At 72.8% G+C, this 55,537-nt stretch carries 57 protein-coding genes and 1 tRNA gene (2 of these 58 running past the window's edge); 23 read left to right on the top strand and 35 right to left on the bottom strand.

All coding sequences use genetic code 11. The annotated features are described in order from the left end of the window. Positions 1-1,026: the 3' portion of an amidase domain-containing protein gene (locus IG05_RS0110225; protein ID WP_037813529.1), read on the top strand. It extends 78 nt beyond the left edge of the window; the window shows 1,026 of its 1,104 coding nt (coding positions 79-1,104); its start codon lies beyond the left edge, outside the window; it ends in the stop codon at positions 1,024-1,026. Here IG05_RS0110225 and IG05_RS0110220 read toward each other — a convergent pair. Next, positions 1,014-1,625 (bottom strand): DUF4383 domain-containing protein, encoded by a 612-nt coding sequence (locus IG05_RS0110220; protein WP_030341241.1) that lies wholly within the window; start codon positions 1,623-1,625, stop codon positions 1,014-1,016. The genes IG05_RS0110225 and IG05_RS0110220 overlap by 13 nt on opposite strands. An 89-nt stretch (positions 1,626-1,714) precedes the next feature. Next, a complete protein-coding gene (locus IG05_RS0110215) occupies positions 1,715-3,109 on the bottom strand; it encodes a hypothetical protein (protein WP_030341240.1) in 1,395 nt (464 codons plus the stop codon). Positions 3,110-3,337: 228 nt separating this feature from the next. Here IG05_RS0110215 and IG05_RS0110210 point away from each other — a divergent pair, with 228 nt between their 5' ends. Both IG05_RS0110210 and IG05_RS0110205 read left to right on the top strand, forming a co-directional pair. Further along, positions 3,338-4,972, top strand: a complete 1,635-nt coding sequence (locus IG05_RS0110210; protein WP_030341237.1) for a transposase — start codon at positions 3,338-3,340, stop codon at positions 4,970-4,972. Positions 4,973-5,046: 74 nt separating this feature from the next. Further along, a tRNA-Val gene (locus tag IG05_RS0110205) sits at positions 5,047-5,118 on the top strand. Positions 5,119-5,162: 44 nt separating this feature from the next. Here IG05_RS0110205 and IG05_RS0110200 read toward each other — a convergent pair. Further along, positions 5,163-5,501 (bottom strand): hypothetical protein, encoded by a 339-nt coding sequence (locus tag IG05_RS0110200; RefSeq protein WP_030341235.1) that lies wholly within the window; start codon positions 5,499-5,501, stop codon positions 5,163-5,165. A 63-nt stretch (positions 5,502-5,564) separates the two neighbouring features. Continuing rightward, complete coding sequence (locus tag IG05_RS0110195; RefSeq protein ID WP_030341233.1) at positions 5,565-6,473, bottom strand: ketopantoate reductase family protein; 909 nt, start codon at positions 6,471-6,473, stop codon at positions 5,565-5,567. Positions 6,474-6,566: 93 nt separating this feature from the next. Here IG05_RS0110195 and IG05_RS42050 point away from each other — a divergent pair, with 93 nt between their 5' ends. From IG05_RS42050 to IG05_RS0110180, 3 genes are all read left to right on the top strand, one after another. Beyond that, positions 6,567-6,797, top strand: a complete 231-nt coding sequence (locus tag IG05_RS42050) for a DUF2277 domain-containing protein (protein WP_030341231.1) — start codon at positions 6,567-6,569, stop codon at positions 6,795-6,797. Positions 6,798-7,272: 475 nt separating this feature from the next. Further along, entirely contained in the window at positions 7,273-7,728 is a 456-nt protein-coding gene (locus IG05_RS0110185) for a DoxX family protein (RefSeq protein WP_030341228.1), read from the top strand. Between the two features lie 175 nt (positions 7,729-7,903). After that, positions 7,904-8,518 (top strand): DedA family protein, encoded by a 615-nt coding sequence (locus IG05_RS0110180; RefSeq protein WP_030341226.1) that lies wholly within the window; start codon positions 7,904-7,906, stop codon positions 8,516-8,518. Between the two features lie 122 nt (positions 8,519-8,640). Here IG05_RS0110180 and IG05_RS0110175 read toward each other — a convergent pair whose 3' ends face one another. Continuing rightward, on the bottom strand, positions 8,641-9,285 hold the full coding sequence (locus IG05_RS0110175; RefSeq protein WP_030341224.1) for an HNH endonuclease family protein: 645 nt from the start codon (positions 9,283-9,285) through the stop codon (positions 8,641-8,643). Between the two features lie 383 nt (positions 9,286-9,668). On the opposite strand from IG05_RS0110175, the gene IG05_RS0110170 reads away from it, so the two are divergent. Together IG05_RS0110170 and IG05_RS0110165 are read left to right on the top strand one after the other, a co-directional pair. Further along, entirely contained in the window at positions 9,669-10,250 is a 582-nt protein-coding gene (locus IG05_RS0110170) for a TMEM165/GDT1 family protein (RefSeq protein ID WP_030341221.1), read from the top strand. Between the two features lie 158 nt (positions 10,251-10,408). Further along, positions 10,409-11,077 carry an HAD-IA family hydrolase gene (locus IG05_RS0110165; RefSeq protein WP_030341219.1) on the top strand — a complete coding sequence of 223 codons (669 nt, stop codon included), beginning with the start codon at positions 10,409-10,411 and terminating at the stop codon, positions 11,075-11,077. Positions 11,078-11,261: 184 nt separating this feature from the next. On the opposite strand, the gene IG05_RS44840 is transcribed toward IG05_RS0110165, so the two are convergent. Further along, on the bottom strand, positions 11,262-12,197 hold the full coding sequence (locus tag IG05_RS44840; RefSeq protein ID WP_234335819.1) for a peptidoglycan-binding domain-containing protein: 936 nt from the start codon (positions 12,195-12,197) through the stop codon (positions 11,262-11,264). Positions 12,198-12,328: 131 nt separating this feature from the next. Between IG05_RS44840 and IG05_RS0110155 the strand changes: the two genes are divergently transcribed. Continuing rightward, a complete protein-coding gene (locus IG05_RS0110155) occupies positions 12,329-14,368 on the top strand; it encodes an MDR family MFS transporter (protein WP_030341215.1) in 2,040 nt (679 codons plus the stop codon). On the opposite strand, the gene IG05_RS0110150 is transcribed toward IG05_RS0110155, so the two are convergent. Next, the gene (locus tag IG05_RS0110150; protein WP_030341214.1) at positions 14,361-14,870 is read right to left on the bottom strand and encodes a GNAT family N-acetyltransferase; all 510 of its coding nucleotides are present in this window, start codon (positions 14,868-14,870) and stop codon (positions 14,361-14,363) included. The two genes, IG05_RS0110155 and IG05_RS0110150, sit on opposite strands and share 8 nt — an antisense overlap. Before the next feature lie 111 nt (positions 14,871-14,981). On the opposite strand from IG05_RS0110150, the gene IG05_RS0110145 reads away from it, so the two are divergent. Together IG05_RS0110145 and IG05_RS50540 are read left to right on the top strand one after the other, a co-directional pair. Further along, positions 14,982-15,656 carry a hypothetical protein gene (locus tag IG05_RS0110145; RefSeq protein WP_030341212.1) on the top strand — a complete coding sequence of 225 codons (675 nt, stop codon included), beginning with the start codon at positions 14,982-14,984 and terminating at the stop codon, positions 15,654-15,656. Between the two features lie 5 nt (positions 15,657-15,661). Continuing rightward, on the top strand, positions 15,662-16,624 hold the full coding sequence (locus IG05_RS50540; protein WP_420707578.1) for a hypothetical protein: 963 nt from the start codon (positions 15,662-15,664) through the stop codon (positions 16,622-16,624). On the opposite strand, the gene IG05_RS0110135 is transcribed toward IG05_RS50540, so the two are convergent. Then, entirely contained in the window at positions 16,613-17,053 is a 441-nt protein-coding gene (locus tag IG05_RS0110135) for a DUF1992 domain-containing protein (protein WP_030341209.1), read from the bottom strand. The genes IG05_RS50540 and IG05_RS0110135 overlap by 12 nt on opposite strands. A gap of 112 nt (positions 17,054-17,165) precedes the next feature. Here IG05_RS0110135 and IG05_RS0110130 point away from each other — a divergent pair, with 112 nt between their 5' ends. Then, a complete protein-coding gene (locus IG05_RS0110130; protein WP_030341208.1) occupies positions 17,166-17,558 on the top strand; it encodes a hypothetical protein in 393 nt (130 codons plus the stop codon). 48 nt (positions 17,559-17,606) lie between these two features. Here IG05_RS0110130 and IG05_RS0110125 read toward each other — a convergent pair whose 3' ends face one another. The 4 genes from IG05_RS0110125 to IG05_RS0110110 all read right to left on the bottom strand — a co-directional run bounded on the left by IG05_RS0110125 (position 17,607) and on the right by IG05_RS0110110 (position 21,284). After that, positions 17,607-18,278, bottom strand: a complete 672-nt coding sequence (locus tag IG05_RS0110125; RefSeq protein ID WP_030341206.1) for an O-methyltransferase — start codon at positions 18,276-18,278, stop codon at positions 17,607-17,609. Positions 18,279-18,469: 191 nt separating this feature from the next. After that, positions 18,470-19,843, bottom strand: a complete 1,374-nt coding sequence (gene proP, locus IG05_RS0110120) for a glycine betaine/L-proline transporter ProP (RefSeq protein ID WP_030341205.1) — start codon at positions 19,841-19,843, stop codon at positions 18,470-18,472. Between the two features lie 301 nt (positions 19,844-20,144). Next, positions 20,145-20,531 (bottom strand): beta/gamma crystallin domain-containing protein, encoded by a 387-nt coding sequence (locus IG05_RS0110115; protein WP_030341203.1) that lies wholly within the window; start codon positions 20,529-20,531, stop codon positions 20,145-20,147. A gap of 294 nt (positions 20,532-20,825) precedes the next feature. Further along, the gene (locus IG05_RS0110110) at positions 20,826-21,284 is read right to left on the bottom strand and encodes an ATP-binding protein (RefSeq protein WP_420707577.1); all 459 of its coding nucleotides are present in this window, start codon (positions 21,282-21,284) and stop codon (positions 20,826-20,828) included. 72 nt (positions 21,285-21,356) lie between these two features. Here IG05_RS0110110 and IG05_RS0110105 point away from each other — a divergent pair, with 72 nt between their 5' ends. Further along, positions 21,357-22,184 (top strand): helix-turn-helix domain-containing protein, encoded by an 828-nt coding sequence (locus tag IG05_RS0110105; RefSeq protein ID WP_030341200.1) that lies wholly within the window; start codon positions 21,357-21,359, stop codon positions 22,182-22,184. Then, positions 22,165-22,353, top strand: a complete 189-nt coding sequence (locus tag IG05_RS0110100) for a DUF397 domain-containing protein (protein WP_030341198.1) — start codon at positions 22,165-22,167, stop codon at positions 22,351-22,353. The genes IG05_RS0110105 and IG05_RS0110100 overlap by 20 nt, the downstream gene beginning before the upstream one ends. Here the strand turns inward: IG05_RS0110100 and IG05_RS0110095 are convergent. Next, entirely contained in the window at positions 22,337-23,506 is a 1,170-nt protein-coding gene (locus tag IG05_RS0110095; protein ID WP_030341196.1) for a steroid 3-ketoacyl-CoA thiolase, read from the bottom strand. The genes IG05_RS0110100 and IG05_RS0110095 overlap by 17 nt on opposite strands. A 230-nt stretch (positions 23,507-23,736) precedes the next feature. Between IG05_RS0110095 and IG05_RS0110090 the strand changes: the two genes are divergently transcribed. Then, on the top strand, positions 23,737-24,972 hold the full coding sequence (locus tag IG05_RS0110090) for a cytochrome P450 (RefSeq protein WP_030341194.1): 1,236 nt from the start codon (positions 23,737-23,739) through the stop codon (positions 24,970-24,972). A 4-nt stretch (positions 24,973-24,976) separates the two neighbouring features. On the opposite strand, the gene IG05_RS0110085 is transcribed toward IG05_RS0110090, so the two are convergent. The 8 genes from IG05_RS0110085 to IG05_RS0110050 all read right to left on the bottom strand — a co-directional run bounded on the left by IG05_RS0110085 (position 24,977) and on the right by IG05_RS0110050 (position 33,568). After that, positions 24,977-26,233: a hypothetical protein gene (locus IG05_RS0110085; protein ID WP_158838838.1), complete on the bottom strand. Its 1,257-nt coding sequence runs from the start codon at positions 26,231-26,233 to the stop codon at positions 24,977-24,979. A gap of 59 nt (positions 26,234-26,292) precedes the next feature. After that, positions 26,293-26,982, bottom strand: coding sequence for a YoaK family protein (locus IG05_RS0110080; RefSeq protein WP_030341191.1), 690 nt, complete (start codon positions 26,980-26,982; stop codon positions 26,293-26,295). Between the two features lie 151 nt (positions 26,983-27,133). After that, the gene (locus IG05_RS0110075; protein ID WP_030341189.1) at positions 27,134-27,547 is read right to left on the bottom strand and encodes a transglycosylase SLT domain-containing protein; all 414 of its coding nucleotides are present in this window, start codon (positions 27,545-27,547) and stop codon (positions 27,134-27,136) included. 353 nt (positions 27,548-27,900) lie between these two features. Then, entirely contained in the window at positions 27,901-28,734 is an 834-nt protein-coding gene (locus IG05_RS0110070; RefSeq protein WP_030341187.1) for an ECF transporter S component, read from the bottom strand. Next, positions 28,731-30,473, bottom strand: coding sequence for an ABC transporter ATP-binding protein (locus IG05_RS0110065; RefSeq protein ID WP_030341186.1), 1,743 nt, complete (start codon positions 30,471-30,473; stop codon positions 28,731-28,733). Before IG05_RS0110065 ends, IG05_RS0110070 begins: the two co-directional genes overlap by 4 nt. Further along, positions 30,470-31,594 (bottom strand): energy-coupling factor transporter transmembrane component T, encoded by a 1,125-nt coding sequence (locus tag IG05_RS0110060; protein WP_420707576.1) that lies wholly within the window; start codon positions 31,592-31,594, stop codon positions 30,470-30,472. The genes IG05_RS0110065 and IG05_RS0110060 overlap by 4 nt, the downstream gene beginning before the upstream one ends. Positions 31,595-31,661: 67 nt before the next feature. Continuing rightward, a complete protein-coding gene (locus tag IG05_RS0110055) occupies positions 31,662-32,348 on the bottom strand; it encodes an SCO2322 family protein (RefSeq protein ID WP_030341182.1) in 687 nt (228 codons plus the stop codon). After that, the gene (locus tag IG05_RS0110050; protein ID WP_030341181.1) at positions 32,345-33,568 is read right to left on the bottom strand and encodes a prenyltransferase/squalene oxidase repeat-containing protein; all 1,224 of its coding nucleotides are present in this window, start codon (positions 33,566-33,568) and stop codon (positions 32,345-32,347) included. Before IG05_RS0110050 ends, IG05_RS0110055 begins: the two co-directional genes overlap by 4 nt. Positions 33,569-34,170: 602 nt before the next feature. Between IG05_RS0110050 and IG05_RS0110045 the strand changes: the two genes are divergently transcribed. Beyond that, a complete protein-coding gene (locus IG05_RS0110045) occupies positions 34,171-34,725 on the top strand; it encodes a lamin tail domain-containing protein (RefSeq protein WP_030341179.1) in 555 nt (184 codons plus the stop codon). 129 nt (positions 34,726-34,854) lie between these two features. Here IG05_RS0110045 and IG05_RS0110040 read toward each other — a convergent pair whose 3' ends face one another. The 3 genes from IG05_RS0110040 to IG05_RS0110030 all read right to left on the bottom strand — a co-directional run bounded on the left by IG05_RS0110040 (position 34,855) and on the right by IG05_RS0110030 (position 37,563). Beyond that, on the bottom strand, positions 34,855-35,088 hold the full coding sequence (locus IG05_RS0110040; RefSeq protein WP_030341178.1) for a ferredoxin: 234 nt from the start codon (positions 35,086-35,088) through the stop codon (positions 34,855-34,857). Between the two features lie 3 nt (positions 35,089-35,091). Beyond that, the gene (locus IG05_RS0110035; protein WP_030341176.1) at positions 35,092-36,543 is read right to left on the bottom strand and encodes an aldehyde dehydrogenase; all 1,452 of its coding nucleotides are present in this window, start codon (positions 36,541-36,543) and stop codon (positions 35,092-35,094) included. 723 nt (positions 36,544-37,266) lie between these two features. Next, positions 37,267-37,563, bottom strand: coding sequence for a GYD domain-containing protein (locus IG05_RS0110030; protein WP_030341175.1), 297 nt, complete (start codon positions 37,561-37,563; stop codon positions 37,267-37,269). A gap of 324 nt (positions 37,564-37,887) precedes the next feature. Here IG05_RS0110030 and IG05_RS0110025 point away from each other — a divergent pair, with 324 nt between their 5' ends. After that, complete coding sequence (locus IG05_RS0110025; protein WP_037813516.1) at positions 37,888-38,913, top strand: MBL fold metallo-hydrolase; 1,026 nt, start codon at positions 37,888-37,890, stop codon at positions 38,911-38,913. A gap of 40 nt (positions 38,914-38,953) precedes the next feature. Here IG05_RS0110025 and IG05_RS0110020 read toward each other — a convergent pair whose 3' ends face one another. Genes IG05_RS0110020 through IG05_RS0110005 form a run of 4 tightly spaced genes read right to left on the bottom strand, consistent with a single transcriptional unit; the run spans position 38,954 to position 42,767 of the window. Beyond that, complete coding sequence (locus IG05_RS0110020; protein ID WP_030341171.1) at positions 38,954-40,351, bottom strand: FAD-dependent monooxygenase; 1,398 nt, start codon at positions 40,349-40,351, stop codon at positions 38,954-38,956. Continuing rightward, positions 40,344-41,552, bottom strand: a complete 1,209-nt coding sequence (locus IG05_RS0110015; protein ID WP_030341170.1) for an MAB_1171c family putative transporter — start codon at positions 41,550-41,552, stop codon at positions 40,344-40,346. The genes IG05_RS0110020 and IG05_RS0110015 overlap by 8 nt, the downstream gene beginning before the upstream one ends. Then, positions 41,552-42,181, bottom strand: a complete 630-nt coding sequence (locus IG05_RS0110010) for a hypothetical protein (protein WP_234335818.1) — start codon at positions 42,179-42,181, stop codon at positions 41,552-41,554. Before IG05_RS0110010 ends, IG05_RS0110015 begins: the two co-directional genes overlap by 1 nt. Beyond that, positions 42,174-42,767, bottom strand: coding sequence for a helix-turn-helix domain-containing protein (locus IG05_RS0110005; protein WP_030341168.1), 594 nt, complete (start codon positions 42,765-42,767; stop codon positions 42,174-42,176). Before IG05_RS0110005 ends, IG05_RS0110010 begins: the two co-directional genes overlap by 8 nt. A gap of 250 nt (positions 42,768-43,017) precedes the next feature. Between IG05_RS0110005 and IG05_RS0110000 the strand changes: the two genes are divergently transcribed. Beyond that, positions 43,018-44,073: a hypothetical protein gene (locus IG05_RS0110000; RefSeq protein ID WP_030341167.1), complete on the top strand. Its 1,056-nt coding sequence runs from the start codon at positions 43,018-43,020 to the stop codon at positions 44,071-44,073. 607 nt (positions 44,074-44,680) lie between these two features. Then, positions 44,681-44,863 (top strand): hypothetical protein, encoded by a 183-nt coding sequence (locus tag IG05_RS0109995; protein WP_030341166.1) that lies wholly within the window; start codon positions 44,681-44,683, stop codon positions 44,861-44,863. Positions 44,864-44,894: 31 nt separating this feature from the next. Here IG05_RS0109995 and IG05_RS0109990 read toward each other — a convergent pair whose 3' ends face one another. After that, complete coding sequence (locus tag IG05_RS0109990; protein ID WP_030341165.1) at positions 44,895-45,515, bottom strand: TetR family transcriptional regulator; 621 nt, start codon at positions 45,513-45,515, stop codon at positions 44,895-44,897. Positions 45,516-45,735: 220 nt separating this feature from the next. On the opposite strand from IG05_RS0109990, the gene IG05_RS0109985 reads away from it, so the two are divergent. From IG05_RS0109985 to IG05_RS0109975, 3 genes are read left to right on the top strand one after another with little or no spacing between them, the layout of a single operon-like run. Next, a complete protein-coding gene (locus tag IG05_RS0109985; protein ID WP_030341164.1) occupies positions 45,736-47,151 on the top strand; it encodes a glycosyltransferase family 4 protein in 1,416 nt (471 codons plus the stop codon). Beyond that, positions 47,145-47,915 carry a class I SAM-dependent methyltransferase gene (locus tag IG05_RS0109980; protein WP_030341162.1) on the top strand — a complete coding sequence of 257 codons (771 nt, stop codon included), beginning with the start codon at positions 47,145-47,147 and terminating at the stop codon, positions 47,913-47,915. The genes IG05_RS0109985 and IG05_RS0109980 overlap by 7 nt, the downstream gene beginning before the upstream one ends. Next, the gene (locus IG05_RS0109975; protein WP_030341160.1) at positions 47,912-48,982 is read left to right on the top strand and encodes a prenyltransferase/squalene oxidase repeat-containing protein; all 1,071 of its coding nucleotides are present in this window, start codon (positions 47,912-47,914) and stop codon (positions 48,980-48,982) included. Before IG05_RS0109980 ends, IG05_RS0109975 begins: the two co-directional genes overlap by 4 nt. 15 nt (positions 48,983-48,997) lie before the next feature. Here IG05_RS0109975 and IG05_RS0109970 read toward each other — a convergent pair whose 3' ends face one another. After that, a complete protein-coding gene (locus IG05_RS0109970; RefSeq protein ID WP_030341159.1) occupies positions 48,998-49,291 on the bottom strand; it encodes a hypothetical protein in 294 nt (97 codons plus the stop codon). Between the two features lie 172 nt (positions 49,292-49,463). Between IG05_RS0109970 and IG05_RS0109965 the strand changes: the two genes are divergently transcribed. After that, a complete protein-coding gene (locus tag IG05_RS0109965) occupies positions 49,464-50,057 on the top strand; it encodes a hypothetical protein (RefSeq protein ID WP_030341157.1) in 594 nt (197 codons plus the stop codon). On the opposite strand, the gene IG05_RS0109960 is transcribed toward IG05_RS0109965, so the two are convergent. The 5 genes from IG05_RS0109960 to IG05_RS0109940 all read right to left on the bottom strand — a co-directional run. Next, positions 50,054-51,064, bottom strand: coding sequence for an LLM class F420-dependent oxidoreductase (locus tag IG05_RS0109960; protein WP_030341155.1), 1,011 nt, complete (start codon positions 51,062-51,064; stop codon positions 50,054-50,056). The two genes, IG05_RS0109965 and IG05_RS0109960, sit on opposite strands and share 4 nt — an antisense overlap. A gap of 106 nt (positions 51,065-51,170) precedes the next feature. Then, the gene (locus IG05_RS0109955; RefSeq protein ID WP_030341153.1) at positions 51,171-51,929 is read right to left on the bottom strand and encodes a DUF5336 domain-containing protein; all 759 of its coding nucleotides are present in this window, start codon (positions 51,927-51,929) and stop codon (positions 51,171-51,173) included. Between the two features lie 115 nt (positions 51,930-52,044). Further along, a complete protein-coding gene (locus IG05_RS0109950; RefSeq protein ID WP_030341151.1) occupies positions 52,045-53,001 on the bottom strand; it encodes an N-acetylmuramoyl-L-alanine amidase in 957 nt (318 codons plus the stop codon). Positions 53,002-53,011: 10 nt separating this feature from the next. Further along, positions 53,012-53,674, bottom strand: a complete 663-nt coding sequence (locus tag IG05_RS0109945; protein ID WP_030341149.1) for a class I SAM-dependent methyltransferase — start codon at positions 53,672-53,674, stop codon at positions 53,012-53,014. A 137-nt stretch (positions 53,675-53,811) separates the two neighbouring features. Next, positions 53,812-55,537, bottom strand: the 3' portion of a protein-coding gene (locus IG05_RS0109940) for an MFS transporter (RefSeq protein ID WP_030341148.1). The gene runs 17 nt beyond the window's last position; 1,726 of the gene's 1,743 nt are visible here — the last part of the coding sequence; its start codon lies beyond the right edge, outside the window; its stop codon occupies positions 53,812-53,814.

The following is a 55,537-nucleotide window of genomic DNA, read 5'->3' as shown; positions in this document are numbered from 1 at the left end:
TTCCAGCGGCTGGCCGACGCGGTCTTCACCGACCGCACCCAGGCCCTCGTGGACGGCACCGGCAAGGCCGACACCCGGCACGCCTCCGGCTTCTCCGGATCCGTGCGCCTGTCCGGCGGGCAGACCCGCCAGGAGAAGTCCGCACTGGACACGCTGCGCGACCGCCGCAGCCGGCTCGCCCGGCTGGGCGAGACCTACCACGCGGGCAGCACCAAGGTCACGCTCGACGCCACCCAGGTGAAGGGCCGGCGCGCCAAGGTCGCCGTCACCGAGACCACCACGCTGGCCTACGACAAGGCGCCCGCCAAGGGCCCCAAGTCCACCGGCTTCCAGGCCCACCACGAGCTGACCTTCCAGGCCGACCGCCACGGCACCTGGCAGCTCACCGGCATCCGCGACACCGACGACGGCTACCTCGCGGTGAACCAGGTCGCCAAGCCCGCCGTCACCTCGGTGAAGGCCACCGGCGAGGACGACGGCCCGCCCTCGGCGGCCCGCTCCGCCACCACCTGGCCCGCGCCGGCCAACGCGAAGAACTTCTCCGCGACCGGCTACGACTACAAGGCCATGGTCGCGTACGCCCAGAAGTACTGGAACAACTACAACACCGACTACCCGGACTTCAACGGGCAGGGGGCCGGCGGCGACTGCACCAACTTCGTCAGCCAGGTCCTCAAGGCGGGCGGCTGGAAGCACGTACCCGGCTACACCAACGACTTCCACAAGTGGTTCGGCAACTCCCAGATCCAGTCGGACTCGTTCGTCGGCGTCAACGAGTTCTCCTGGTTCGCCCTGTCCTCCAAGCGGGCCACCAGCCTCGCCAACGTCTACCAGATGGACATCGGCGACGTGCTGCAGATGGACTTCAACCGGGACGGGTCCAAGGACCACTCGATGATCGTCACCGCCCGGGACCGCCGGGGCGTGCCGTACGTCAGCTACCACTCGACCAACACCTTCAACCGGTCGGTGGCCAGCCTCGTCGCCTCGTACCCGAACGCGGCGTTCTACGCCTACAGGACCTGACCCGGTCCCGGCTGACGCGGACCCCGCCGCTCCTGCACCTCCCGCTGTTCCCGCCGCACCGGCCCCTCCGGCCGCGCGCGCTGCTCCTGCGGGGAGATCTCGGGGTGGCGGGCCCGCCAGTACGGATTGTCGTGCGGCAGGGCATGGCCCACCCGGCCGTACATGCCGAAGGTCATCAGCACCAGGCCCACGATGAAGCTGAAGAAGACGTTCTGGATCTTGAAGGCCAGGAAATTGCTGGTCGTGTCCAGCAGGCCGAGGAACAGAAAGCCGTTCAGCAGGAACAGCACGCCGAGGACCATGTTCAGGGTCGACGCGACGTTCCCCCCGATCACCATGCCGGCCAGCAGCACCGCGCCGATGATGATCGACAGCACACTCAGCGCGCCATTGCTGTTCAGCCCGACGACCGTGTTACCGCCGATGCTGAAGAAGCCGATGTGGTTGATCACGCCCAGAATGCCGAAGACGACCAGGAAGGCACCGATCAGGCCCGCCCCGATCCGGTAGACCAGGTTCAGCCGGTGGTCGACGGGCAGGTGGTCGTCCAGCCGCATCCGCGGCCGGTCGTTCCTCGAACGCACTGCGTGTGTGGCCATGTCCGCCTCCCTCGGGCGCTAGCGGAGGCCATCCGTCCTCATCCGTCCTCTTAATATCCGCTGCCCCGCACCACCCGGCAACACGCGCGTCAGTGCCCGCCGCCGCGCTCCTCACGGATCTGCGCCACCACCCGCGCCACGGCCGCCCGCACCCCCTCCGTCTCCGTCAGGAAATGCCAGTAGTCCGGGTGCCGCCCCTCCAGCGTGCCCACCGCCCGCTCCAGCCGGGCCACCGCCTCGTCCAGCGGCCGCGCGTGCCGCGGATCGGGGGTCGTACGGCCCGTCATGGCCAGCCGCTGGGCGTCCCGGATCGCGAACCGCGTCCGCTCGATCTCCGCCTGCGGATCCTTCTGCACCGCGTTCAGCCTGCTCAGCCGGTCACCGGCGGCCGACACCGCCTCGTCCGTCGCGTTCAGCAGCGCCCGCACCGTCGACAGCAGCGACGCCGCGTCCGCCCACCGCTGGGCCTCCCGCGCCACCTGCGCCTCACCGAGCCTCAACTCGGCCTGCCGCACGTTCTCCGCGGCCTGCGCGGGCACCTGCTGCAGATCCTGCCAGCACGCGGCGGCGAACCGGCGGCGCAGCTCGCTCAGCACCGGCTCCACCTGCCCGGCCCGCGTGGTCAGCGCCTCCGCCCGGGTCCGCAGACTCACCAGCCGGTGATCGATCTCGGCCGCCCGCTCCGGCAGCCGCTCGGCCTCCGCCCTGATCGCCCCGGCCTCCCGCTGCACCCGCTCGGCCCGCTCCAGCGTCGCCGGCACCCCGTGCCGCCCGGCACCCTCGTTCAGCCGGGTCAGCTCCGGCGACAGGGCCGCCAGCCGCGCGGCCAGCTCATCGGCCCGCAGCCGCTTGTCCCGTACGGCGTCCAGGGCGTTGCTCGCCGCCAGCAACGACTGCCGGGCCCGCTCCACCGCCGGCGCCAGCCGGGCCAGCTGCGTCTCCGCCTTGCCCAGCAGCGGCCCCAGCGAGTCACCGAACCGGTCCAGCTCCTGCCGGACCCGCAGCAACTCGTCCTTGGCCCCCGTCAGCTCCGCCCGCGCCCGCGCGGCGACACCGGCCTCCAGATCGTCCCGGTCCAGGTCATGGGCGTCGACGGCCTGGATGTACCGCTGGCTGACCTCGTCGATCCGCCGGCCCAGCGCCTCGAAGTCGGAGACGGCACGCCGGGCGGCGGGGGAGTCGTCCACCGCCGCGATGGTCTCCACGGAGATCCGCAGGTCCCGCTGCGCGGTGTCGAGTTCGTAGAACGCCGTCGCCGCCGCGTCCTTCGCGGCCTGCGCGTCCGCCCGCTGGCTCTCCGCCCGCCCACCGAACCAGCGCCGCGTACCACCGCCGGCGAACGCCGCGGGCAACGCGAACGCGACCAGCACGGGCAGCCCCACCAGCACCACGGCATCCCGCAGCGGCCCCGGCCCACGCCGCCCCCGCGCGGCGGACGACGACGGGTACGGCTGTATCGCTGGCGTGCCCGGTGTCGCCGTCACATCCCTCTCCCGTGCCGTGGTTCGAGCTGGCTGGTGCCATTCTCCCACCCCTGAAAGACGAACACGGGAACCGATCAGTTCGCTGTGCGTACCGTGACTTCTCCGGACCGAGTCGCGCATGATCTCGGCGAGGGGGACGCGGGGGCCCGGATCGGATGGGTGACCTTCCCGGGCGGCGGTCGTTGGATGCGATGAAACGATCTTCGATGGCGGCTGGGGGGTTCCGGGATGGGCGGGCTGCGCGTGCCGGCCGCGCCGTTCGTGGTGTCCGGCCCTGCCGCGGTGTCGATCCGGACGCGGCTGCGGCTGTCGCCGGCGGACGCGGCGGTACTGACCGAGGTGGGGCGGATCCTCGGCTCGTTGGCGTCCCGGGATCTCGCGGTGATGTCACGGCAGGGGCGGGACCGCGAGGCCGCCTCCTGGGCAGCGCGCAAGCGGGCGCTGACCGCACCGTCGTCGGCCAGGTGGGCAGGCAGTGTCACCAAGGCGACGCAGGACCAGTGGGCGCTGGCGAGGCGGGGCCAGGCCGCCGAGGCGGCATGGCTGCGTGGGCAGATCGCGCGGATCGAGGACAGGCTGTCCCGGCCCGTGGGCGCGAAGTCCGACAAGCGGGCCGGGCTGGCGCGCGGCTGCGCCACCCGGGCCGAGTGGCATGCCAAGTCCCGTCGCCTCCATGCTCTCCGGGACCGGCTGGCCGCGGTGCAGGAGGCGTGGACGGAGGGCAGGGTCCGCGTGGTCAGGGGCGGCCGGAAGCTGGCCCGTCTGCGGCACCACCTGACCGAGGCCGGGCTGAGCCGGCACGTCTGGCGGGAACGGTGGCAGGCTGCCCGCATGTTCCTGGCGGCGGACGGCGAGTCCGGCAAACGCTGCGGCAACGAGACCATCCGCGTCACCGACGCCGGACAGCTCTCGATCAGGCTCCCCGCCGCTCTGGCCCATGCGGCCAACGCCCCGCACGGGCGATACGTCCTCGACACGACCGTGGTCTTCCCCTACCGGGCCGAGGAGTGGCGGGACCGGATCGTCGCGGACCGGGCCGTCGCCTACCGCATCCACCACGACGTTCTCCGCGACCGCTGGTACGTGACCGCATCATGGCGCCGTGCGGCGGTCCCCGCGCTGCCGGTCGAGGCCGCCCTGGCGCGCGGTGTGGTCGCGGTGGACATGAACGACGATCACCTCGCCGTCCGGCGCCTGGACGCCCACGGCAATCCGGTAGGCAGGCCGCGGAGCTTTGCCTACGACCTCTCGGGCAGCGCGCAGCACCGTGACGCTCAGCTCCGGCACGCCCTGACCCGGCTGCTGCACTTCACCCGGCGCAGCGGAGCAGTGGCGATCGCCGTGGAAGACCTCGACTTCACGGACGGCGCCGGCCGGGAGCAGTTCGGCCGGAACAAGCGATTCCGTCGCCTCGTCTCCCGCTTCCCGACCGCGAGGCTCAGAGTGCGTCTCGCATCGATGGCCGCCGAACAGGACGTGGCGATCGTGGCGGTGGACCCGGCGTACACCTCGCAGTGGGGAGCCCAGCACTGGCAGCAGCCGCTGACGACCGCCACTCGTAAGACGACCCGCCACGACGCCGCGGCCGTGGCGATCGGACGGCGCGCCCTCGGGCATCCGATCCGGCGACGGACGGCACCGCCCCCACCCGACCGGAGTGATCGTGTGGGGCATCGGACCGGCCAGGCCCGACCGGAGACCCGGGGGCGTGAGGGGACCCGCCCCCGCTTTCCCGGACCACGGACCGGATCCGTGCCGCCCGCAAGCGGAGCGAAAGCGGGCGACCAGCGTGCCCCGAACCGCTGGGGGCACGCGGCTGAGCGTGTGTCCTGGCAGCAGGGCATATTCCCGCTCGGCCGCTAGGGACGGTTGTCCCCGCCCTGGATTACGGTTTGCAGCACTGCCCCCTGGGCAATGTAGGCTGTCGACCTGTTCCCGGGTGCGTAGCTCAGTGGTAGAGCGCCTGCCTTACAAGCAGGATGTCGGCGGTTCGAAACCGTCCGCGCCCACCGGGTCGGCCCCTCGGAGATGGTTCCGAGGGGCTTTTCCGTGTCTACTCCTTCTCCGTCTGTTCGTGGGCGTGTTTCAGGCGGGTGCGGGCCTCCACGCGGTCCGCCGCCGCCAGCTCGGCCCAGAAGCGGTGGGTGCTGACGAAGACCGCGAGTTCGTGTTCGCGGCGGCGCAGCTTCTCCACCTCGGCCTGTTCGTCCTCCGTCCAGCCCGGGGACGCGGGCCGCTCCACCTTGCGCCAGCCGGTGTCGTCGCTGAATCCGTCCATCGGCTCGACCGACCAGGGCAGCCGCTTGAGCAGGGCCGACAGCTCGGCCCGGACCTGATGCAGCTCCTCCTGACCGGCGAGGAGGTCACTGGGGAATCCATAGGTCGTAGCCACGCCGCAATGCTACGCCTGTTCGATTTTCGATGGCGAGGGTGGACGGCAGGTCCGGGCGTGGGTTCATTCGAACGGGTGACCGCCCGCCGCCAGCTCCCGCACCAGCCGTTCCGTCACCGGCACCGCCACCCCGTGCCGCTCGGCCGCGCGCAGCAACGCCCCGCCGATCGCGTCGAGTTCGAGCGGGCGGCCGGCTTCGGCGTCCCGCTGCATGGAGGACTTGGTGGCGGGCGGGAAGGCGTCGTAGCGGGCCAGGGCCTGGGCCGGGTCCGCGGGGCCGCCGCAGGCACGGCTGACGGCCGCGGTCTCGGCGACCAGTGCCTCCAGTTCGTCGCGGTGCCGGGTGCGGGCGGTGCCGAGCGGGACGCCGTACCGGGTGGTGAGCAGGGCGAACGGGGCGAGGAAGGCCATCTTGGCCCACAGGGCCGCCGTCTCGTCCCCGGCCACGCGCGCGGTCGCGCCGGAGGCCGTGAGGTGATCGGCCAGCGTGTCGAGGCGGGCGCGGGGTACGGCGTCCCCGGCCAGGTCGATCTCGGTGAACGGGCTGCCGTGTTCGATCACGCCCGGGGCGGTGCGGGTGGACTCGACGCGGATCACGGCCGGGGCGACCCGGTCGGGACGGTAGCGGGCGCGCAGGGTGCCGGGGTGTTCGACGCCGTTCAGGAGCGGGACGAGCAGCGCGTCGCCGAGGGCGGCGGGCGGGACCCGGGTGAGGGCGGCGTCGAGCGCGGTGTGCTTCACGGTGACCAGGCAGGCGTCGACCGGTTCGCGCAGTGCGGTGTCCGCGTCGACGGTCGCGGTGAAGTCGCCGAACTGCCGGCTGCTGACCGTGATGCCGGTGCGGCGCAGTGTGTGGGCGGTGGTCTCGCCGGCCAGGCAGATCACGCGGTGACCGGAGCGGGACAGCAGGGCGGCGAGCAGGCCGCCGGTGCCGCCGGGGCCGAGGACGGCCACGGTGAGCGGGTGTGTCATGGAGTTGTTCCCTTCGATGGTCGGCCCCGGCTGTCGGTGGCCGCCTCGGCGGTGATCATCGCAGGGGGTGGCCGGGTGGGCCAGACTGGGTGCATGTGCCGGAGCATCAAGACGCTGCGCCCGCCCGTGCTGCCCGACGAGGCCACGGACGAGGAGATCCACGCGGCCGCGTTGCAGTACGTACGCAAGGTGTCGGGTTTCCGTGCCCCCGCCGCGCACAACCGGGAGGTCTTCGACCGGGCGGTGGCCGCGGTGGCCGAGGCCACGGCGGAGCTGCTCGGGGGGCTGGAAGTGCGGGGGCGGTCGGTCGGTGCGGCGGAGTAGGAGCGTTTCCCGCAGGGCGCGTGGCCGGATCTCCGGTGCGGCGGTCCGGCGGTCGGGCCGGGCTGCCCGCCAGGGTCAACTCGGGCTGCCCGCAAGGGTGTAGTTCTCGCCATCGGGCGTGCGGGGCCTGGTCGGCCGTGTGACCACTGTCATAGGGCCGCGGTCCGCTGCGTCCGATCGGCGGTGTTCTGTCGACGAGTTGGCCGTCGGGCTGCTCGGCGGCGGCGGCGGAGGGCCGCGTGTCTCGTCAAAAACCCCCGTATATCGGGCTGTTGGTCTTCGGCGTGCCCGCGGAGAGGGGCGTCGCCGGTCGGTCATGGCCGGTGTGCGACCCTTCGAAAACGGCCAGATGTTGAACTTGCAAGCATTGATTAGGTCCGCCTAACCTGGTCTTCCATTCGGTACCGCCGCCCCCACGACCGGCCCTTTCAGTCCCCGGCCGGCCCGACCGACACCGAAGAGGAGAACCCCCCTCATGTCCGCACGTCTCAATTCCGCTCAGCCCTACGCGATCGGGCTCTTCCGCATCGTCCTCGGCCTGCTCTTCGCCGTGCACGGCGCCGCCTCCCTGTTCGGCGTCCTCGGCGGCGCCGCGGGTAGCAACGGCGGCACGATCGCGGCCGGCACCTGGCCCGGCTGGTACGCGGCCGTGATCCAGCTCGTCGCCGGCGGCCTGGTGCTGCTCGGCCTCGGCACCCGCGGGGCCGCGCTGGTCGCCTCCGGCTCGATGGCGTACGCCTACTTCGACGTCCACCAGCAGGCGGCCCTGTGGCCCATCCAGAACGGCGGCGAGCTGTCCGTGCTGTTCTGCTGGGGCTTCTTCCTGCTGGTCTTCACCGGTTCCGGCGCCTTCGGCCTGGACCGCCTCCTCGGCCGGCGCACCGCGGCGGACGGCGAGCCCGCGGCGGAGCGCAGCCCGCTGGCCGCCTGACCTGCGGAGGGCCTGACCTGCGGGAGGCTTGACCTGCGGGAGGCCTGATCTGCGGCGGGCGCGAGCGGGGGCCGAGTGAAGCCTCTGTGATCGTCCCGCGAACCCCCCGCGAACCTCCTGTCACACCCCCGGCGTACGCTGTATGGCTGTCAACGGGGGAGTGACGGGAGTCGTGGTGTTGGAAAGCGTGGGGTCGCTGGCGGCCGGGCCATGGATCTATGCCGTGGTGGCGCTGTCGGTGCTGCTCGACGTGTTCCTGCCGGTGCTCCCGAGCGGAGTCCTCGTCATCACCGCCGCCACCGCGGCGGCTGCCGGCTCCGGAGCGGCGGCGGGCCAGGTCCCGCACGAGGTGCCGGACATCCTGGCCCTGATCCTGTCCGCGGCGACCGCCTCCGTCCTCGGCGACCTGGTCGCCTACCGGCTGGCCTGGCGCGGCGGGGAACGCCTGGACCGGGCGATAGCCCGCTCCCGGCGCCTGACCACCGCGCAGGAACGGCTCGGCGAGGCCCTCGCCCGGGGCGGCGGGGCGCTGGTCGTCCTCGCGCGCTTCGCCCCGGCCGGCCGCTCGATCGTCTCCTTCTGCGCGGGAGCCGCCCACCGCCGCGCCCGCGACTTCCTGCCCTGGTCGGCGCTGGCCGGTCTGTCCTGGGCCGGCTACAGCGTCGCCCTCGGCTACTACGGCGCCCAGTGGCTCGGCGCCACCTGGCTGTCCACGGGCATCTCCCTGGCCGCCCTCTTCGGCGCGGGAGCGGCGGCAGGCTTCCTGGTCCGCCGCCGCCCGGCTTCCTGAACCACCGTCGCCCCACGGCTCGGCCGCGCGGACGCGATCAGTCGCGGCGGACCCGCGCCCGGGAGAGGGCCGGGACCCGCTCGGCGCGACCGCGAGGACCCGCACGGCCCGACCGCGAGGACTCAGCAGCTCGCCAGGTAGTTCGTCAGCGCGCTCTTCTCGGCCGAGTCGACCGACAGGTTGTAGTAGTACTTCACCTGCACCCATGCCCGCACGTACGTGCACAGGTACGCGGACCGGGACGGCACCCACGTCGCCGGGTCCTGGTCGCCCTTGGCCTGGTTGACGTTGTCGGTGACGGCGATCAGCTGCGGCCGGGTCAGGTCGTTGGCGAACGCCTGCCGCTGCGCGGTGGTCCACTTGCTCGCCCCGGAGTCCCAGGCCTCGGCCAGCGGCACGAGGTGGTCGATGTCGAGGTCGGACGCGGCGGTCCAGGTGGCGCCGTCGTACGGGGAGTACCAGCTGCCGCTGGTCGCGGCGCAGGAGGAGTCGGTGACGACGTTCGTGCCGTCCCGCTTGAGGACCGTCTCGCGGGTGTTGCAGGCGCCGCTGATGGTGATCCAGAGCGGGAAGAGGTCCCGGCTGTACCCGGTGCGGTTCTCGGTGGCCACGGTGAGCTGGGAGAGGTAGCCGCGGGCGGTGGCGGCGCTGACCGGCGTGGGGAGGGCGGCGGAGGCGCTCGGGGAGTTGAACAGGGCGACGGAGGCGATCAGGCCGGTGAGGGCCGCGAGTATGCTCGTCCGTCGACGCGCGTAGAACCTGGACATGCGTGAACTCCCTTGTGGGGTCGGGGCGTTGGAGCACGGGCGAGGGAATGCTCGCGGTGCCGTGTGGCCGGGGGGTGAGCGCTCGGTAAGAAGTTAGTGACGTGCGCATGTCACGACAAGGTTGACGACGGAACTTTCACATCCCGTACGATGGGGAGCGCAGAAGGGGAGTAGCTCTTCGCCGGACCGTCGACATACTGCTCAGCGAGCCTGAGCCGGCGCCCGGAGGCGGACCGCGTTGCGGCGTGGCCCGCCAGCGAGACCTTCGGCAAGCAGTGCACGCCCGTGCCCCCCGGCGCGGGCGCCGAGTGTGCTGCCGTGCCGAGGTGTCATCGCGTGACGTACCGCACTCTCGGCGGGGCAGCCCGACCGATTGAGGAACCTTGATCAGCATCACCGTGACGGCGCTCGTCTTCGGCGTCATCTTTCTCGCCGAACTGCCGGACAAGACCGCGCTCGCCGGTCTCGTCCTCGGCACCCGCTACCGCGCCTCGTACGTCTTCGCGGGCGTCGCCGCCGCCTTCCTGCTGCACGTCGTGCTCGCCGTCGCGGCAGGCAGCGTGCTCACCCTGCTCCCGCAGCAGATCGTGCACGCCATCACCGGCGTCCTCTTCCTCGGCGGTGCCGCGGTGCTGCTGCTGAAGAAGGGCGAGGACGACGAGGAGATCAAGAAGCCCGCCGACCAGTCCTTCTGGAAGGTCGCCGGTACGGGCTTCATGCTCATCCTGGTCGCCGAGTTCGGTGATCTCACCCAGATCATGACCGCCAATCTGGCCGCCCGCTATGACGACCCGATCTCCGTCGGCCTCGGCGCGGTGCTGGGCCTGTGGGCCGTCGCCGGGCTCGGCATCGTCGGCGGAAAGGCCCTGATGAAGCGGGTGCCGCTGCGGCTGATCACGCAGATCGCGGCGCTGCTGATGCTGGCGCTGGGCGTCTGGAGCCTGTCGGAGGCCGTGAGCGGCTGAGCTGAACGCCGGGTGAACGCTCGCCGGGGGTGGTGGCGGGAGCGCGGCATGTTTTGTACCGTGGAGAAACAAAGTGGTTCCCGCCCGTTTTCCCTGACCGGCGGGCGGGGCCGCCTTGTCCCTCCCCGCACGGGGCCTGTTTCCCTCTGGAGCTGCCGATGCCGGCCACCGCCACGCCCACCGTCCTCACCGCCCGCGCCCTCCTGCTCGACATGGACGGCACCCTCGTCAACTCGGACGCCGTGGTCGAGCGCATCTGGCGGCGCTGGGCCGAGCGGCACGGGCTGGACGGCGACGAGGTGATGCAGGTCGTGCACGGGCGTCAGGGCCACGCCTCCATGGCCGTCCTGCTGCCCGGCCGGCCGATGGAGCAGAACCTCGCCGACAACGCCCGCATGCTCGCCGAGGAGACCGCCGACACCGACGGCGTCGTGCAGATCCCCGGCGCCGACGCGTTCCTCGCCGCGCTGCACGGAGTCCCGCACGCGCTGGTGACCTCCGCCGACGTCGCCCTGTCCACCGCCCGCATGAACGCCGCCGGGCTGCCACTGCCGGCCGTGCGGATCACCGCCGAGTCGGTCGGCGCGAGCAAGCCGCACCCCGAGGGCTTCCTCAAGGGCGCCGCGGAACTGGGCGTCGACCCCGCGGACTGTGTGGTGTTCGAGGACTCCGGGGCGGGGATCGCGGCGGGGTGCTCCGCCGGGATGACCGTGGTGGGAGTGGGGCCGCGAGCGGTCTTCCACGAGCCGGACGTGGCGGTGAAGGACCTCACGGAGGTGGCGGTCGAGCCCCTGCCGGACGGCACGGTCCGGCTGCACCTGGGCTGAGCCGCGACGCGCCGGCCGTTCGGCCGCGGCTGCGTGCGGGTTGCCCGCGCTTCCACGGCGGAGCCGCATCGGTGCAGCCCCGCGCCCCTTGGCGGACGGCGTTGCGAGATGCTCGCGCCCACACGGTGGAGCCGCATGCCGATGCAGCGGGCCGTGTCCTTGGGCGTGCTGCGCGCCGGGCGTTCTACGGCTTCGTCGTCTCCGCCTCCAGGCTCTTCCGCGTCGCCGCCCCGTACTCGCCCGGCAGGTCGCCCGTGATGCCCCGGGCCAGTTGGTAGTTGCGTACCGCGTCCTCCACGGGGCGGGTGAAGGTGCCGTCGATCTGGTCGCCGTAGAGGTTCAGCTGGCGCAGGCGCTGCTGGAGTTCGGTGACCTGGGGGCCGGTGTCGCCGCGGCGCAGGACCGGGGCCACGGCGGGGGTGGTCCGCGGGGTGGGGGACGCCGTCGTGGGGGAGGGGGTCGGCGAGGCGGTGTGCGAGGGCGTGGGGGACGGTGACGGGGACGCAGAGGTGGGGGTCGGCGTGGGGGTCGGGGAAGCGGAGCGGGACGGTGGGCGGGGGGCCGGTGCGGGCGGTGGGGCCTGGGCCGGTGTGGAGGGCCGGGGCGAGGCCGTCGGGATGCGTTCCCTGATTTCCTGGGCGCCCTGGTCGTGGGCCGGTGCGTGGTACGAGATCAGGGCGAAGGCCGCGGCCGCGATGATCGCCGTGCCCGCGGCCCCGGCGGCAAGCAGCAGGGTGCGGCGCGAGCGGCGCCCGGGCGGGGCGGGGTCGGGAGTGAGCGCGGGAAGCGGCCGGGTCGGGGTGTCCGGCGGGGAGAGGTGGATGCGCTGACCGCCCGTGGTCGCCGGCGGCGCGGGCGGTGCCGTGTCCGGGACCTCCACGTACGGTCGTATGCGCAGCGGGTCGAAGTCCTCCGCCGCTGCCGCCTCCGCCGTGCGTGCCTCGTGCAGTGCCTCGGCGGCCCGCTCGGTGCAGTCGCACGACGGCGTGCGGTCCGCCGTCCTCGGGGCCCCGCACTCCGGGCACCTGGTGCCCGGTTCCCCGCAGTCGCACGACGGCGTGCGGTCCGCCCCCCGCGGGGCCCCGCACTCCGGGCACCTGGTGCCGTGTTCTCCCGTCACGCCTGATCCCCCTCCCCTCGGGAACTTCAGAGAGTATGCGGATCCCCTCCGCCTCCGCAGGACTCGACAGGCCATAAGTGGTGACACCCACCACGATGGAAGAGGTGCACCCCGAGCCCCGGGAGGTCTTCATGGCCCTGGACACGCACGGCACGGCGAAGGACATGAGCAGCAGCGAACACGTGCCGGGCAGTGTGCTGGTCCCGATCGGCGCCCTGCTGCTCGGGCTGCTGCTCGCCGCCCTCGACCAGACCATCGTGTCGACCGCGCTGCCGACGATCGTGAGCGACCTCGGCGGGCTGGAGCACCTTTCCTGGGTCGTCACCGCCTATCTGCTGGCCTCGACCGCAGCGACGCCGCTGTGGGGCAAGCTCGGCGACCAGTACGGCCGCAAGCGGCTGTTCCAGACCGCCATCGTGATCTTCCTGATCGGCTCGGCGCTGTGCGGCATGGCGCAGAACATGCCGCAGCTGATCGCCTTCCGGGCGCTGCAGGGCCTGGGCGGCGGCGGGCTGATGGTGCTGTCCATGGCGATCGTCGGCGACCTCGTGCCGCCTCGCGAACGCGGGCGCTACCAGGGCCTGTTCGGGGCCGTGTTCGGCGCGACCAGCGTGCTCGGACCGCTGCTCGGCGGACTGCTCACCGAGCACCTCAGCTGGCGCTGGGTGTTCTACGTCAACCTGCCCGTCGGTGTGGTCGCGCTCGCCGTGATCGCCGCCGCCCTGCGCATCCCGCGCCGCACCGAACACCACGTCATCGACTACCTGGGCACGTTCCTGATCGCCGCCGTCGCCACCTGCCTGGTGCTCGTCGCCTCGCTCGGCGGTACGACCTGGGCGTGGGACTCGGCGCAGATCATCGGGCTCGCCGTGCTGGGCGTGCTGCTGGCCGTGGCGTTCGTCGCCGTGGAGCGGCGCGCCGCCGAACCGGTGCTGCCCCTGAAACTCTTCGGCATCCGCACCTTCGGCCTCGCCGCCGTCATCAGCTTCATCGTCGGCTTCGCCATGTTCGGCGCGATGACCTACCTGCCGACCTTCCTCCAGGTCGTGCACGGCATCTCACCGACGCTGTCCGGCGTGCACATGCTGCCCATGGTGGCCGGCCTGCTGCTGTCCTCCACCGTGTCCGGGCAGATCGTCAGCCGCACCGGCCGCTGGAAGGTCTTCCCCGTCGCCGGCACCGCCGTCACCACCCTCGGCCTGCTGCTCCTGCACCGGCTCGACGAGCACAGCCCGACCGCCGAGATGAGCGTGTACTTCTTCGTCTTCGGCCTCGGTCTCGGCCTGGTCATGCAGGTCCTGGTGCTCATCGTGCAGAACGCCGTCTCCTACGAGGACCTGGGCGTCGCCACCTCCGGCGCCACCTTCTTCCGGTCCATCGGCGCCTCCTTCGGCGTGGCCGTCTTCGGCGCGGTCTTCGCGAGCCGGCTCGGCGACAAGCTCACCGACGCCTTCCGGGGCGTACGCCTGCCGGCCGGCGCGAGCGCCGGCGCGCTGAAGGCCGATCCGCGGGGCATCGCCGCCCTGCCGCCCACGCTGCGCCCCGCGGCCCTGCACGCCTATGCGTCCGCCATCACCGACGTCTTCCTCTACGCCGCCCCCGTCGCCTTCCTCGGCTTCCTGCTGGCCTGGTTCCTGAAGGAGGACCGGCTGCGCGGCTCGGTCACCGCGCCCGACATCTCCGAGACCATCCCGCCCAACCCCGTCGAGCGCTCCTCCTACGACGAGGTGTGCCGCGCCCTGTCCGTGCTCGGCACCCGGGAGGGCCGCCGCGAGATCTACCTGAAGATCACCGAACGGGCCGGGTACGACCTGCTGCCCGCCACCAGCTGGATGCTGCTGCGCATGCGCCGCTACGGCTCCGTCGAACCGGCGGTGCTGGCCGAGCGCAGCCCGGTCCCGCTCCAGGCGGTCATGGCCGCCGCCCGCCAGGTCGAGGAACGGCGGCTCGCCGAACGCGGGGGCCTGGACCTCGTCCTGACCGACACCGGCCGCGAGGTCGCCGACCGGCTCGCCACGGCCCGCGAGGAGTCCCTGGCCGAACTGCTCGGCGACTGGTGGCAGCCCGGCCGGGAGACCGACCTGAGCCGGCTGGTCCGCGGCCTGACCGGCGAACTCTGCGGTGCCGAGCGCGAACGCCCGCACAACGGCACGGTGACGAAGGTCAGTTGACGGCCTGCGCCGGCACCAGCTCCTTGCGGAACCAGTGTTCGGCGTACGGGTCGGTGTTGTGCGGGCCGGTCTCGGCGTAGCCGAGCCGGGCGTACAGGGCGCGGGCCTCGACCAGGTCGCTGCGGGTGTCCAGCACGATCCGCCGGGCGCCGAGAGTGCGCGCGGCCTCTTCGGCGGCGGCCACGAGCAGCGGGGCCCCGCCCCGGCCGCGCCGTCCCGGCAGCACGAACACCCGGGTCAGCTCGGCGGTGTCCGGCTCCAGCAGCCGTACGCCCGCCGTGCCGGCCGGCGTGCCGTCGTACCGCCCGAGGAGCAACTGCCCGCCCGGCGGCGCGAGATCGGTGCCCGGCTGCGCGGCGATCTCCCGCTCCAGTTCGGCCGGGTCGGTGCGGCGCCCCTCGTGCAGCAGGTACCAGCGGTCGCTGACCTCCGTGTAGTACGCCCGCCACAGCGCGGCGGCGGCCGGGGAGTCGTACGGCTCCGGAGCGATCGTCCATGTCATGTCCGTCATTGTCCGGAGCCGCCCTGCGCCCCGCGAACCGTTTGTGGGCCTGCTTCCGGGTCACCCGAAGGGAGAACCGGCCAGCGGGGCCGGTCCGAGCGGAAGGCAACCATGTCCACAGGCCTGATCATTTTGTTGATCGTGATCGCAGCGGTCGTGGTCGTCGGTGCGGCCACCCTGGTCGCGCGCAGCCGCGGCAAGCACGGCGGGAGCAGCCTGAAGCGGCGCTTCGGGCCCGAGTACGAGCGGGCCGTGGCCCTGCACGACGGGGACACCAAGGCCGCGGAACGAGAGCTTGCCGAGCGCGTCGAACGTCATGGTGAACTGCGCGAGCGGCCGCTGGACGGCACCGAGCGGCAGCGGTACGCGGACCGCTGGACCTCGGTGCAGGAACACTTCGTGGAATCGCCCCGTGAGGCGGTGGCCGAGGCCGACCGGCTGCTCGCGGAACTCGCGGCGGAGCGGGGCTACCCGGACGGCGGCCGGTACGAGGAGCAGCTCGCCGCGCTGTCCGTGCACCACCCCGAGCACGTCGACGGCTACCGGCAGGTGCACCGGGCCGCCCGCCTGGGCGCCGGGGCTGAGGAGTCCGGCAACCAGACCGAGGAACTGCGGTCGGCGCTGCTCGGTGCGCGCGCGCTCTTCGACGAGCTGACCAGCACCGAGCCCGGCCGGCACCGGGCCCCGACCGGCGCGGAGCGGCCGGCGCCGGCCGCCGCGACCCGCTCCCACGCCCGCTCCCACACGCCGTGGGCCCTGCACCGGAGCCGACCGAAGGAGAGCTGAGCGCCATGACGGACAGGACGAGCGGCCCCGGCGGCGACCGGAACCGCACCGAACGCTTCACCCGCCCCCCGGGCGAGGAATGGACACCTGAGCAGGAGGCGGCGGACCGGGACGAGTGGTCCCCGGGCGACGCGACCCCGGCCCACCGCACCCCGAGAACACCCCGCCCGGACGAACACCTCCCCGGCGAACCGCCCGTGACCCCGGCCCCGACCACACCCCGCACCTCGCCCGAGGGCGCGCGGACCCGGCCCGAGGACGGCGGCGAGGGCGTGAGCGGGCCGGTTCCGGGTGCAAAGGCGCGTGGGCGGTCCGCGGAGGCGGGCCGGCCCGGGCGGGAAGGGCTGACCGGGGACGACCGTACGCCCGAGGACACACCGCAGGCGCCCGCGGGCCGCGCGGGGGCTGCCGGGGCGGTCCCGGAGCCGGAGCACGGGTCGGAGGGACTGCGGCCCGGAACCGAGGAGCTGGGGCCCCGGACGGCCGGTGCCGGCCGGCCGGACGCGGCTGCCGGACACGGCGGCACGGGTGCCGTGGACGAGGAGGGGCGCATGCCGGACGACGGGCTCGGCGCGCCGGCCGTCGGCGCGGCCAGCGGGCGTGAGGCCCGCACGGCCAACGGCCGGGGCACGGACTCCTGGCCGGCGGCACCGGCGGCTTCCGGCGCGGCCTCCGGCACCGACACCCCGCTGCTCCCGCACGAGGAGACGGACCAGTGGGAGCGCCGGCTGCGCGAGGTGGCCGTCGCCTTCGTGGACGACCCCAGGGAGGCCGTCGAAGAGGCCGACCGGGCCCTGGAGGAGATCACCACGCGGTTCACCGAGGCCGTGACCCACCGCCGCCGGACCCTGCGCATGTCCTGGCAGGGCACCGAGGAGCGCGGCCCCGCCGCGGAGACCGACACCGAGCAACTGCGACTCGCCCTGCGCGACTACCGGGAACTGGCCGGACGGCTGCTACACGGCTGAGCCGGTCACGCCCCCCTCGCCCCTGGCGGCAGCCCTGCGCTGCCGCCATTCGCGTACGACCTCCTCGACGTCGTACGGCTTCTTGCCCAGCGGCGGACCGGGCGGCGGCTTGAACATCATGTCCTTGATCCGGACGTTGACGTCCTCGATGATCTTGCGCGCCATCCGTTCCGAGGGTGCCGCGTACGCCGCCTCCAGCGCGTCCTCCGCCTCCTTGCGCAACGCGAGCGCGGGCGGCAGCACGGCGAGCCCCTCACGCACCAACTTCCGCTTGACCCACCACAGTTCGTCGTACGTGGAGTCGACCTCCGACGGCAGCGGCGCGCCCGCGCCCGGCAGCCGGTCGAACTCCCCGCGCCCCTGCGCGTCGCGGATCTGCTTGTCCACCCAGGACTCGAACGGCACACCCGGTGGCTTTCGCTCGGTCATGAACCCATTGTGCCGGACGCGGCCCCGCCGGGCGTTTTATCATTCGGCGGCGGTACGGCACAGCGTCCGCCGCGAACCAGCACCACACCAGGACGTTTCAGGGGGAACGCTCGTGCTCGAACTCACCATGGCCGCCGTCTCCGGCGCCGACACGGGCGCCACCGCCGGCATGACGATGGCCGAGGCCCCCAGTGAGCCCGGCGCGGTCCTGCGGGTCGGCCGCGACGCGGCGCTGTGCCGGCTGGCCACCCCCGAGGACTGGCTGTTCGTCTCCCGCGTCCACCTGGAGTTCCGGTGCGGCCCGGACGGCACCTGGCAGCTGACCTGGCTGCGCGGCTCCCAGCCCGACCCGGCGTCCGAGGTCCGGCTCACCGTCGGAGCGCAGACGCACCCCGTCGGCTACGGCGCGACCGTGGCGCTGCCGCACGGCGGGTCCGGCGAGATCGTCGTCCAGGACCGCACCGCGCCGCGCAGCGTCAACGTCGGCTTCTACCACGACCTGTGAAAGGGTTCCACCGCGACCTGTGAACGGGTCCGCGGCGGGTTCGCGGCCTCAGCCCAGCACCCGGGCCAGCGCGAACCCGTCGTAGCCCTTGCTGCCGACCGTCTGGATCGCCGTACCGGTCAACCGGGGGTGGCCGGCGATCAGTTCGATCGCGGCACGGGTGCCGACGACGTCCGGCCCGGTGTCGCCCGCGTCGGCCACCCGGCCGCCGCGCACCACGTTGTCCAGGACGATCAGGCTGCCCGTCCGGCTGAGCCGGAGCGCCCACTCCACGTAGTGCGGGTTGTTGACCTTGTCCGCGTCGATGAAGACCAGGTCGAAGGGGGCCGGGTTCTCGTCGGCGAGCTTGGGCAGCGACTCCAGGGCCGGCCCCACCCGCACCTCCGCGATCCGCTCCAGGCCCGCGCGGGCGATGTTCCGTACGGCCACCTCGGCGTGCTTGGCGCTGTACTCCAGCGAGATCAGCCTGCCGTCCTCGGGCAGGGCGCGGGCCAGCCAGATCGTGCTGTACCCGCCGAGCGTGCCGATCTCCAGGATGTTCCGGGCGCCCTGCACCTGGGCGAGCAGCTGGAGGAACTTGCCCTGCGCGGCGGTGACGGCGATGGCGGGCAGCCCGGCGGCATCACTGTCGCGCAGGGCCGCGCGCAGGGCCTCGTCGTCCGGTGAGAGGTTGCTGATGAAGTAGTCGTCGACGTCGTCCCAGACCTGCGACCCGCTCATAGCGTCTGCTGCCTTTCCCGAGTGTCCTGCTCCCATGATCGCAGCAGAGCGCCGTCTGCGGCAGGACTGTCGGCGGACCGGGGCGGCGCCCCGAAGCCGACGGCCGCCGCGGCTCCCGGGGCGCGGGGACGCGCGACCGGGAACCGCGGCGGCCGTCGGCCGGGAACGGCAGTGGGCCGGCTCGACTGTGCTTACCGGCTCTCCACCGACGGCGGGGAGCCCGGCAGCGGCCGGCCCGCGCACTCCGACATCCGCCACACGGCGAAACCACCCACGACGGCCGCGGCCATCATGTAGTAGGCGGGCATCATCATGTTCCCCGTCGCCCCGATCAGCGCGGTGACGACCAGCGGGGTCGTCCCGCCGAACAGCGACACGGACACGTTGAACCCGACGGACAGGGAGCCGTAGCGCACCCGGGTCGGGAAGAGCGCGGGCAGCGCGGCCGGCATGGCTGCCGTGAAGCACACCAGGAGCAGGCCGAGCGCGCCCATGCCCAGGCCGACGGCGAGCAGGCTGCCCTGGCGGATCAGCAGCAGGGCCGGGACGGACAGGAGCAGGAAGCCCGCGCAGCCCGCCGCGATCACCGGCCGCCGCCCGACGCGGTCGGTCAGGGCACCGGCGAACGGCTGGACGATCATCATCAGGGCCATCACCGCGAGCACGACCAGCAGGCCGTGCGTCTCGTCGTACTTCAGCTCGCTGGTGAAGTAACTCGGCATGTACGACAGCAGCATGTAGTCGGTGACGTTGTAGACCAGGACCAGGGCCATGCACAGCAGCAGGGGCTTCCACTGGCCGGTGATCATCTCGCGCAGCGGCACCTTCGGCCGGGCGGCCTCGGCCTTCTCGACCTCCGCCGCGAACGCCGGGGTCTCCTCCAGCCGCATCCGCAGGTAGAGGCCGATGATGCCCATCGGGCCCGCGATCAGGAACGGGATGCGCCAGCCCCAGGCCGTCAGGTCGTCGGACGACAGCAGGGCCGTCAGCAGTGTGACCAGACCCGCGCCGCCGATGTAGCCGGCGAGCGTGCCGAACTCCAGCCAGCTCCCGAAGAAGCCGCGCTTCTTGTCGGGCGCGTACTCGGCGATGAACGTCGTCGCGCCCGCGTACTCGCCACCGGTGGAGAAGCCCTGCACCAGCCGGGCGGCGAGCAGCAGCAGCGGCGCGCCGACGCCGATGGTGGCGTAGGACGGGATGAGGCCGATGGCGAACGTGCCCACCGCCATCATGATCATGGTGACGGCGAGGACCTTCTGCCGGCCGACGCGGTCGCCCAGCGGACCGAAGACCAGGCCGCCGATCGGGCGGACCAGGAAGGCCGCCGCGAAGGCGCCGAACGTCGACAGCAGCTGCGCGGTCGGGTTGCCGGACGGGAAGAAGACCTTGCCCAGGGTGACCGCGATGTAGCTGTAGACACCGAAGTCGAACCATTCCATGGCGTTGCCGAGCGCGGCCGCCTTCACGGCACGCTTGACGAGCGCGGGGTCGGTGACGGTGACACCGCGGGCCTGGGCGGCCCGGCGGGTCTTCTGATGCGGGAGGACGGCTGCGGCGGTCGCCAAAACGGGGCTCGCCTACCTTTCGACGGGGACAGGGACGGACCCGGACGGCGGCGGTGACGTGCGACGGGCCGAAAAACGACCATAGGGGGACTTCGGCCCCTTACGTGCCGTATGCACTTAAGTGCAGAGTGCATCCAAAGCGTGGATACGCAGGTACGTCTGCCCACTCGCGCCCGGCCATGCCACTTGATCATTGTGATTCTTATCGCGTCCCTGGCGCGGAACCGGCCGGCTAGGGGCACCCGTCGATGGCACGAAAAGCGGGGCGCCCCTGGAGGCGCCCCGCGGTCTTGCCTCGATCTCAGTAGATCCTGATCGAGAGAATCTCGTGGACGTGACCCGGATTCCACGAACTCCACTTCTGGAGGGTGACGGTTTCGAGTCGCGGGTCGCTCAGATTCCGCTGGAACTGGAGGGTCACGACATTGTTTCCGGATTCGACCCAGTTCACCCCGTAGATGGCGACGGGTATCGACCCGGCATTGGCGAAGCAGAGCGTGTCGCGACCTTCGTTGTTGTGGATTTCGAGGTAGCCGTTCTCGTTGCAGTCCGTACGGTTGATCGCCGGTCCGACGGTGGAAGCCGTGGTGGGCGACGCGGTGGCCGCCGCGGCGGGCGTGATCGTGGCGGCAAGTGCGGCGGCGACGACCGAGGCAACGCCGAGGGAATGGCGCACGGAGAGCTTCATTCGCTCCTCTTTCAGGCGGGATTGGTGCCATAACCGTTTCATGCGTCCCTGCCCCTCGGAAATCGCTTACTAGCCAGATTGATACGTTTGTTTATGCTTGTATGAATAAGGTGATCGATGCCACGTTTGCGGCGGCCGGAGGTGTGATCACCAGTTCGGGAGCGTGTCGGGGCAACCGGGTCCGCCGGGGCGGGATGCCGCACCACCGGAGGGTGGCGCGGCGGGCGCCGTGGGTGACACGTGCGTGATCAGGGGCGATGCGGAGATGCACCGCGACTGGGGGTCAGCCGAAAATCACGGAATAAGATCGTGCCCGCGTGGCGGCACGGACGAGTCGCTCCTCGCGGGCACGTCCTGGAGCCCGCACTCGAACCAGACGGTCTTCCCGTCGCTGGCCCCCGGCGACACCCCCCACTTGTCCACCACGGCGTCGAGCAGCGCCAGACCCCGGCCGCCCTCCGCCTCCCGGTCTGCGTCCGGCTCCAGCCGGGGCCGCCCGGCGAAACCGTCGGTCACCTCCGCCCGGACGCCCGCTGTCTGCCGGGCCACCACGAGGGTGCAGCGCCGGTCGGGAACATGCCGTACGACGTTGGTCACCAGCTCGCTCACGCCCAGCTCGACGGCGAACGTCAGCTCCTGCAACTGCCACTCGTCCAGCAGGGAGCGGACGATGCGGCGGATGTGGCGTACCGAGTGCTCGCCCACGGTGAGCTGCATGCGGTACTGGGGGGTGTGGGGAAAGTTCAGGTTCACAGGACGAGGCTGACGTCGTGTCACTACGCTGGGCTACCAGCTGAACACAACGCGTCCTGGAGGGGACTTGCCGTGGTGAACATCAACACCCTCGACCCCGGCGCCTCGCCGCTCGACTACTACGGCTTCGAGTTGCGGCGGTGCCGGGAGGCCGCCGATCTGACGCAACGGCAGCTCGGTGAGATCGTGAACTACACCGGTTCGCTGATCGGCCAGATCGAAACGGCCAGGAAGGTGCCGACGCTGGAGTTCAGCGAGCGGGTGGATGCGGCGCTGGGGACGGGTGGGTTGCTCTCGCGGCTCGTTCAGCTGGTGTTGCGCAGTCAACTTCCGGCATGGTTCAGGGAAACGGCGGAACTGGAGGCGCGGGCGCTGGAGATCTGCACCTTTCAGATGGGCATGGTCCACGGCCTCGTTCAGACTGAGGCCTATGCGCGCTCGGTGCTCGGAGTGCTGGACGAGGCCAAGGTGGATGACCGAACCGCCGCTCGAATGGCTCGGCAGCGGATCTTCCAGAAGTCGAACCCGCCGGTCTTCTGGATGGTCCTCAGCGAAGCCGCGCTGTACCAGGAGATCGGTGGCCCGGAAGTCATGCGCGGACAACTGGCTCACTTGTTGTCGTTTGAGGCCCAACCCCGGACCAACGTTCAGATCCTGCCGTTCTCGGCAGGGGCTCACGCCGGACTCACCGGCTCGTTCAACGTCTACCGCTTCTCCAGCGACCCAACCATCGTCTATACCGAGGGATATGGCAGTGGGCACCCAACCGCGAACTGGGACACGGTCCAGGACTGCTCGCTCCGTTACGATCATCTTCAGGCCGCCGCACTCTCCCTCAAGGACTCGGCGGAGCTGATCCGACGCGTGATGGAGGACCGCTATGGAGTGCAAGTGGCGTAAGTCGAGCTACAGCAGCGACCAGGGCGGCGATTGCGTAGAAGTCGCCGAGACCCCCGCCGCCACCCTCGCCATCCGGGACTCCAAGGCCCCGGCGGGGCCGATCCTCACCGTCGCCCCCGCCGCGTTCACCCGCTTCATCACCTGGACGTCGGCTACAGCCGCTGAATGATCGTCCCGGTCGCCAGCCCGCCGCCGGCGCACATCGTGATGAGGGCGAACTCCTTGTCCGTGCGCTCCAGTTCGTGCAGGGCGGTGGTGATGAGGCGCGCGCCCGTCGCGCCGACCGGGTGGCCCAGGGCGATCGCACCGCCGTTGACGTTGACCTTCTCCAGGTCCTGCTCGAAGACCTGGGCCCAGCTCAGGACCACGGAGGCGAAGGCCTCGTTGATCTCCACGAGGTCGATGTCCTTCAGGGACATGCCCGCCTTGCCCAGCACCGCGCGGGTGGCGTCGATCGGGCCGTCGAGGTGGAAGTGGGGGTCGGCGCCGACGAGGGCCTGGGCGACGATGCGGGCCCGGGGCTTCAGCTTCAGGGCGCGGGCCATCCGCTTGGACGCCCACATGATCGCCGCCGCGCCGTCGGAGATCTGGGAGGAGTTGCCGGCGGTGTGGACGGCCGTCGGCATCACGGGCTTGAGCCCCGCCAGCGCCTCCGGGGTGGTGTCCCGCAGGCCCTCGTCCCTGTCCACCAGGCGCCACATGCCCTGACCGGCGTACTGCTCCTCCTCCGTGGTGGGCACCTGGACGGCGAAGGTCTCCCGCTTGAAACGTTCCTCCGCCCAGGCGTGGGCCGCCCGTTCCTGTGACAGCAGTCCCAGCGCGTCGACGTGCTCGCGGGTCAGGCCCCGGTGGCGGGCGATGCGCTCGGCCGCCTCGAACTGGTTGGGGAGGTCGACGTTCCACTCGTCGGGGAACGGCTTGCCGGGGCCGTGCTTGGAGCCGGAGCCCAGCGGGACGCGGGACATCGCCTCGACACCGCAGCTGATGCCGACGTCGATCACGCCGGCCGCGACCATGTTGGCCACCATGTGGGAGGCCTGCTGGGAGGACCCGCACTGGCAGTCGACCGTCGTGGCCGCCGTCTCGTACGGCAGTCCCATGGTCAGCCAGGCCGTGCGCGCGGGGTTCATGGACTGCTCGCCGGCGTGCGTCACCGTGCCGCCGACGATCTGCTCGACGGCGTCGGCGGGGATGCCGGTGCGGCCGAGGAGTTCACGGTAGGTCTCGCCCAGGAGGTAGGCGGGGTGCAGGTTGGCGAGCGCGCCGCCGCGCTTGCCGATCGGGGTGCGGACGGCTTCGACGATCACGGGTTCGGCGGCCATGGGTGCGGGTCCTCTCCGAGAGGGCTCTCCTCCAGAACTAGTACGCGTTCTAGTTCTGCTCAGCAGTCTGCTGACGTGACGTCCATCACCGCAAGGGTCTTGCAGGTGCCGGGGGTGCGATCTGCGCGCGTTCCGCACGGATTGGGGGTGCCGTGCCTCTTGCTACTTGTAGAACCCGTTACTACCTTCACGGCACCCGCTGATGGACCGTCAGATGGCTGGAGCCGCCGATGCCCTGTCCAGCGCTGCCCGACGGGTTCGACCCCACCGATCCCGATCTGCTGCACCACCGTGTGACCCTCCCGGAGTTCGCCGAGCTGCGCCGTACCGAGCCGGTCCGCTGGATCCCGCAGCCGCACGGCGTGGCGGGGTTCGCCGACGCCGGCTACTGGGCCGTGACCCGGCACGCCGACGTCAGGTACGTCTCGACGCACCCGGAACTGTTCTCGTCCTCCCTCAACACCGCGATCATCCGCTTCAACGAGCACATCGAACGCGACGCGATCGACGCGCAGCGGCTGATCCTGCTCAACATGGATCCACCGGAACATACGCGGGTCCGGCAGATAGTGCAGCGCGGGTTCACGCCACGCTCCATTCGTGCGCTGGAGGAACGGCTGCGGGCCCGCGCGGAGGCGATCGTCGCCGGAGCCCGCGCCCGCTCGGGGCCGTTCGACTTCGTCACCGAGGTGGCGTGCGAACTGCCGCTCCAGGCGATCGCCGAGCTGATCGGGGTGCCGCAGGAGGACCGGTCCAAAATCTTCGACTGGTCCAACAAGATGATCGCCTACGACGACCCCGAGTACGCGATCACGGAGGAGATCGGCCGCGAGTCGGCCACCGAGATCATCGCCTACGCCATGAACATGGCCGCCGAGCGCAAACGCTGCCCCGCGCGGGACATCGTGACGACCCTGGTGGCGGCCGAGGACGAGGGCAACCTGAACTCCGACGAGTTCGGCTTCTTCGTGCTGATGCTGGCGGTGGCCGGCAACGAGACGACGCGCAACGCCATCACCCACGGCATGCACGCGTTCCTCACCCACCCCGACCAGTGGGACCTCTTCCGCCGCGAGCGCCCGGCGACCACGGCCGAGGAGATCGTCCGCTGGGCGACCCCGGTCAACTCCTTCCAGCGGACGGCGACCCAGGACACGGAGCTGGGCGGGGCCGTCGTCAGGAAGGGGGACCGGGTCGGGCTCTTCTACGCCTCCGCCAACCACGACCCCGAGGTGTTCACCGACCCCGACGGCTTCGACATCACCCGCGATCCCAATCCGCACCTGGGCTTCGGCGGAGGCGGTCCCCACTACTGCCTCGGCAAGTCCCTCGCGGTCCTGGAGATCGACCTCATCTTCAACGCGGTCGCCGACACGATGCCGGGCCTCCGCCTGACCGACGCCCCGCGTCGGCTCCGCTCGGCCTGGATCAACGGCGTGAAGGAACTCCGGGTCAGGGCCGGCTGACCGGTCACAGGACCGCCATCGCCCCTCCGGTGTTCATGTACGAGAAGCCGTACTTGTCCAGTTCCTGCTGCGATTCGGAGTAGGACGGCTCCTTGTCCTCCCCGTCGGACACCAGAGAAGCCGCCAGGGGCGTCAGCGGGCTCGTGTCCTCGGTGCCCAGCATCCACCACAGGGTGAGGTGCCTGCGTTTCCTCGTGAAGTTCAGGACCTGGTTGCTGTAACTGACCGGGACGCTGTACCTGACGTACGCGGAATCAGCAGGAACTCCTATCGAGTTCGTCACCCATGCGGGGGCCTTCTCTCCCGTCCCGGACCATGAGTGGTATTCCTGCACGGGGGCGTCCTGCAGCATCCTGTCCTTTCTCAGCAGATACGCTTCACTTTGGACCTGGACCGCCCGGTACGCCTTGCTGGGCAATTCGACAGTCTTCTCCTGGATGTACTTCTCGCCCGGATCCAACTTGTAATCGAAGGGCGCCAGGAGCAGTCCGAGGCTGACCGTGAAGAGCTCCGGCTTGTCGGCGAACGCTTCCAGGTCGCTCAGTCCTTCGTTGTCGACGTCCGCCTTCCACTCCTTCACCGTGCGGAACGGCTGGTACGTCGACTTCCAGTTGACCCCGGTGAGCGAGTAACTCGCCCCCACCACCCACGCGGCCACCTTTCCGGAGTTCTCCAACTGGAACGTCAACGGCACGTACGTGGTGTCCTTGTCCTTGCGGATGGTGCCGATCTTCGCGGAGATCACCACCGTCATGGGCGAGGCGTAAGGCGTGTAGATCTGGGTGTACACGAAGTTCGCGACGGTGATCAGCGCCGTGGCGGAGGCGATCGCCGCGAAGTTGCGACGGAACGTGATCTCCCGCCACGCCTGGCGACGGTGGAGGAGGTCCCACAGCGCCCAGCCCGACCACGCGATGAGGCCCAGCCAGACCCAGAGCCAGTGTGTGTACTCCTCCAGCTGGATCGCCAGCAGCATCAGACCGGCGCCCAGGACGGCCAGCGCGCCGAACAGGATGATCGCGGTCGTGTACTTCGTTCCGTGCCCCAGGAACCTGTCCACGGCGACGCAGGCCGCCGCGGTGAGGGCCACCAGCCCCGCGAGGACGAGCAGTCCGCCGGCGAGGCGGCCGGCGTACGACAACGCGTGCGTGGTGTCCGCACGCCCGAGGTAGACCAGCAGGCCCGCGGCCGCGATCAGGCCGGAGAACATGAACGCGCCGGATATCCTGCCGCGGCCCACGCCAGGAGGTGTGTGTGCCATGGCGCCATGCTCGTGCCGTGCAGCTCGGCCCGCTTGCGGTGCTGCTCCGATCGGCCCAGTCACTCCCGGCCCGACGCGAGCAGCGCCAGCACCCCCGATGCCAGTGCCGCGAGGAGCAGGGCGATGCCCAGGCCGTGGCGGAGGACCAGCCAGGCGCCCAGGCAGGCGCCGGCGGCCATGGCGAGGACCGAGGCCGAGCGGCGGGGGGAGCGGTGGCCCGTGGCGTCGCCGAGGCGGGACTCGGAGGCGAGGGCGGTGAGGGTCATCGTCAGGACGGTGGTGGTCAGGTCGGGCACGCCCAGTTTGCGGACCGTGGCGTTGCGCAGGCCCATCGCGAAGGCGGTGAGGGCGATCAGCGCGTACCGGGTGCCGGTGGTGCCCGGCCAGGCGAAGGCCACCGCCGCCGATCCGCCGACCAGTACCGCCTCGGCCGCGAGGGTCAGCCGGGCCCAGCGGCGGCGCGAACCCCGGCCGAAGCGGGCCGCCGTCCGGCCGCCCGCCACCGCGCCGAGCAGGAAGCAGGCCAGGGACGTGGCCGTGAGCGGGACGGAGAAGCCGGGGGCGCCGGCCGCGGCGAAGCCGAGCACGACCACGTTGCCGGTCATGTTCGCCGTGAAGACCCGGCCCAGGCCCAGATAGCCGACGGCGTCGATCAGGCCGCTGACGACGGTGAGCGTCAGGAGTACGGCCACCAGCCGCAGTCCGCGCGTCTCGGGGTCCCGCTCCACGGCCGGCGCCGGCGTCGTCATCGTTCCTCCGCGGTCGTCCGAGGTGTCACCACGGGGACACGGTAGGGAACGGCGGCCCGGGCGGGTGCCCGGACATGCGCGCGCACCCTCGCCGAGCGGAGGCGAGGGTGCGGATGCCGGGTCGGCCGGGCTGCTGCCGGGGGGCGGCGGCTCAGTACCAGCCGTTGGCCTGCCAGAAGTTCCAGGCCTTGACCGGGCTGCCGTAGCGGGAGTTCATGTAGTCCAGACCCCACTTGATCTGGGTGGCCGGGTTGGTCTTCCAGTCGGCGCCCGCGGAGGACATCTTCGAGGCCGGCAGGGCCTGGACCAGGCCGTAGGCGCCGGAGGCGCTGTTGGTGGCGGCGGGGTTCCAGCCGCTCTCGTGCTCGACGATCTTGCTGAAGGCGTTGAACTGCGCGGCGTCCGGGATCATCCGGTGCGCGGTCGCCTGAGCGGAGGAGGCGGAGGAGGTGGCGGCCTGGGCGGGGGCCGCGGTCAGAGCCAGGCCGGCGGTGGCGGCGGCCACGGCGGCGGTGGTGAGGGCCTTCTTCGGGGAAGCGATGCGGCGGAGGAAGGACAGGGACACGGAGAACCTCTTGCGTCGGGGACGGTGGATCGCCCGCATGGAAGGACCACGCGCTGTGGCCGTATGCGTCGGCGCCGCGGCCCGGTCGGGCTCGTGGTGCCTGGCGACGTCGTCCAGAGAAGCAGGCTCGGAAGCTGTCCGCAATGACCCCTTTTACTAGTTGTGGCCGGAGCGCCGGGAAACATCCTCTCTGTGACGTGGCTCGCAATCCGCAGGTCAGAAGGGGTGCGCAGTTGGGTGTATCGGACAAATGGGACTACGGCCCCGCTTCGTAGGTGACGTGCGTCATGTGGGGCGCTTCACCGTCTCGCTCACGGCACGGAGGCGAGTCCTCACGCCCCGGAGGTGGGTTCTCAGGCGCCGGGGCCGTCGAATGTGACCGCGGTCTCGAAAGCGGCCCGCCGTGTCGCCCGGCGCAGCGCCCGCAGCACCGCCGGGCCGAGCGCGAGGGTCAGCACCACCGTGCAGACCGCCCGGCCCAGGTCCCAGCCGAGCGAGGTGGCCACGCAGTACGCGACGAAGTGGGCCAGGTTCACGGCGACCGGGGCCCCGGCGGTGAAGGAGATGTTCGAGGCGGCGCTGTCCAGGAAGGTCCAGCCGGCCAGGTTCATCACCGTGCCGTAGGCGAAGGCCGCCAGGAAGCCGTACCCGGCGAGCACCAGCAGCTCGGCACGGCCGCGCAGCCGCACCGGGCCCGGCAGCAGGCCCGCGCCCATGGTGAACCAGCCCATCGACAGCATCTGGAACGGCAGCCACGGCCCGACCCCGCCCGTCAGCAGCGCGGACGCGAACATCGTCACCGATCCCAGGGCGAACCCGAAGCCGGGGCCGAGCACCCGCCCGCTCAGCACCATCAGGAAGAACATCGGCTCGATCCCCGCCGTACCCGCGCCGATCGGCCGCAGCGCCGCCCCCGTCGCGGCCAGCACGCCCAGCATGGCCACGGCCTTCGGCCCGAGGTCCGACTCGGAGATCGTCGCCGCCACGATCGCCACCAGCAGGATCAGCAGGCCCGCGAAGAGCCACGGCGCGTCCTGGGCGTGGGCGCTCAGCTGCGAGGCGGGCGGGGCGAGGAAGGGCCAGAACAGGGCCGCCACCCCTACGGCGCTGGTCAGCGCCAGCGCGGCCAGCGAGCGGGGGCCGAGGCGGACGGCACGGACGCGTGCGCCCGGTGTGGTGCGGCTCATGCGAGGGCCTCCCGGACCGCGGCCACCGTCAGCCACCGCTGCGGGGCCAGGATCTTCGTCACCTGGGGCGCGAAGGACGGGGACGACACCACGATCTCGGCCGTCGGGCCGTCCGCGATCACCTCGCCCTCGGCGAGCAGCACCACCCGGTGGGCCAGTTCGGCGGCCAGCTCCACGTCGTGCGTGGCCAGCACGATCGCGTGACCCTCCGCCGCCAGCCCGCGCAGCACGGCGACCAGGCGGGCCTTCGCCGCGTAGTCCAGGCCGCGGGTCGGCTCGTCCAGCAGGAGCAGGGGAGGGCGGGCGGTCAGGACCACGGCCAGGGCGAGCGCCAGGCACTGGCCCTCCGACAGGTCCCTCGGGTGTGTGTCGTCCGCGATGTCCGGCAGCAGGCCGGACACCAGCGACCGGCAGGTACCGGCTTCGGCGCCCGCGTCCCGGTCGGCCGCCGCGCACTCGGCGGCGACCGTGTCCGCGTACAGCAGGTCGCGCGGGTCCTGGGGGACGAGACCGACGTGCCGTACGAGGTCCTTCGGCGCCGTGCGGTGGGGGGCGGTCCCGCCCACGGTGACGCTTCCGGAGGTGGGCGCCAGCAGACCGACGAGCGAGCCGAGGAGGGTGGACTTGCCGGCGCCGTTGCGGCCCATGAGCGCGATGGTTTCACCGGGGGCCACGGTCAGGTCCACGTGGCGCAGCGCCTGGACGCGGTCCCGGCGGACCGAGAGGGCGCGCACCTCGGCGGTGTGCGTGCGCGCGGGCTCGCCGGCGGGCGCGGGGCGGCGGCGGAAGAGGGAGCGGCGGGGTGCGCCGGGTACGGCTTGCCGCTGCCGGACGGGGTCGGGGTCGGGGCCTGCTTGCCGCTGCCGGACGGGGGCGGGGCCGCCGGCCGCTGCCGGCGGGGTGCCGCCCTGGTCCGTGGCCGCGTCGGCCAGGCGGTCCCGGAGGGCCCCGGCCCGGCGGCGGGCGTCGCGGACGGTGAGGGGGAGGGGCGACCAGCCGGCCAGGCGGCCCAGGGCGACCACCGGGGGGCAGACCGGGGAGACGGCCATGACCTCGGCCGGGGGGCCCACGACCGGGGCGGCGCCCGGAGCCGGGAGGAGGACCACGCGATCGGCGTACTGGATCACCCGCTCCAGGCGGTGCTCGGCCATCAGGACCGTCGTCCCCAGGTCGTGCACCAGCCGTTGGAGCACGGCCAGCACCTCCTCCGCGGCGGCCGGGTCCAGCGCCGAGGTCGGCTCGTCCAGGACCAGCACCCGCGGGTGCGGGGTGAGCACGGAGCCGATCGCGACCCGCTGGCGCTGCCCGCCCGACAGGGTGGCGATCGGGCGGTCCCGCAGCCCGGCGAGGCCCAGCAGGTCCAGGGTCTCCTCCACCCGGCGCCGCATCACCTCCGGCGCGAGGCCCAACGACTCCATGCCGTAGGCGAGTTCGTCCTCCACGGTGTCCGTCACGAAGTGCGCCAGCGGATCCTGGCCCACCGTGCCGACGACATCGGCCAGTTGCCTCGGCTGGTGGGTACGGGTGTCCCGGCCGGCCACCGTCACCCGGCCGCGCAGGGTGCCGCCGGTGAAGTGCGGGACCAGCCCGCTGACCGCGCCCAGCACGGTCGACTTGCCCACCCCGGACGGACCGGCGAGCAGCACCAGTTCACCCTCGGGCACCTCGAAGTCGACGCCCGTGACGGTGGGTCCGGCGGCACCCTCGTACGTCACGCTGACATCCTCGAAGCGGATCACGGATGCTCCTTGGGGACGAAGGCGGGCAGCAGGGCGAGCAGGACGGCCGAGGCCGGCCAGAGCGGCAGGGCCGGCGCGACGAGCGGCACGACCCCCGGGTGCAGGGCCAGCGGATCGCGCACGGAGGCGAGCGTGAGCAGCGCGGCCACCGCGGCGCCGGAGCCCGTGACCAGCCAGGCGCGCGGCCCCCACGGGTCCGGGCGGTACCGCGTCCGCGGCGAACGCCGGCCTCCCAGCCGCAGCCCCGCGAGCGCGGCGACGACCCCGGCGAGCAGCAGCGGAAGCCCGTACGCGCCCCCTTCCGCCGTCAGCAGCCCGTACGTCCCCGCGCACACCCCGAGCAGACCGCCGAGGGTGAGCACGGACGTCGTACGGCGGACCCGGGCGGGAACCTCGGCGGTACGGCCGTAGCCACGGGATTCCATCGCGGCGGCGAGCGCCACCGAGCGCTCCAGCGCGCTTTCCAGGACCGGCAGTCCGACCTGGAGCAGCCCCCGCAGGCCCCGGTCCGGCCGGCCGCGCAGCCGGCGGGCGGCGCGCAGCCGCTGCACGTCGGCGACCAGGTGCGGCGCGAAGGTGAGGGCGACGACCACGGCCACGCCCGTCTCGTACAGCGCGCCGGGCAGGGACTTGAGCAGACGAGCCGGGCCGGCGAGGGCGTTCGCCGCGCCGACGCAGATGAGCAGGGCGGCGAGCTTCAGCCCGTCGTAGACGGCGAAGACGACCGCCTCCGCGGTGACCCGGCCGCCCAGCCGGATGCCCTGCGCCCAGTGCGGCAACGGGACTTCGGGCAGCATGAGCAGGGTGTGCGTGCCCGGGATCGGGGAGCCGAGCGCCACCGCGAACAGGACGCGGACGAGGAGGACGGCGAGGGCGAGCTTGACGAAGGCGGTGTAGGAGCGGGCCGCTGGAGTGGGGGAGCGGTGCGTGGCCACCACGTACGCGGAGGCGGCTATGAGCAGGCCGAGGAGGAGCGGGTTGGTGGTACGGGTGGCCGCGGTACCGAGGCATATCGCCCAGAGCCACCAGGCACCGGGGTGCACGGTCGCTCGGCGCCGGGCGCCGGGGCCGTCGCTCGGCGACCGCACCCCCTCCGGGACGCGGGCGTTCGGCGACCGCACCTCCCCTGGGGCGCGGGGAACCGCGCGACCGGCCACAGCGGACCCGCGCCCGCCCGGCCGCTCCCGCTCACGCGGACTCATCGCGCCGCCGCCGTGCCTGCCACACCGCCGCTCCCGCCAGCAGGGCGACCACCCCCGCACCGATCGGCAGCCCGAGCGAGGGCCCGCTTCCGCCACCGCCACCGCCACCGTTACCGCCGTCGCCGCCGCTTCCGCCTGCGCCGCCGCTCGGCCTGCCCTGGGCGGAGACCTGCTCGCCGCACCCCGTCCGGGGATACCCGGCGATCGCGCACAGCAGGGCGTTCGTGTCGTACCGGAGCGGCTTGGCCACGGCCGCCAGCGCGTCGGCGCCGGTCGCGTCCTGCGGCACCCGCGCGCAGGCCGTACGGCGGCCCGGCGGCGTCTGCCCGGACGGCGCGTCCGCGCGGGTGCCGAAGTCGAGGACGAGGGCGACGCGCTTGGTACCGGAAGCGGCGGGCGTACCGGCGCAGATGGAGGTGAAGTCCGCCGTACCGCGCGGCCGGCTCGCGTCCGCCGAGTCCGCGCTCACCGCGAACCGGAAGCCCTCCACCGCGCCGTCGTCGGGACGGACGGTCGCCGGCCCCTGCGTGGCGTACGTCCAGTGACCGCCGGCGCGCTCCCAGAAGGACCAGTAGCGGTAGCCGGCGGCCCCGGCCGGCCCGGCGGAGGCGAGGAGCAGCAGCGCGGCCAGCCCGGCGGCGAGCACCGGCACGGCACGGCGGACGAGGGTCACGACCGGCGCTTCTTCCGGCCGCTCAGCAGGAAGCCGATGCCGATGCCGGCGACGAGCCCGACACCGACGATCCACCACACACCGGTGTCCGAGTCGTCGGACTTCTCCGTGCTGTCCGAGTGCCCCGTGGCGGAGTCCATGTACGGGGCCGGGCCGAGCGCGTTGAGCGAACTGACCAGACTGGTGCCGTTGAAGTCGCCCGGCTGCTCGCCGATCGCGTGGGCGGCGAGGATCAGCTGGGCGTACGCGGCGGGGCCGCTCTGCACCGCCCACGGGCCGGCGTGCTTCTCCAGCCAGGCGTACGCCTTCTTCGCCGGCTCGGTCCGGCCGTCCGCGGCGAGCGCGACGACGGCGTCCGCGGTGTTGCCGTAGTCGGGCTGGTCCTTGGCGCCGGGCAGGGTCGACTGCAGGTGGCCGGACTTCGCGACGGCCGTCGCCAGGTACGCGCCGGCGTTGTCGGCGACCTGCTCCCGGGTCGGGTGGTCGGCCTCGGCGCAGGCGTCCTGCGCCGGAGGCTTGCCGGCCTCCGCCGCGAACCCCTTGCCGAGCGCGCCCAGCAGACCGGCCGCCGTCGCGTCCGCGTTGGCGAGCAGCTTGCCCTTCTTGTCCGGCTGGTAGGCGAGGGCGCCGCCGCCGTCCTGGTCGCAGGGGATGGACCAGGCGGGCAGCGCGTCGTACGGCGACTTGCCGGACTTGCGGACGCCCGCCGGGTCGGTGCCGGCCGCGGTGAGCGCGCCGATGACGACGGCGGTGGAGTTGGTGTCGCTGGAGCCGCCCGGGTAGTAACCCCAGCCGCCGTCCTCGTTCTGCACGGACTTCAGCCAGTCCACGGCCTTGCCGACGGCACCGCCGTGTCCGCCGGTCGCGGCCAGGGCCTCAACGGCGGCGGCCGTGCTGTTGGTGTCGGCCTTGGTCTTGTCGTCGCAGGGCTTGGCGGCGTCGGCGCGGAAAGCGGCGAAGGAGCCGTTCGCGCACTGCTGCCCGCCGAGCCAGTCCACGGCCGCGGGGGCGGGCCGGTAGCCGAGCGTGCGCTGGGCGAGCAGCGTGAGCGACTGCCGCCACACGCCGTCGTACGCCGGGTCGCTCTTGCCGTAAAGGCCGTGCGGCACGGTCGCCTTCGGGGACGGCGCGGACGGGGACTGGTCGGCGGCCGTGGCGGGCGCGGCGGCGGCCAGCACGCCTACGGCGGCGAGAGCCGCGGCACTGCGGCGGACGTTCATGGTCGGCGACTGCCTCTCCTGTGGGGAGCCGGGCAGCGCACGGGACACCCCGGGCGGCTCGGCTCCGTAGACCTCGACGGTGCCGTGCGCGGCGGACCGCCGGCGCACGCTGAGCCGGTCAACGTCCCGCCCGGGGCAGTCCGGCTCACCGCCCCTTCCGGCGGCACACGGCTGGGGGCGCCCCCGGCGCGAGCGCAGCCGGGAGCTGAGGGAGGGTCAGCGCCGGAATTGCACCGGCTTCCCCCCGTACGGGTGTGATGACGACCCCGCCACTTTACCGGCCGCCCTCGGAGGGCCGAGGGGTGGCTGTGGGCACAGGGGGTTGGTGAGCGGGGTCACGGGACCACGGTGCTTGCCGGCCCGGGCGTCGACTTGGTGGCGGGGCGCGTTACTCACTTTCGGGTGAGGGGGGCCGTGGTGGGGTGCCGGATCGTGCACCTCTCGGGGTCTTCGTCGCATAGATGGACATTGCAGTCGAAAGTCACGAATATGTGCGCGGATCGTAACGGTCGCCGTGTGTCATCGATCCGGGTCGCGTGTGTGCGCAAGGTAGGGCCGCGCGGCCGCCCGGCCGCCGCAGAACCCTTGTGAAAGGGGACTTCGTGTCCGTCTTCGTTTCCGTCACCGCGCGCCGCGTGGTCGCCGCCGTCGCCACAGCGGTCGCCGTCGTCGGCGCGGCGGCTCTGCCGGCCTCGGCTGCCGACCACGACCACGACCACGACCACGGCCGTGGTCACGGCCGCTACCACCGCCCGCCTGTGGTCATCAGGGACGTGCAGTACCGGCCGTCGGACCGCCGTGACGCCCGCGGCCCCGCCGACCGGCCCCTGAACAGGGAGTGGGTGGAACTCGCCAACGAGGGCCGCGAGAGCGTGGACCTCGACGGCTGGACGCTGTCGGACGAGGACGGTCACACCTACCGGTTCCGGCACCACCGGCTCGGGGGCCACCGAAGCGTCCGGCTGCACACCGGGTTCGGCCGGGACGGCGGGGACGACCTCTACCAGGACCTCCGGCGCAGCGTGTGGGATCGTGACCACGACACCGCGACCCTGCGCGACGAGCGCGGGCGCCTCGTGGACGTCGCGTCCTGGGGCCACGACCACCGTGGCGACCGCGGCCGGCACGACGGCGGGTGGCACGGCCGGCACCGCTGAGCCGAGTCCGGCCGTGCCCCGCCGGCCGCGCTGAGCACCGGCCTCGTCGCACCGCGGCCTTCGTCGCACCGCAGCCCTCTTCCGTTCGGCAGCGCGCCCTTCCCGCCGGGAGGGGCGCGCTGCCGTGCCCTACTCCTCCGGTGGGAACACCGTCTCCCCGGTGCCCAGCAGGGTGATCAGGATCGCCTCCACCGGGCAGTTCTCGGCCGCCGCCAGGACCTGTTCGCTGGCGTCCGTGTCCGGGGCGGCCGGGTGGGACTGGCGGGCGGGGTCGAGGCGGAAGCCGGCCGGGGCGTGGTGGAGGCACTGGGCCGAGCCGATGCAGAGCGACCGGTCGACCTCCACGTGCCAGCGGTCGCCCATGGGTCACGCCCCCGCCGGGAGGTGGATCATCTTGTGCTCCAGGTACGCGCCGTACCCCTCCGGCCCGAACTCCCGCCCCAGGCCCGAGTTCTTGTAGCCGCCGAACGGGCCGAGCATGTCGAGGCTGAAGGTGTTCACGGAGTAGGTGCCGGTGCGGACCTGCCGGGCGATGTCGATGCCGTGCTCGGTGTCCGCCGTCCACACGCTGCCGGACAGGCCGTAGTCGGAGTCGTTGGCGATTCTCACGGCCTCGGCCTCGTCGCCGTACGGCAGCAGGCAGATGACCGGGCCGAAGATCTCCTCGCGGGCGATGCGCATGGAGTTGTCGACGTCACCGAAGAGGGTGGGCTCGACGTACCAGCCGCGCTCCAGCCCGTCCGGGCGGCCACCGCCGGTGAGGACCTTGGCGCCCTCCTCCTGGCCGATGCGGATGTAGTCCAGGTTCCGCTGCTGCTGGCGCCGGGCGACCAGCGGGCCGACCTGGGTGGCCGGGTCCAGCGGGTCCCCCACGACGAGGGCGCGCGCCGCCTGCGCGAAGGCGTCGGCGAAGTCGGCGTAGCGGGCGCGCGGGACGAGGATGCGGGTCTGGGCCACGCAGGCCTGCCCGTTGTTCATCCAGGCCGCCGGGACGATCCCGGACACGGCCGCCGCCAGGTCCGCGTCCGGCAGCACCAGCGCCGCCGACTTGCCGCCCAGCTCCAGGGTGACCCGGGTGAGGTTGCGGGCGGCGACCTCCATCACGCGCCTGCCGGCCGCGACCGAGCCGGTGAAGGAGACCTTGTCGACGCCGGGGTGACCGACCAGGTACTCGCTGACCTCCCGGTCGGCGGGGACGATGGACAGTACGCCCTCCGGGAGGCCGGCCTCGCGAGCGATCTCGCCCAGGAGGTAGGCGTCCAGCGGGGACTCCGGGGACGGTTTGAGGACGACCGTGCAGCCGGCCAGCAGGGCGGGTGCCAGCTTGGCGGCGGCGACGAACTGGGGGACGTTCCAGGGCACGACGGCGGCGACCACGCCCACCGGCTCCCGCCGGACCAGGATCGGGCCCAGCACGCCGTCCCTGCGCTCCTCGTGGGTGAAGTCGCGGGCGACCCGGATCGCCGCGTCCCACACCATCATCGCGCCGAGCGCCTGGGCGAGGACGCTCCAGGAGTACGGGGAGCCGTTCTCCGAGGAGATCACCCGGGCGATCTCCTCGTGCCGGGCGGCGATGCCGTCCTTGACGCGGGTGACGACCGCGATCCGCTCCTCCAGTGAGGCCCGCGGCCACGGCCCTTCGTCGAAGGCGCGGCGCGCGACGGCCACGGCCCGGTCGACGTCCGCCCGGGACGCGTGCGGCACCCGGCCGATGACCTCCTCGGTGTGCGGCGAGATCACCTCGATCACGTCCCGGCCCAGCGGGTCGGTCAACTCCCCGCCGATGAACAGCTGTCCGTGTTCCACGAGCTCTGTCATGGCCGACTGCCTCCCGCCGCACCGCACCGCTTCGTTGTTTCTGACGCTGTGTCAGAACTGATACCAGTTCCCGGGTTGGGCAACAACCCGCATGCGTGGCAGGAGCGTCCCGGCCATCGCCCCAAGTTGCACCGGATCCGACTCCAGGCTCGGTCGCGCTGTCCACGAACGCCGAGAAGGTCACCGAGTTCGGTATCGACACGGCGGCAGCGGCAGCGGCTGCGCGCGGTCGGCATCGGCAGCCGGCTCGGGGCCTGGCTGTGACTCGCGCCAGTCCACCCACAGGACAGCGGTATCGCCGCGTGGGTCGTGGTTCGTGGTCGAAGGCCCGGCCTACCTAACCGGACCTTCATCTTCTCCTGGCCGTTCGTCGGGCATGTCCAGGATGGGCTCTCGGGTGTACCGAGGGCTCTCAGGTGGCGGGGCCGCACTAGGGACCATGAGTCCGGCGAGGAGCCCGCTTAGGTCATCCGTGGATAGCGCCAGGCCCAGAGTCTGCACGATGCGCAGAGCACAGTCCCGGATGGACCGAGCGTCCACCTCGGACGCCGCCGTGCTCCTGATCTCGTCACACACTCGACTGAACTGCTCGGCGCTGATCGTTGGCCGGCTTACCGGTTGCGCCATTGTGCGCTCCTCCTGGGAGAACGGGGGGCAGATGCGGGCGTCAGCCCAGCTGCTGAGCCGACTCGCCAGACGCCATCGCCGGCGCTGTGGTGGCCGTCAGCCGGCAGCCTTGGCGATGACGCGCTCCATCTCCTCTCGGTCGAAGGCCCGCAGGGTCGTGGAGCGGACGTTGCCCACCCCGCCGAGCTGAAGGAGTGCTGCCGCCGCGGTTTCGTCGTCGGGCGCCTCGACGAGGGCCACGAGGTCGTACGGCCCGACGGTCCAGTAGATACTCAGGAGCTTCGCCCCGAGCTTCTGGACCCCTGAGCCGAAGGTCTCGGCGCGCTTCGCGGTGTCCTTGTAGTTTCGGACCCCTTGTTCGGTCCAGCTCAGCAAGGCGACGTACGTCGGCATGTTCTTCTACCTTCACGAGGAGACGCATTGCGAGGTCAAGCCTGGCCAGCTGGGGCAGTACTTGCACGAGATACGCACCCGAACGAGCAATACGAGCGACCACAGGCATCGAGGGGCCGGCTGGCATCCATGCCTGACATCGACGAGGGCGGACACCACCGGATCGCAGTCGACCGCCACCGGCCACGGGTGACCGGCTGACCGGCCCGGCGGATCGCAGCGACCAACACTCGACCCTGTGCGCCGAGTTGAGCAGCCACTGAAACCAGTTCTAGTTATAGTGGGCAATGGCCGTGGGGCGGAGGGCGGACGGGTGGAGGGGTGATCGTGGCTGTGTTCGATCACGGTGGGGGCGTGCGGGCCGTTCGGGTGCCCATTCCGGACAATCCCCTCGGGTACACGCTGGTGTACGTGGTGGACACCGACCGGGGTCCCGTGCTCGTCGACACCGGGTGGGACGACCCCGGGTCCTGGGACGCGCTGACGGCGGGGCTGGCGGCCTGCGGTACGGCGGTCGGGGAGGTGTACGGCGTGGTGATCACCCACCACCACCCGGACCACCACGGCCTGTCGGCCCGGGTCCGGGAGGCCTCCGGCGCCTGGGTGGCGCTGCACGCGGCGGACGCGGCGATCGTGCGGCGGACCCGGGAGACCCGGCCGGAGCGGTGGTTCTCGTACATGGCGGCCAAGCTGACGGCGGCCGGGGCGCCCGAGGAGCACGTGGCGCCGCTGCGGACGCCCCGCGTGGGGGCCCTGCCCGGCCTGTCCCCGGCGCTGCCCGACCGGGAGATCGTCCCCGGTGAACTCCTCGACCTGCCCGGCCGCCGGCTGCGCGCGATCTGGACCCCGGGGCACACGCCGGGCCATGTCTGCCTGCACCTGGAGGAGGAGCATCCGGCCCGGCTCCCGGGCCAGGGGCGGCTGTTCAGCGGGGACCACCTGCTGCCCGGGATCACCCCGCACATCGGCCTGTACGAGGACCCCGACGACGCGACGGTCACCGACCCGCTGGGGGACTACCTGGACTCACTGGAGCGGATCGGCCGGCTCACCCCGGCGGAGGTGCTCCCCGCGCACCAGCAGTCCTTCACGGACGGCCCGGGCCGCGTCCGTGCCCTGCTCGACCACCACGAGAGCCGTCTGGCCGGCCTCCTCGCCCTCCTCGCCGAGCCCCTCACGCCCTGGCAGCTCGCCGAGCGCATGGAGTGGAACCGGCCCTGGACCGACATCCCCTACGGGTCCCGCAACATCGCCGTCTCGGAGGCGGAGTCCCACCTGCGCCGCCTGGTGAAACTGGGCCGGGCGGAACCGGTGCCGGGCAGCGACCCGGTGGCGTACGCGGCCGTGTAGCCCGTACTCCTCGCCCCGGCCCCTTCCGGCCCCGCTGGTCTCACCTCAGCCCCGCCGACTCCCGTTCGGCCTCCGTCAGCGGCGGTCCCGCCAGGGGGCCCTTGCGGGGGCCGAAGCAGACGTTCCACAGCATGTCCGGGGCGAACAGCCGGGCCGCCGGGGTGCGCAGGCTCATCACGTCCAGCAGGCCCCGCAGGGCGCGCGGGTTCTCGGAGCCGGCGGCCACGGCCTTGTCGACGTAGGCGGTGAGCAGGCGTTCGACGGCGGTCGGCGGCTGGGGGGCGGCCCCGGGGTAGTAGGCGTCCTGGCCGACCGCGAGGTTCCACGCGTTGCCGACCGGCCGGGCCACCGCGCGCTGGACGCGGCGGGCGGTGCCGGGGGCGGTGGGGCCGTACCGGTCGAGGGTCCGGCCGAGGGCGAGGGCGCTCTGCGCGGCGACGGACAGGCCGTGGCCGTACACCGGGTTGTAGCCGGCGACGGCGTCGCCGAGCACCGCGAAGCCCTCCGGCCAGGCCGCGGCCTTCTCGTAGAAGCGGCGGCGGTTGGCCGTACTGCGGGTGATCACCGGGTCGGTCAGCGGCTTGGCCTGGGCGAGGAGCCGGCCGATCACCGGGTCCTTCAGGCCGGTGAGCGCGAAGTCCTCGAACGCGTCGGGGTCGGCGGAGGGTTCGCCACCCCGGGTGCCGGAGAGCGTGACCAGCCAGCGGTCGCCCTCGACCGGTACGACGACCCCGCCCCGGCCGGGTGCGTCGCGCGGGTCGGCCTGCACGTTCACCACCGGGTAGCGCAGGGTCGCGGTGGCGCCGGGGGCCGCGTAGAACCGGCTGGCGTAGGTGACGCCCGCGTCGACCACCCGCTCCTCGACCGGGGCGTGGCCCAGGGCCTGGAGCCAGGTGTCCGCGTGGGAACCGCGGCCGCCGGCGTCGATCACCAGGTCGGCGCGGAGCGTCTCACCGGTGGCCAGGCGGACACCGGTCACCCGGTGCCGGTCGCCGGCCAGGCCCGCCGCCCGGGTCCCGTCGCGCAGGGTGATCCGGCGCATGGCGAGGACGTCGGCGCGGACCACCGCGTCCAGCAGGTCCCGGCTGCACACGATCATGTGGTGCCGGGAGTCGGTGAACCGCCGGAACCACTGCCCGGACGGCGCCTTGCTGACCAGGTCGCGCATCACGCCGATGAGTCCGGCGCCCTGCGCGGTCAGCTCCCCGGTGATGCCCGGCAGCAGCTGCTCCAGCGCGGCCACGCCGCCGGACCAGAGCAGGTGCGCGTGCCGCGCCTGGGGCAGGCCCTTGCGCGGCTCGGGGCCCGCCGGCAGCCGGTCGGCCTCCACGATCGTCACCTCGTGGAAGCGGCTGGCGAGCACGGACGCGGCGAGCATGCCGGCCGTGCTGCCGCCGATGACGAGCGCGGTACGGCGGGCGGTGGGTATGTCAGGCATGTGAGGTGAGACCTTCCGTGGCGACCGCCTGCCGGCGGAACCTTTCTACGGCCGCCGCGTGGAAGCGCAACGCGTGGGCGACCGACTCCAGTTCGCTGTCCGGGACGGAGGCGGACCCCGGGTGTTCCCCGGGCAGCGAACGGTCGTGGTCCGCGGGCGCGTGCAGCGCGTCGGCCGCGACGAGGATGTCCACCGCGGCCGCGATGCCCCGGGCGACGGAGTCCGGGTAGCCCACCGACCCCGCCGCCTGCCGGGTCCGCTCCCGCCGGTGCGGGCTCAGGTGCGGGGCCAGCTTGAGCAGCCCGTCGTTGATGGCGGCCCGGCGCAGTTCCAGGCGCAGGGCGGCGCCGCTGACCCGGCCGGTCGCGGGCGCCGAGGGCGCGGTGACGGTCAGCATGGTCTGCCACAGCGGCTTCAGGCGCCGGTGGGTGCGCACCAGCCGCCGGTGCTCGGCCGCCCACGGGCCGGCCTGCCCGGTGATGAAGCCGACGGCCACCAGGCCGGCCTCGGCGATGGCGAACGGCGGGGCGACGTACGTGGACAGCCAGTCCCACTCCCGGCCGGTCCACCGGGCGCCGATCGCGGCGAGCTTGGCCAGGTCGAAGATAAGCCCGAGGGCGTAGGCCTCCTGGAGGTAGATCACCGCCCGGCGCAGCCAGGTGTCCTCGATCTCCCGGTACCAGGCCCACAGCATGCCCGCCGCGACCAGCGCGGACACCAGGTGGGCGACGAGGTAGAGCAGGACGAACTCGCGCATCCAGGGGGTGTCGGCGTAGTAGGTGTCGAGGTCGCGGGTGCGTTCCACGCGGTGGTCGCCGAGCAGGAACGTCGTCCACAGGCCGACGATGATGACGGTGTACGCCATCCAGACCAGCCGGGTGCGCCGGCGGCGGACGGCGGACGGCGGTTCCCGCCAGGTGATGATGAGCCACAGGCAGGCGCCGCAGTACGCGGTCAGCAGTGAATACACCCACAGACCGGCGAAGTTGGGGATGCCGGAGAGCTCGTTGATGTGGTGCAGGTTGGCCGGCGGCAGCGAGGCGAAGACGACCGCGCCGATGCCGAGCAGCAGCGCGGTGGCCCGCAGGATCGGGTCCTGCCAGGCGCGCCGCAGCAGCGGCAGCTTGATCACGAAGGCCACGGCGAGCAGGGCGGCCGGGACGGCGTAGGCGGCGAAGGAGCCGGCGATGTCCCAGCGCATCACGGCCCGCCGATGTTGCCCAGGGAGGACGACAGCCGGTCGGTGAGGGTGTCCTGGGTCATCCGGCCGGCCGCGCCCGGCCCGACGACCTTGGAGAACTTCGCGGCGAGGCGCAGCCCGCACTCCTCGGCCTCCCACTCGGCCTCGGCCGCCGCCGCGGCGGGCGAGCGGGTGGCCATGGCCGCCACCCGGTCCCAGGGGACGTCGTCCTCGGCGCGGGACAGCAGCCGGCGGGCGGCGGCGGGCAGGCCGGCCTGGTAGTGGACGTCGAGCGTGCCGTAGTGGATGTGGCCGATCTCGTGCCCGGCGATGACGAACTTGTGCGGGTCCGGAGCGCGTTGTTCGACCACGACGATGTAGTCCTCCTCCCGTGCGAGGGTGATGCCGGAGACGTCGAGGCCGGGCGGGAAGGCGACGAACTTGAGCCGGACGGGGCGGTCCAGCTGGGGGCTGAGCGTGGCGCACAGCGCGTGCAGGAAGGCCTCCGGGCCGGTCGGCGGGGTGAGGCCGCGGACGGTGTCGCGGACGAGCCGGTCGAGGAAGCGCCTCGGGGACCTCGGCTGCCTGGCAGGGGCCGCGGACCGAGGGCGCCTGGCCGGCCTCCAGGCCCCGGCGGTCGGTTCAGGCACGCCCGGTGCCCTCCGCCCGCTCGGAGGCGATGATCATTTCGGCCAGGTCGGCGAGGGTGGCGAGCTGCCGGGCGTTCATCTGCGGGGCCCGGGCGGCCAGCCGTACCAGTCCGCTCTCGCGCAGCCGCAGCAACGGGTCCGCCTCGGCCTCCAGAGCCTGGAGCACGGGTTGCAGCGCCTCGTGCAGCGCCTCGGGCTCGTCGGCCGTGAAGAAGCCCGCGGGCAGGCCGAAGAAGCGGCGCAGCCGGTCGGCGTGCTCCAGGCTCGGCATCCCGCTCTTGCGCCACTCGCTCAGCCACTGCCGGCTGGTTCCGGCGATCCGGGCCAGCTCGTCCAGCGAGTACCGCTTGCCGTCCGGGCGGCGCCGGCTCTCCCGGATGAAGTCCAGCCGCTGGCGCACGCGTTGGGCCAGGCAGGCCTCCGGGGCCCGGCCGCCGGAGAGCAGTTCGACGACGACGCCGACGGGGATGCCGGTGCGGTAGGAGAGGCCGGCCACGTCGAGGGCCTCCGGCAGCCGTCCGGGGCGGCCGGTCAACTCGCCGAGCCGGTCCAGGACATCGGCCAGCGAGGCATAGGCGTCACTCACCGAGGTCCCCCCTGGGCATGTCATCCGTTCGGTGGCTGGACTGACGCGAGGCTACCCGTTCGCCCGTTCGGCGACCAGACGTGACAACGCTCCCTGCCAAATAGCGCAGCTATCGTTGACAGTTGGGGGCGCTGTGGGTGAGGATCACTGCACGGAGAGCAAGATCCGACCCGCCCCGGGTGCCGCCTATGGGGGAGCGGCACCCGGGGTGTTTCTTGTCCGCCCTCTCCTTGAGGAAGGTCCAGGCACCATGGCGCAGCCCGTCGTGCTCCTCGGGGCCGGCCGCCGGGAGACGTGCGACGACGTCCCGCTGGCCCGGATCGCCGCGCTCCGCCCGGTCGTCCTGGTCGACCCGGACCCGCCCGCCTGGGCGCGCCCGTACGTGACGGCGCACCTCGCGGCCGACCCGGCCCGGGAGACCCAGGCGGCGGAGGCGGTCCTGGCCTACGCGGCCGGGCATCCGGTCGCCGGCGTACTGACCTGGTCCACGCGGCACCTGCCCGCCGCCGCGCTGATCACCGGCCGGCTGGGCTTGCCGGGCCTGCCGTACGGGACGGCCGCCGCCTGTGCCGACCCGGTGGCGTTACAGGCCCTGCTCCTGCGGCACCGGCTGCCGACGGCCGGCCCCGGTGACCCGGAGGAGCCGGCCGACCCGCTGGTGTCCGCGGAGACGGTGGTCCTGGACGACGAGGTCCGCATCGTGGCCCTCACCCGTACGACCCCGGGCCCGCCGCCCGGCCGGGTCGCGCTGCGGCACCGCGTCCACGCCCACGACGGCCTCCTGCACAACCGTTTCCTGCGCCAGTGCGTCGAGCGGACCGTCCGCGCCCTGGGTCTGGCCCACACGGTCGCGCACGTCACCCTCCGGCTGACGGACCGCGGCCCGCGCGTCCTCGACGTCGCCCCGCACCTCCCGGGCGACCTGATCCCGCTGCTGGTGGAGCGCGCCACCGGTGTCGACCTGGCCGAGGCCGCGGCGGCCCTGGCCACCGGCCGGCACCCCGAACTGACCCCCACCCGCCAGCGGGCCGCCGCCGTCCAGTTCGCCTACCCGACCGTGACCGGCCGCCTGAGCCACCTCCACCTGGACCCCGCCGCCGACCAGGACCCGGCCGCCGACCGCATGCTCCTCACCCACCGTCCCGGCGCCCCGGTGACGGCGGCCCCGTACGCGGACGCCGGCGACCGCCTGGCCCACTGGGTGGTCACGGCCGAGAACCCCACGGACTGCGAGACGGCCCTGCGCCGCCTGGCCCGCCACCTGACGGCGACGGTCCTGCCGGCGACCAACGTCTACGCGGCCTAGGAACGTCCGGGACCCGGCGGCCGGCGGCGTGGCCGTCTGCGCGTCGGCCTCCGCCTGCCGTGGCCCACGATCGGAGCCCGCCGCCGCCAGTCCCGTATGTTGGCAACTGGTGGGAATTGACCGGTTCCGTCAGGGGTGTTCCGGCCTATGCTGGTAGTGGCCTACGAGACGAGTGAGGGAGCCCCCACCGGAGTAGCCGACTCAGGCGAGACGCTCAGGCATCCGCCCGGGCCGACAGCGACGGTAGGGCTGAGAGGCCGGAAGGCAGCAGTCAGGCCGTACGGCGACCCCCAGGACCTGATCCGGACCATGCCGGCGAAGGGAACCCGTCTCGTAGGTCCTGCCATGTGTCACGGACCGCGCCGGGCGTGCTCCTCCTCGCCGGCGCCTCGCGGCGGGGTCATGTGGGTGTCCGCGACGGGACCCGCCGGTGGTGCGGCCAACTCCCCACCCCTTCGGTGCGATGCGGCGGACGTCTCCGAAGGCTACGGGCTGACCTGCGGGTTTCGCCCGGGGTTCGGGGGGATTCGGAGTGCGGCCGGCAGGGGGCGCCGGGGGGCGAAGGTCGAGGTGCACGCCGTCGGCCGTTCGTCCCGGAGGGAACGCCATGATCTTCCAGCTGCCGCTCGCCGCCCAGCTGCCCGTCCTGCTCGCCGCGCTCGTCTTCCTCGCCGTCTACGCCGGGGTCGTCCTGCCCGCCGTGTGGTCCCGCCGGCCGGCCCGGCGTACCGCCGCGCTCAGGGTGCTCGACCGGCTCCTGGGGGCGCTGCGGCGCTGGCGACGGGGGTGATCGGCGGCGAGGGGCGACCACGTGGGGCGGGTCAGGCGCGGTCGGCCGGGTCCGTCAGGTCGATCAGGCGGCACACCGTCTCGATGTCGACCTTCACCTGGGCGATGGAGGCGCGGCCCGACAGCCAGGTGATGAGCGCCGAGTGCCAGGTGTGCTCGATGACCCGGACCGCGGAGAGCTGCTCGGGGGTCGGGTCCGCCAGGCCCATCGCGTCCAGGATGATCGCGGTGGTCTGGCGGGAGACCTGGTCGACCTCCGGCGAGACGCTGCGGTCGGCGAAGGTGAGCGCGCGCACCATCGCGTCGGCCAGGTGCGGCTCGCGCTGCAGCGCCCGGAACGCGCGCATCAGGGTCTCGGCGACCCGCTGGGCCGCCGAGTCGCCCGTGGGCGGCTTCTTGCGCAGGGTGCCGTGCATGTGCTCCAGCTGGTCCTGCATGGTGGCCACCAGCAGGTGCACCTTGGACGGGAAGTAGCGGTACAGCGTGCCGAGGGCCACCTGGGAGGACTCGGCGACCTCGCGCATCTGCACCGCGTCGAACCCGCCCCGGCTGGCCAGCTGCGCGCTGGCGTGCAGGATCCTGCGCCGGCGGGCCTCCTGCCGCTCCGTGAGGGGTGACGAGGCCGGGCGCGAGGTGCTGGCTTCCGCAGGCATGGGTCCCGTTCCGTGACAGTCGGTGAGGGTGTCTGTAGGGCTCGTGATCAGACAGGACGACAGGGGCGCGCGCCGTGGCGTGAATCACCTGATCCACTGCTCACAGCGCCCCTACCTGCCGGTAGATTCAGAGCCTCTTGAACGATCAAGTCTGAAACTTGTTCTAGATTAGCGTCCCGTCGTAGTCTCGCGGGACAGTGCAGGCAGAAGGGGGCACGGAGTGACCGCTGAGGCCCGGGAAGCGGGTGCCCAGGAGGGCCCCGCATCTGACGGCGAGCGACCGCTCGACATCGCGCTCCTCACCTATAAAGGGAACCCGTTCTGCGGGGGCCAGGGCGTCTACGTACGGCACCTCTCGCGTGAGCTGGCCCGGCTCGGCCACCGCGTCGAGGTCATCGGCTCGCAGCCGTACCCCGTCCTCGACGAGGGCTGCCCCGGTCTCACCCTCACCGAGCTGCCCAGCCTCGACCTCTACCGCCAGCCCGACCCCTTCCGGACCCCGAAGCGGGACGAGTACCGGGACTGGATCGACGCCCTGGAGGTCGGCACCATGTGGACCGGCGGCTTCCCCGAGCCGCTGACCTTCTCGCTGCGCGCCCGCCGGCACCTGCGCGCCCGGCGCGGCGAGTTCGACGTCGTCCACGACAACCAGACCCTCGGCTACGGCCTGCTGGGCGACATCGGCGCCCCCCTGGTCACCACGATCCACCACCCCATCACCGTGGACCGGCAGCTGGAGCTGGACGCCGCCGGCAGCTGGCAGCGCCGCTACTCGGTGCGCCGCTGGTACGCCTTCACCCGCATGCAGAAGCGCGTCGCCCGCCGGCTGCCCTCGGTCCTCACCGTCTCCGGCAGCTCCCGCCAGGAGATCGTGGACCACCTCGGTGTCCGCGACGACCGCGTGCACGTCGTCCACATCGGCGCCGACACCGACCTGTTCGCGCCGAATCCGGCCGTCCCCGAGGTGCCGGGCCGGATCGTCACCACCTCCAGCGCGGACGTACCGCTGAAGGGGCTGGTGTTCCTCGTCGAGGCGCTCGCCAAGGTGCGCACCGAGCACCCGGCCGCGCACCTCGTCGTCGTCGGCAAGCGCCCGCAGGAGGGCCCGGTCGCCCAGGCGATCGAGCGGTACGGCCTCGAAGGCGCCGTCGACTTCGTCAAGGGCATCTCCGACGCCGAACTGGTCGACCTGATCCGCTCCGCCCAAGTGGCGTGCGTGCCCTCCCTGTACGAGGGTTTCTCGCTGCCCGCCGCCGAGGCCATGGCCACCGGCACCCCGCTGCTCGCCACCACCGGCGGCGCGATCCCCGAGGTCGCCGGCCCGGACGGGGAGACCTGTCTGGCCGTACCGCCCGGCGACCCGGGCGCGCTGGCCGCCGGGCTGAGCCGGCTGCTCGGCGACCCGGAGCTGCGGGCGCGGCTGGGCCGGGCGGGCCGCGAGCGGGTGCTGCGCAACTTCACCTGGGCCCGCGCCGCCGAGGGCACGGTCGCCCACTACCGCGAGGCCATCGCCCGCTCCCCGGGCCCCCACCGCTCCGCGGCCGGCCGCAGCCGCTCCGCGGCCCAGACCCCCGGCCGCCCCGCGGCCCCGGCAAGTGTTGCAGGCGTCTCCTCCGAAAGCAGGGCCACGTGCTGACCGTCGACTTCTCCCGGTTCCCGCTCGCCCCCGGCGACCGTGTCCTGGACCTCGGCTGCGGAGCCGGCCGGCACGCCTTCGAGTGCTACCGGCGCGGTGCCCAGGTCGTGGCGCTGGACCAGAACGGCGAGGAGATCCGCGAGGTCGCCAAGTGGTTCGCGGCGATGAAGGAGGCCGGGGAGGCGCCCGAGGGCGCCACCGCCACCGCGATGGAGGGCGACGCGCTCGCCCTGCCCTTCCCCGACGAGTCCTTCGACGTCGTCATCATCTCCGAGGTGATGGAGCACATCCCCGACGACAAGGGTGTGCTCGCGGAGATGGTGCGCGTGCTCAGGCCGGGCGGCCGCATCGCGATCACCGTGCCGCGCTACGGCCCCGAGAAGGTCTGCTGGACGCTGTCCGACGCCTACCACGAGGTCGAGGGCGGCCACATCCGCATCTACAAGGCGGACGAGCTGGTCGGGAAGGTCCGCGAGGCGGGCCTGAAGCCGTACGGCACCCACCACGCGCACGCCCTGCACTCGCCGTACTGGTGGCTGAAGTGCGCGTTCGGCGTCGACAACGACAAGGCGCTGCCGGTACGGGCGTACCACAAGCTGCTGGTCTGGGACATCATGAAGAAGCCGCTCGCCACCCGGCTCGCCGAGCAGGCGCTGAACCCGCTGATCGGCAAGAGCTTCGTGGTCTACGCGACCAAGCCGCACCTGCCCCGGCTCGCCGGGCCCGCCGGGGTGGCCGGGACCGACGGGGTGGCCGCCAAGTGACCACCCCCCGGACGGAACACCTGGTCCTGCCCGGGGTCCTCACCGCCGGGCAGGCCGCCGCGACCGTCCGCGGCATCCTCGCCGTGCAGCGGGAGGACGGCGCGATCCCGTGGTTCCGCGGGCACCACCTCGACCCGTGGGACCACACCGAGGCCGCCATGGCCCTGGACGCGGCCGGCGAGCACGAGGCCGCCGAGCGGGCCTACGACTGGCTCGCCCGGCACCAGAACGAGGACGGCTCCTGGTACGCCGGCTACGCCGACGGCGCCCACGACGAGGTCACCGACCACGCCCGCGAGTCGAACTTCGTCGCCTACATAGCCGTCGGCGTCTGGCACCACTACCTGTCCACGGGCGACGACACGTTCCTGGACCGGATGTGGCCGACCGTCTACGCGGCCGTCGAGTGGGTGCTGCGCCTGCAGCAGGCGGGCGGCCAGGTCGGCTGGCGCCGCGAGGACGACGGGACACCCACCGCCGACGCCCTGCTGACCGGCAGCTCCTCGATCCACCACGCCCTGCGCTGCGCCCTCGCCATCGCCGATGAGCGGGAAGAGCCGCAGCCGGACTGGGAGTTGGCGGCCGGGGCGCTGCGGCACGCGATCCGTCGCCACCCCGAGCGCTTCCTGGACAAGGACCACTACTCGATGGACTGGTACTACCCGGTCCTCGGCGGCGCGCTCACCGGAGCGGAGGCCAAGGCCCGCATCGAGGCGGACTGGGACCGGTTCGTCGTCCCCGGGCTCGGGGTGCGCTGCGTGGTGCCCAACCCGTGGGTGACCGGCGGCGAGTCCGCCGAACTCGCCCTGGCCCTGTGGGCGATGGGCGAGTCCGACCGCGCGCTGGAGATCCTCCAGTCCATCCAGCACCTGCGGGACCCGGAGAGCGGCCTGTACTGGACGGGCTACGTCTTCGACGACGACGCGATCTGGCCCCGCGAGCTGACCACCTGGACGGCGGGCTCCCTGCTGCTGGCCGTGGCCGCACTGGGCGGCCACGACGCCACGTGCGCGGTGTTCGGCGGCGACCACCTGCCGGCGGGGCTCGATCCCGACTGCTGCCGCTGAGCGGTCACCGGGCGGTCAGTGCCGCTGCATCCGGTTGGCGATGGCGTGGCCCACGAACAGGTAGACCACGGCCGCGAGACCGTAGCCGGCGACCACTCGCGCCCATGCCTCGTCGAAGGTGAACAGGTCGTGCGACCACCCGGCCAGCCAGGAGGCCGCGTCGTGGACGAACTGGACCAGACTGTTGGCCCGGTTGGCGTCCAGCAGGTACATCAGGATCCACAGGCCGAGTATGAGCGCCATGATGTCGGCGACGATCGCGATGACCGTCCCGGCCTGATTCGCACCGTTGCGATAACGAGGGGACATGCCTACCGGATTGCCGGGCGGCGGCCGGTGAAACCAGGACGGGACCCGGGCAGGGCCCGGACGGCACCCGGACGCCACCCGGACGGCGTCGCCCGGGTGGCGGATCCGGAGGGCCCGGGTGAGGCTGCCGGAGGAAGCAGACCGCTCGGGGAGGACACGTCCGGAGGACCTCGTGCCCGTACCGATACGGCGCCTCGTGGTGGCGCTCACGCTGTGCTGTGCCCTGGTGGCCGGTGCCACGGCCTGTGGCGGTGAGCAGGCGAGCAGTACCAGGACCACTACCAGGAGCAGTGCGCAGGACACCGGGGAGGTGCGGGCCGAGCCCGCCGCCGTCACCCCCAGCCCGACCGCGTCGGCGGAGAAGCGCAAGTTCGCCAAGACCCGCTTCGTGGTGGACGCGGGCCTCGCGGCCGGTGCGACCTACCAGTGGATCGTGAAGCCCTGGAAGGCCGGCAAGTTCAAGAAGGGCGCCAAGGGCCGCAAGCTGACCTTGGTCAAGGCCGCTCTGGCCGGCGCCTTCGCCTACAACCGGCTCAAGGCGGCCCAGAAGAACGCCCAGGCCGACCCGACCCTGTCCAAGGCGCTCGCCCCGCTCACCGCCGGCATCGCGAGCCTGAAGGACCTGCCGTCCAAGCTGCGCGGCGGCGACGGGAACGCGGCGAGCCTGTTCGAGGACGTCATCGGCAACGTCAAGGACGCGGGCAAGAGCGCCGGCGCCCCGGTCAAGGACCAGGTGCCCTCCGCCTCCCAGCTGACCAAGGGCTAGGAGTTCAGCTCCGCCAGCACCCGCAGGGTGTGCGGGTCCGGTGACAGGGCCAGCAGGTCCGTCACCGGGCCCGCGCGCCACGACTCCAGCCGCTCGGCGATGCGTTCGCGCGGGCCGACCAGGGAGATCTCGTCGGCGAAGGCGTCCGGCACGGCCAGCACGGCCTCCTCCCGGCGTCCGGCGAGGAACAGGTCCCGGATCCGCCGGGCCTCGGCCTCGTACCCCATGCGGGCCATCAGGTCGGCGTGGAAGTTGCGGGCCGCGTGGCCCATCCCGCCGATGTAGAAGCCGAGCATGGCCTTCACGGGCAGCAGCCCCTCGGCGACGTCGTCGCACACCTTCACCCGGGCCATCGGCGCCACCAGGAACCCCTCGGGCAACTCCCGCACCACGTCCCCGTACACCTCGGGCCGGCCCGGCGCCCAGTACAGGGGCAGCCAGCCGTCGGCGATGCGGGCCGTCTGGGCGACGTTCCGCGGGCCCTCGGCACCGAGGAGGACGGGCAGGTCGCGGCGCAGGGGATGGGTGATCGGCTTGAGCGGCTTGCCGAGCCCGGTGCCGTCCGGACCCCGGTAGGGGAGCGGGTGGAACCGCCCGTCCACCGCCACCGGCGCCTCCCGGCGCAGCACCTGGCGTACGACGTCCACGTACTCCCGGGTCGCGGTCAGCGGCGACGCCGGGAACGGGCGGCCGTACCAGCCCTCCACCACCTGCGGCCCGGACAGCCCGAGCCCGAGCAGCACGCGCCCGCCGGAGAGGTGGTCCAGGGTGAGCGCGTGCATCGCGGTGGCGGCCGGCGAGCGGGCGGCCATCTGCGCAACGGCCGTACCCAGCCTGATCGTCGAGGTGTGCGCGGCGATCCAGGTCAGCGCGGTGAAGGCGTCCGAGCCCCAGGACTCCGCCGTCCACACCGAGTCGTAGCCGAGCCGTTCCGCCTCCCGGGCGAGCGGCACATGGCCGGCGTCCGGACCGCGTCCCCAGTAGCCGAGTGCGAGACCGAGCCGCATGCGCCTGCCTCCTGACGCTCCATCAGACATCAGCCGGGAGCCGACTGTACGACAACGGCCCCCCGCCCGGAAGGGCGAGGGGCCGGTGCGCTGCGGCGGTGCCGGATCAGCCGCGCTGGATACCCGAGGTGTCCTGGAGCACGCCACGGCGGCCGTCCTGGGTCTGCGCGACCAGCGCGGCACCGCGCTGCTCGACGGCCAGGTACCAGGTGCCCGGGGCCAGTTCGGCGATCGGCGTCGGCGAGCCGTCCTCCGCGAACAGCGGACGGGTCACCGGCACGGCGAACCAGAACGGCGAGAAGTCGGCGGCGGCCGGCTGCGGCGCCGGAGCGGCCTGCGCGGCCGGCTGCTGCTGCCCGTACGGCTGCCCCGGCTGCGGCTGCGCACCGTACGGCTGCTGCGGCTGGGCGCCCGGGTAGCCGTAACCACCGGGCGGCTGGGCGCCGTAGGGCTGCGGGGCGGCCGGCTTCGGGGCCGGCACCAGGGCGGCCTGGAGGGCGGGGACCAGCGGGGTGGCGATGGCGGCGGCGGCCAGGACGAGCGCGGCGATGAATCCGAGGATGAGACCGGCGCCGACGTCCGCACCGTCAGGCGTGTCGATCAGCGTCCACAGCAGCGTCCAAGCCGTGAGGACGGCGAACGCGGTGCCGACGACGGAGAGGTCGAGCCCGGCCACCTTGCGGGGCTGCGGCAGACAGCGGTTGACGACGATGAGGACGGCACCGATCACCGCGCCCATGTAGACGCCCAGGCCCATGCCCAGGTTGTCCCACGCGTTCCCGTCGGCCGAGGCGCCGAAAAAGGAGTAGCTCTGGAAAGTGAGGAACGACGCGATGAACAGCACCACCGCTGCTCCGATCACCACGCCGTCGCCTCTAGTGAGGGAGCGGATATTCACTTCAGGTCCTTCGTAGTCGTCTCGTCGTCGGTAGACACTACCGTCCGCAAGATCCGGCTGTCCGGCCGGTTCCGCCCACCGGTCACGACTCGCGCAGGAAACTCACGATTCCCTCAGAGATCCCCTGCGCCGCCCGCTGCCGCCAGGCCCCGCTGGTCAGCAGTGCCGCGTCCTTGCTATCGCGCATGTTGCCGCACTCGATGAACACCTTGGGAACCGTTGACAGATTGAGACCACCCAGGTCCGTGCGCGTGACGAGACCGGTACCGTCGCCGAGGTAGTTGGAGGGCGGCTCGCCCGTCTCGCGCAGGAACGTGCCCGCGATGCGCACCCCGAGGTCGTGCGACGGGCCGGTGACGAGACGGGTGTCGGCGGCACCGGCGTGCACGGACCCCGGCAGGATGACGTGGAAGCCGCGGTCGCCCTCGGCGGAGCCGTCGGCGTGGATCGAGATCGCCGCGTCCGCGCGCGCGGTGTTGCCGATCCGGGCCCGCTCGTCCACGCACGGACCCCACGCCGGGCTGTCGCCGTCGCGTGTGAGCTTCACCGTGGCCCCCTGCTGCTCCAGCAGGGTCCGCAGCCGGTGGGCCACGTCGAGGGTGAACCGCGCCTCGGTGTAACCGTCGTTGGTGGACGTCCCGGTGGTGTCGCACTCCTTGCGGTTGGTTCCGATGTCCACCTGGCGGCTGATCTCGGCCGTGTGCCGGAAGTTGCCCGGGTTGTGCCCCGGGTCGATGACGACGACCTTGCCCTTGAGGGTGCCGGTGCCGGAGCCGTCCGGCCGGGCGGAGGGCGAGCCCGACGCCTTGGCGTCGTCGCCCGGGGAGGCGGACGGCGTCGCGGAGGACACCGTGGCGCTGCGCGGGACGGGCGCCGGGGAAACCGTACGGTCCGCGCCGCCGGGGCCGCCGCCCGCCGCCTCGTACACCAGCCAGCCGAGCAGGGCGCCGGGCACCAGCGCGGCGAGCGCCACGGTCAGCGGGCCGCGCCGGGGCCGGCGCTGCTGCGGGGGATCGAATTCCGGGCCTGTGTACGACACGTCTGCGACTCTAACCGGGGCGTCGGATCCCCGCCCCCGTTCGCCGCAGGACACGCAGCGAGCCGGTCGCCGACACCTCGGTGAACGCCCCGGAGTCAAGGGCCCGCAGATAGACGCGGTACGGGGCCTGGCCGGTGAACTCGTCCTCCGGATGGGGGAAGACGTCGTGGATGACCAGCAGCCCGCCCTCGGCCACGTGCGGCGCCCAGCCCTCGTAGTCGGCGGTGGCGTGCTCGTCGGTGTGACCGCCGTCGACGAACACGAAGCCGAGCGGGGAGTTCCAGATCGCCGCGATCTGCGGGGAGCGGCCGACGAGGGCGACCACGTGCTCCTCCAGGCCCGCCTTGAACAGCGTGCGCCGGAAGGCCGGGAGGGTGTCCATGAGGCCGGTCACGGGGTCGACCGTCTCCGGGTCGTGGTAGTCCCAGCCGGGCTGCTGCTCCTCGCTGCCCCGGTGGTGGTCGACGGTCAGCGCGGTCACCCCAGCCGCGCGGGCCGCGTCGGCCACCAGGATCGTGGACCGCCCGCAGTACGTCCCCACCTCCAGCACCGGCAGCCCGAGCCGGCCGGCGGTGACGGCGGCGTCGTACAGGGCGAGCCCCTCGTCGACGGGCATGAACCCCTTCGCCGCCTCGAACGCGGCCAGGATCTCGGGCTTGGGAGCGGCGGGCATGGGGCGCCTTTCGGTCGTACGTCAGTCCGACCGCCCATGATGACAGGGGGGCGTGCAGCGCCCCGAAGGGGCGCGGGGAACTGCGCGAGACACCACGACGGCGCGTTCCCCGCAGGACGGCGGGACCGCCCGAGCCCTCAGGCGCTCACCGTCTCCCCCGGCAGCGAGAGATCCAGATCGACAGCCCGCTCCACACCGGAATGCGTCACCGAGGAAGCCAGTGGCCCGTGGCCGGAGGCCTTCGCGGCCAGCACGTACGCCCCCTCACCCGGCACCGCCAGCACATAGCTGCCGTCCGCCGCGGAGAGGGTCGCGCCGGCCTGCCGCCCCCGGCGGTCGATCAGGGTGACCTTGGCCCGCGCGACGGGCGCGCCGCCGGCGTCCAGGATCCGTCCCCGGAACCCGCGCAGCACCTCCTCGGCCCGCTCCAGGCCGGCCTCCTCCTCGCTGCTCGCCCGCAGCTGCGTGTGCTGGACCGGGCGCGCGGCCTTCGGCAGGCACAGCGCGAGCAGCAGGCCCACCGCGACCGCGGCCGTGGCGATCAGGAAGGAGACCCGGAAGCCGTGCATGGTCGGGACGGCGACGCCGCCCACGTCGTTCGCGGTGTTGGCCAGCACCATGCCGATGACGGCGCTGGACACCGACGTGCCGATGGACCGCATCAGGGTGTTCAGGCCGTTGGCCGCGCCGGTCTCCGAGGCCGGGACCGCGCCGACGATCAGCGCGGGCAGCGAGGAGTAGGCGAGGCCGATGCCCGCGCCGAGCACCACGGAGGTGACGACCGTCTGCCAGGCCGCGTCCATCAGGCCCAGGCCGCCGCCGTAGCCGATCGCGATGATCAGCAGGCCGGTGATCAGGGTGACCCTGGGGCCGTAGCGGGCGGACAGCCGGGCGTAGACCGGTGCGGTGAACATCATCGTCAGGCCCAGCGGGGCCACGCACAGGCCCGCGACGACCATGGACTGCCCGAGGCCGTAGCCGGTGGCGGTGGGCAGCTGGAGCAGCTGGGGCAGGACGAGGGAGACGACGTAGAAGCTGACGCCGACCATGATCGAGGCGAGGTTGGTGAGCAGCACCTCGCGGCGGGCGGTGGTGCGCAGGTCGACCAGAGGGGCCTGGACGCGCAGCTCGAACACGCCCCACAGCAGCAGGACCACGACGGCGCCGGCGAACAGGCCGAGCGTCGTTCCCGACGACCAGCCCCAGTCGCTGCCCTTGGTGATGGGCAGCAGGAGCAGGACCAGGCCGGCGGACAGGCCCAGCGCGCCGAGCAGGTCGAAGGAGCCCTCGGCGCGCATCGGGGACTCCGGTACGGCGAGGAGGGTGAGGACGATGGCGAGCGCGCCGAGGCCGGCGGCGCCGTAGAACAGAGCGTGCCAGTCCGTGTGCTGGGCGACCAGGGCCGCGGCGGGCAGCGCGAGGCCGCCGCCGACGCCGATCGAGGAGCTCATCAGGGCCATGGCCGAGCCGAGCCTCTCGCGGGGGAGCATGTCGCGCATCAGGCCGATGCCGAGCGGTATCGCGCCCATGGCGAAGCCCTGCAGGGTACGGCCCGCGATCATGACGAGCAGCTGGCTGGTGACCGCGCTGACCAGGGCGCCGGCCACCATCACGGCGAGGCTGAGGATCAGCATGCGGCGCTTGCCGTAGAGGTCGCCGAGCCGGCCCATGATCGGGGTGGCGACGGCGCCGGACAGCAGGGTCGAGGTGAGCACCCAGGTGGCGTTGCTGGGGGCGGTGTCCAGCAGCTGCGGCAGGTCCTTGATGACCGGTACGAGCAGGGTCTGCATCACCGCGACCACGATGCCCGCGAAGGCGAGCACCGGGACGACGGCGCCGCCCGCTCTCCGGGTGGGCTGGTCG

Origin of the sequence: Streptomyces sp. NRRL S-1022 (assembly GCF_000720135.1) — a bacterium.
In the GTDB taxonomy this organism is placed as follows: Bacteria; Actinomycetota; Actinomycetes; order Streptomycetales; family Streptomycetaceae; genus Streptomyces.
Note: the sequence above shows the minus strand (reverse complement) of the source record. Positions and strands in the feature narration are given on the sequence as shown.

Excerpts from the sequence above, each read along its gene's own strand:
- IG05_RS0110220 (WP_030341241.1), bottom strand. The coding sequence starts at position 1,625 with ATGGCCACACACGCAGTGCGTTCGAGGAACGACCGGCCGCGGATGCGG.
- IG05_RS0110175 (WP_030341224.1), bottom strand. The coding sequence starts at position 9,285 with ATGTCCAGGTTCTACGCGCGTCGACGGACGAGCATACTCGCGGCCCTC.
- IG05_RS0110095 (WP_030341196.1), bottom strand. The coding sequence starts at position 23,506 with ATGGCCGCCGAACCCGTGATCGTCGAAGCCGTCCGCACCCCGATCGGC.
- IG05_RS0110125 (WP_030341206.1), bottom strand. The coding sequence starts at position 18,278 with ATGAGCGGGTCGCAGGTCTGGGACGACGTCGACGACTACTTCATCAGC.
- IG05_RS0110155 (WP_030341215.1), top strand. The coding sequence starts at position 12,329 with ATGGCCCTGGACACGCACGGCACGGCGAAGGACATGAGCAGCAGCGAA.
- IG05_RS0109970 (WP_030341159.1), bottom strand. The coding sequence starts at position 49,291 with ATGTCCCCTCGTTATCGCAACGGTGCGAATCAGGCCGGGACGGTCATC.
- IG05_RS0110070 (WP_030341187.1), bottom strand. The coding sequence starts at position 28,734 with ATGAGCCGCACCACACCGGGCGCACGCGTCCGTGCCGTCCGCCTCGGC.
- IG05_RS0110210 (WP_030341237.1), top strand. The coding sequence starts at position 3,338 with ATGGGCGGGCTGCGCGTGCCGGCCGCGCCGTTCGTGGTGTCCGGCCCT.
- IG05_RS0110090 (WP_030341194.1), top strand. The coding sequence starts at position 23,737 with ATGCCCTGTCCAGCGCTGCCCGACGGGTTCGACCCCACCGATCCCGAT.
- IG05_RS0110020 (WP_030341171.1), bottom strand. The coding sequence starts at position 40,351 with ATGCCTGACATACCCACCGCCCGCCGTACCGCGCTCGTCATCGGCGGC.
- IG05_RS0109960 (WP_030341155.1), bottom strand. The coding sequence starts at position 51,064 with ATGCGGCTCGGTCTCGCACTCGGCTACTGGGGACGCGGTCCGGACGCC.
- IG05_RS0110135 (WP_030341209.1), bottom strand. The coding sequence starts at position 17,053 with ATGACCGAGCGAAAGCCACCGGGTGTGCCGTTCGAGTCCTGGGTGGAC.
- IG05_RS0109990 (WP_030341165.1), bottom strand. The coding sequence starts at position 45,515 with ATGCCTGCGGAAGCCAGCACCTCGCGCCCGGCCTCGTCACCCCTCACG.
- IG05_RS0110185 (WP_030341228.1), top strand. The coding sequence starts at position 7,273 with ATGTCCGCACGTCTCAATTCCGCTCAGCCCTACGCGATCGGGCTCTTC.
- IG05_RS50540 (WP_420707578.1), top strand. The coding sequence starts at position 15,662 with ATGACGGACAGGACGAGCGGCCCCGGCGGCGACCGGAACCGCACCGAA.
- IG05_RS0110195 (WP_030341233.1), bottom strand. The coding sequence starts at position 6,473 with ATGACACACCCGCTCACCGTGGCCGTCCTCGGCCCCGGCGGCACCGGC.
- IG05_RS0110100 (WP_030341198.1), top strand. The coding sequence starts at position 22,165 with ATGGAGTGCAAGTGGCGTAAGTCGAGCTACAGCAGCGACCAGGGCGGC.
- IG05_RS0110035 (WP_030341176.1), bottom strand. The coding sequence starts at position 36,543 with ATGACAGAGCTCGTGGAACACGGACAGCTGTTCATCGGCGGGGAGTTG.
- IG05_RS0110080 (WP_030341191.1), bottom strand. The coding sequence starts at position 26,982 with ATGACGACGCCGGCGCCGGCCGTGGAGCGGGACCCCGAGACGCGCGGA.
- IG05_RS0110050 (WP_030341181.1), bottom strand. The coding sequence starts at position 33,568 with ATGAACGTCCGCCGCAGTGCCGCGGCTCTCGCCGCCGTAGGCGTGCTG.
- IG05_RS0110040 (WP_030341178.1), bottom strand. The coding sequence starts at position 35,088 with ATGGGCGACCGCTGGCACGTGGAGGTCGACCGGTCGCTCTGCATCGGC.
- IG05_RS0109945 (WP_030341149.1), bottom strand. The coding sequence starts at position 53,674 with ATGCCCGCCGCTCCCAAGCCCGAGATCCTGGCCGCGTTCGAGGCGGCG.
- IG05_RS0110145 (WP_030341212.1), top strand. The coding sequence starts at position 14,982 with ATGTCCACAGGCCTGATCATTTTGTTGATCGTGATCGCAGCGGTCGTG.
- IG05_RS0110115 (WP_030341203.1), bottom strand. The coding sequence starts at position 20,531 with ATGAAGCTCTCCGTGCGCCATTCCCTCGGCGTTGCCTCGGTCGTCGCC.
- IG05_RS0110030 (WP_030341175.1), bottom strand. The coding sequence starts at position 37,563 with ATGCCGACGTACGTCGCCTTGCTGAGCTGGACCGAACAAGGGGTCCGA.
- IG05_RS0110015 (WP_030341170.1), bottom strand. The coding sequence starts at position 41,552 with ATGCGCTGGGACATCGCCGGCTCCTTCGCCGCCTACGCCGTCCCGGCC.
- IG05_RS0110165 (WP_030341219.1), top strand. The coding sequence starts at position 10,409 with ATGCCGGCCACCGCCACGCCCACCGTCCTCACCGCCCGCGCCCTCCTG.
- IG05_RS0110085 (WP_158838838.1), bottom strand. The coding sequence starts at position 26,233 with ATGGCACACACACCTCCTGGCGTGGGCCGCGGCAGGATATCCGGCGCG.
- IG05_RS0110000 (WP_030341167.1), top strand. The coding sequence starts at position 43,018 with ATGGCGCAGCCCGTCGTGCTCCTCGGGGCCGGCCGCCGGGAGACGTGC.
- IG05_RS0110150 (WP_030341214.1), bottom strand. The coding sequence starts at position 14,870 with ATGACATGGACGATCGCTCCGGAGCCGTACGACTCCCCGGCCGCCGCC.
- IG05_RS42050 (WP_030341231.1), top strand. The coding sequence starts at position 6,567 with ATGTGCCGGAGCATCAAGACGCTGCGCCCGCCCGTGCTGCCCGACGAG.
- IG05_RS0109995 (WP_030341166.1), top strand. The coding sequence starts at position 44,681 with ATGATCTTCCAGCTGCCGCTCGCCGCCCAGCTGCCCGTCCTGCTCGCC.